Below are 54,841 nucleotides of genomic sequence, written 5' to 3' on the forward strand. Positions count from 1 at the left end.
CCACGTCAGCCGGATTCATAAGCGATGTCCTCTCAAAGCGAGTTTCCCAATTCTTCGGCTGACAGAAATGCAGTGGCTTCCGATTCCTACGGCCGCGTGAAAAGCGCGGGCAATCTACGCCGGCGCGAAAAGCCGTGATGAGTCACATGGGAGGCCCGTCCAAAGCCGGGGCTGGCTTCCCCTGCCAACGTGTCAAAACAAGGGCTTTCCGCGCGTCCTTTCGTCTCCCACCAGACGACAATCGTGGTTAACGTCCGGTTACCAAAGGAGATTTCGGCCAGGGGAAATACCGGCCCGCCAAAGACTTAAAACCGCCTGCAAGCAGCCGTTTCGACGGCAAAAAGCAAGCCGCCCGTCTGCTTTCGCAGGCGGGCGGCTCGAGGGCCTCAAGGCGGTAAGGGGCGGTTACGCCTTAAGTCCTGGTTCCGGTCTCAGTTCTGGGGCTGATCGTCGGACGGCGGCGTCGGACGGGTGCGGTGCTGCGCCATGAACGCATCGAACTCTTCCTTGTCCTTGGCGTGACGCAAACGGTCGAGGAAGTTCTTGAATTCGACCTGCTCCTCTTCGAGCCGCTTCAGCGTATCGGCACGGTATTCGTCGAAAGCGCGGTTGCCGCTCGAGCGCGGGCCGAAGCCGAAACCGCGCTGATAAGCTTGCCAGGTTTCCATGTGGTTGCGCATCCGCTCCATCTTGTACTGCATCCGCTCCATCTTGTGCGCCCAGCGATCTTGATGACTCCAGCAACCCATTTTTCTGCTCCCGAGTGTGAAAAAGAGAAGGGCAAGGCCGATCGGCCACCAGATGAAGAAGCCGAGAATCGTCACGGCGATCCAGCCGGGATGCCAAGGCGTCTCGAGCATGCGGGGGCGGTGGTACTCTTCGGTCGGGCCGCGCCATCGATTGACATCTGCGGTGTAGGCCATTTCCCTCTCCATCGGCGAATGCCGTTGTGAATGTAAATAACATTTACATACGTAAACCGTTCCAGTTTTTTGTCAAGCTGGGCGGACGCGCGCCCGGCTAAATTATTTTGGGCGGCCCCAGGGACCCGATGAAGGCCCCTGTGGAGGATCGGGTGGCAAGGGCGGCGGCCCCGGAGGCGCTTTCCCCTGATTTTTCGCCTGATCTTTCCCTTGATCTTTGCCGTGGGCTTCCTGCGCCGCTGACCGGCGGTCGGTCATAAAACCGAGGCCGCGCAAATAGATCAGCACTTCGGCTTCCAGAAGTTCCTCGGCCGACATCGGCAGCTTGCGCCGCGCCGCATCCCCACGGGCAAACAGCGACGCCACGCCGTGTGACATCGACCATATGTGAAGCGCCATCATCAGCGCCGGCGGCCGCGGCGAACCGGGTGGCGCCAGCGCGGCGAGGCGCTCGGCAGCAGCACGGATCACGGCAAAGGCGCGCTCGGCCGCAGCGTGCAAGCCCGCGCTGACGTCGGCCGCCAGCCCGGATTCGAACATCGCGGAATAGAACGCCGGCTTCTCGCGCGCGAAAGCGAGATAGGCTTTGCCGACCCGCTCGAACGCCGACACGGTATCGGGCCGCCCATCATCCCAGGCTTCCGACAGAGCGGATTCGAACTGCTCGAAACCGCGTTGCGCGATGTTCGACAGCAATTCGTCCCGGTCGCGAAAATGCCGGTACGGAGCCGCCGGACTGACACCGGCGATCCGCGCGGCGTCGGCAAAGGTGAAGCCGGCCGCACCTTTCGTGGCAATGAGGTCGAGCGCCGCTTGCAGCAGCGCCTCCTTGAGATTGCCGTGGTGATAGCCGCGCTCGGTGCGGCCGGGGTCTTTGCGCCAGCTCATGTAAATAGCTTTTACATGAAGCCAGCCACGATTAGAAGCCCGTGCGCCGCCAGCAAGCGGACCCACGGACTTCAAACCAGAACGCGGTTAGCGGACTTCTCGCCCCGAAGGCGACCTAGTGGAGCGGATTTGACATTCGCTACCCCATAGCCGCGCATTCGCAATGCGAATGTCAAATCCGAAACTCCACTAGAAACCTATATTTGGTAGTGGTCCTCTGATTCTAACATTCGCAAAAGTGGCCGCCGAGAAGGGATGCGAATGTTCGGACCACTAGCCGCCCGGGATCGGGAGCACCGGCATGACTTCCACGGACTCGCCGGGGAAGATCGAGAAATGCGGATGGTCCTCGAACATCTTCGCCGCCGCTTCATGCGAGGCCGCACGGACCACCGTGAAGGCGCCCATCGCGTTGGTGACGTCGGCAATGCCCTGGGCATCGACTTTCTTGGTCTTGCCGAGAGGCCCGCCCATCTGGACGAGGGACGCCTGATGCTTCTCGACCCAGGCCTTCCACGCGGCCATCCCGCGTATCTCGCGCGCTTTTCGCTCGGTCTCGGACAGCGCGTTCCACGCCGTCCACTTCGCACTGTTCTTGCTGCCAAGGAAGACAGCGAGGAAGGTGTCGTTCGTGCTCATCTGATTTCTCCTGGTTTGCGGTGATAAAAAATCGTTTCAGCACTTGGCCTGCATTTCGGTGAACCCGGCGGCGGCCTTCTGGACGTCGGGCGGGAAGTCCGTCATCTCGAAAACCTGTCGAATCTCGATGGTCTCGTTGTTGGCGGCCGGGCAACGTTTGGCCCAGGCGATCGCTTCCTCGCGCGACTTCACGTCGATCATCCAGTAGCCGCCGATCACCTCTTTCGACTCGGTGAAGGGACCATCGATGACGACCGGCTTGCCGCTCTCGAACGAGACCCGTACGCCCGAGGACGGCGGGTGCAAACCGTCGAGGGTGATCAGGACGCCGGCTTCCTTCAGCGCCTCGTTGTATTTCATCATTGCAGCGACGGCTTCTGCCGGCGGCGTGGCGCCCGGCGCCGCGGTCTCATAGCCCCGCGGGATCATCAGCATCATAAAACGCATCTTGTTCTCCGTTTTCGAGATCGGGAAGCCCCGGACAGGCCGGCGCTCCCCCATATGACGATTGACGCCGGGCACTCCCGACATGGGCCGAGGAATTATTTCAAACGACTTGGCGGCCCGGCGGGTCGCCATAGACGTCTCATTTCGCGGCGATCTCGCCGACCGTGGTCCAGAAATCCGAAAATACTGCCGGCGGCGTCGGCGAATCCATTACCCGCTGGGTCAAGAGAATGCCGGTGAGCTGTGCGTTCCGATCGGAATACCAGGTCGTGCCATAGCCACCGTCCCAGCCGAAGCGGCCGGGCGCGGCGTTCGGATCGTCGATCCCGGTGAAAACGGACAGGCCAAATCCCCAGCCCCGGGCGCTACCGAGGAACAATTGCGACTCGCGCTTCTCGTCCGGCACGATGGTGTTGGTCGTCATCAAACTGATGGATTCGCGCGACAGCACGCGCGGGCTGCCCGCACCGCCAGCATCGAGCATCATCCGGGCGAAGGCGTTGAAGTCGTCCGCGGTCGAGACGAGGCCGGCTGCGCCGTTTTCAAACACAGGCGGATTTGAAAATCGGCCCGTCACCGGAGGGTCGAAGACCTTCAACTGCCGCGCCGCGGAATCGTACATATAGGCGCTGGTGAATCGATAGTGTTTGTCTTTGGGCGCGTAGAAGGCGGTATCCTTCATGCCGAGCGGCGCAAAAATTCGCTCGTTCAGGAATTCGCCGAACGTCTTGCCTGCAACCCGCGCGATCAGCACGCCGAGAATTTCACTGCCGGCGTTGTAGAGCCAGCGCTCGCCCGGCTGATAGACCAGCGGCAGGCTGCCGTAACGCCGCATCAGATCGTCGGGCGGAAACGACGGGAACACCGGTCCCGGCGCGAGACCCGCTTCCGCATAGGCCCGCTGAATCGGAAGACGTTCGGGGAAAACCGGAATCATGCCGTAGCCGCAATGGAAGTTAAGCAGATCGCGCAACGTGATCGCGCGGCGCGCCGGCACGGTTTGATGCACCAGCGCATCGGACCTGAGCAGCACCTTGCGATTGGCCAATTCCGGCAGCCATGGATCGACGGGGTCGTCGAGCTTCAAGCGGCCCTCCTCGACCAGCACCATCGCGGCCGCCGCCGTCACAGGCTTGGTCATCGAGGTGATGCGAAAAAGCGAATCGCGCAGCATCGAGGAACCTTCGAAGGCAAGCCGCCCGATTCCCTCGGCGTGGACTTCGCCGTGATGGCTGACCAGCATCACGAGGCCCGGCACATCGCCGCGCTCGACGTGACCGGCCATCACACCCCGGAGCCGATCAAATCCCGCTTTCGAAATCCTGCCCTCACTCGTCATTCCGCCGTTTCCTTCCCGGTGATCTCTCTCTGGCGTCGGGTTCAAGGTCCTTTGCCGGGGCGCAACAAAGCAGAGCTGGGCCTTCCATGCTAGAGAGAAGGTAATGCAAGTCAGGATGGAACAGGCATGACCGCTTCCTCGCAAAAAGTCGCATTGGTCACGGGCGCCGCTCGCGGCATCGGGCTTGCCGTGGCCAAACGCTTTCTCGCCGATGGCTGGCGCGTCGCACTGCTCGATGTCCTCGGTGAGCCCCTGGCAAAAAGCGTGGCCGCGCTGGCCAGGCCCGACGACACGCTAGCCCTGACTTGCGACGTTTCCGACGCCGGCGCGGTCGCTCTCGCATGTGCGGAGATCGAGCGCCGTTTCGAACGGCTTGACGCGTTGATCAACAACGCCGGCGTCGCGGTATTCGAGCCGCTGATGGAAACCTCGGACGCGGACTGGAGCCGTGTGCTCGCGGTCAACCTCACCGGGCCATTCCTGTGCACCAAGGCCACGGTGCCCTTGATGCGCCATCACGGCGGCGGCGCGATCGTCAACATTACTTCCATTTCGGGATTGCGCGCCTCGACGCTGCGCTCGGCCTACGGCACCAGCAAGGCGGGGCTCGCGCATCTGACCAAGCAGCTTGCGGTCGAACTCGCCGAACTCGGCATTCGTGTCAACGGCGTGGCGCCGGGACCGGTCGACACTGCGATGGCGAAGGCGGTTCACAGCGCGGAGATCCGCGCCGACTACCACGACGCGATCCCGCTTAACCGCTACGGTCTCGAGGAGGAACTGGCGGAGGCCGTGTATTTTCTTTGCAGCGACCGGGCAAGCTACATCACGGGCCAGATTCTTGCCGTCGACGGCGGCTTCGATGCGGCCGGCATCGGCCTACCGACGCTGCGCGGCGCGAGACGAAACGGATAGAAGCCCGTCTCTCCAGCGAGCGAACTTGCTTATTTTTCGATTTCCTTCGCTGGCGCAGCGTGACCTTCGCGGCCTAACCACCTAAGATTGATAAGCGCGGCGATGGTCCGGCGCCGTTGACAACGCTGAAACCGAACACCGGATCGGGGGAGTTTCGCGTCATGTCGGGAATGCTCATCAGCCTTATCATCCAGATCATCAGTGGTGCAATCGGAGGCAACGTCGCCGCAGGCGCCGCCAAGAACATCGACCTCGGAACAATCGGAAACACCATCGCAGGCGCGATCGGCGGCGGCGCGGGGGCCAGCTTCTCGGTATGCTGATTCCGCTGCTTGCCAATTCCGCCTCGACGCCGGATATCGGCAGCATCATCGGCCAGGCAGCCGGTGGCGGAGTTGCAGGCGCTGTCCTCACCGCGATTGTCGGCGCACTGAAGAACCGCACCGCCTGACTTGGCTGATCTACTGATCGGCTGGCATGGCTCGATCGATGCCAGAGCGCGCGCCCGGTTGGGCGCGCGAGCTGTGAATGCCTGCGCCGCGTTGCCAGGACCGCGTGGAGTCGGGCGGAACACGGTGCGGCCTTTTTCTGGCCGCATCTCTCGGCAGATCGTCGAATACACCGGAACCTTGGCGCAGGTCTTGCAATTGCCTACCCATCCTGGAGACTTTGCCCCCGAAAGACTTGGCAGTCTCGGCAAGATGGAGGGTTGATGCGGAAACTTTTCGTCGGAATTTGCTCCGTCACTCTGACTTTGTGTGCGCTCGCGACATCGCCGGCTTACGCTGAAGTTCGAATCCTGGCGAGCCCGGGCGGACAGGTCGGCCCCTTTCTCGACCTGTTCGAAAAGGTGCGCGAGTCCGGTGAGCGCGTCGTCATCGACGGCCCCTGTCTTTCCGCGTGCACACTGGTGCTGAGCATGGTGCCGAGTTCGCGCATCTGCGTCACGCGCCGTGCGGTGCTCGGATTCCATGCCGCAAAGTCGATGGACCGGCGCGGCCGGATGTATACGGAGCCGGAGGCCTCAGCACTGGTGCTCCAGGCCTATCCGTCCGGCGTTCGCGACTGGATCGTTCATCGCGGCGGATTGACCTCGCGGCTTTTGCTGTTGCGCGGCCGTGAACTCGCCGCGCTCTATCCGAGATGCCGCTGACCAATCCGTTTCGCGGAACGCCCTACATCCCTTGCAGCGGCGAGTTCACCATCCAGGGGATGCCGAACTGGTCGATGCACATGCCAAAGCCCTTGGAGAAGAAGGTCTTGCCGAACGGCATGTTGAGGCTGCCGCCTTCGGCCAGTGCATTGAACTTGCGCTCGGCTTCGATGGGATCGTTGATCGTTAGCGAGACCGCAAAACCCTGCGGCTTGTGAAAATGCTCCGGCGGAGAATCCGAGGCCATCAGCACCTGGCTGCCGATCGACATGCGCGCATGCATGATCAGTTTCTCCCGGCCCGGCCCTGGCTTCATATCTTCGGGCCCTTCATCGGCACGCAACATCATTTCGATTTTGCCGCCGAGCACCTTTTCGTAAAACTTGAAGGCGGCCTCGCAATTGTCGTTGTAAAACAGATAGGGATTGAGCATCGCGTCCTCCTTGGGTTTCTCAGGCCTTCTTTTCAGCGAGCGTTTTCAGGTTGGCGAGACCGGTTTCGAAATCCCTGCCGATCATCTTGTCGAAGTCCATGAACACCTGCATCACCTTGGACATGAACGATGACGGGCCTCGCATCACCCAGATGACGTTGGTTGCGCCGGCCTCACGCTCCGGTACGAAGGTGAACTCGGCCGTATTGTGAGCTTCGAACGGCTTGAGGAAGTCGAGCTTGATCGTGATTTTTGACGGCGATGAGGCGTCGAGAATTTCCATGCGGCCGGAACCGACATTCTTGTTCCCGTCCCACGCATAGACGGCGCCCTTGCCACTCTCGGCGCCACCGTAAGTGCGCTTCAGCGCGGGATCCCGGTTCTCCCACGGCGACCACTTCGTCCACTGATGAAAATTATTGATCAGCGGGAAAACCGCTTCCGCCGGGGCCTGCATTACTGCCGACCGCTGGATAGCGAACGTAGCCGGCTTGGTCGAAGCGAGGATCAGAACGATCGCAATCGCGATCGCCAGGATGACGGCGATGATGGCAATGATCTCAAGCATGGAGTGCTCCCATTTCAGTCAACGAAATTAGCGTACGAACGGCAACAGCGAGCGCAGTCGCCCATCGCGCAACCACAGGCCGCCCCACACCATCACACCAAGATAGAACCCGAAGAGAATGTGGGTGAACAACGGACTTCCGATCCTCACATGCGAGGCCATCGCGCCACCGAGATAGCCGGTCATCAGGATCGCCCCGACGAATGCAGTCGGCGGAAAAGCGTAGAGCGCTGTGCAGATCAGGCTGATCGCACCCAGGCATCGCGCGAGGCTTTCGCTCGAACCATAGCCCATCCTGTCCATCGTCTCCGTGACAATTGGCCACGGCACGAGCTTGATCGCGCCATCCAGCAGCATGAACAGAATGACGAGGCCGCTTGTTGCACGGCCCAGCCAGATCGCCGGCCTCGACACCGCGGGCGTGGGCGTTCCAGGCATGGCATTCCCGGTATAACCGACATCTTGCGTCTTCATGGTCGCGTCCCCTATCGCGCATCTCATGACCTCAAGACGAACGGAGGAACGGCGGGCCGACAGACCCCTCAAATTATTTTTTATTTTTTGCGGCCGCCGCACCCTGGCTGTCGCGGATCAGCCGGTCCAGGTGCATGCGGATGTGGGCGGCCTCGGCCGAGGTATTGGCCAGCGCAATGGCGCGATCGAAGGCCACGCGCGCCTCTTCGTTGCGGCCAAGCTGCATCAGGAAGGCGCCGCGGACGCCGAAATAATGAAAATAGTTCGACAGCCGCTCACCGAGCGGTTCGATCATTTGCAAGGCAGCTTCCGGCCCGCGCACCTTGGACGCAGCCACCGCGCGGTTGAGCGTGATGACCGGCGATGGCTGCATGATCTCCAGCGTGCCGTAGAGCAGATCGATCTGAGCCCAGTCGGTGTTTTCAGGCTTTGTCGCGTGCGAATGCAACGCCGCAATCGCCGCCTGCACCTGATACGGCCCGGAGCGGCGATGCCGCATCGCCTTGTCGATCAAGGCCTGGCCCTCGTTGATCAGCTTCTCGTTCCACAGCGTGCGATCCTGATCCTCGAGCAGGACCAGTTCGCCGTTGGTATCGAACCGCGCCGGGGCGCGCGAATGCTGCAACAGCAACAGCGCGGTCAGACCCATGATCTCGGGCTCGCTCTGGAACAGGCGGAGCAACAGCCGCGCCAGCCGGATCGCTTCCTCGCACAGCGGCATGCGAATCTCGCAAGTTTCGCCGCTCGCCGAATAACCCTCGTTGAAGATCAGGTAAATCATCGCAGCGACCGCAGCGAGCCGCTCGCTGCGTTCGACCGCGCCGGGCGTTTCAAAGGCCACGCCGGCGCTGGCGACCTTTGCCTTGGCGCGGGTGATGCGCTGCTCCATCGCCGGTTCCGTTACCAGGAAGGCGCGTGCGATCTGCTTCACCGAAAGGCCGGAAACGATGCGTAACGCGAGCGCAATCTGCTGAGTCGCCGGCAGGTCAGGATGGCAGCAGATGAACAACAGGCGAAGGATATCGTCACGGTAGTGCGAACCGTCGAGCCGCTCGGCAATCTCTTCCTCGGCGTCGTCGAGATCGGAGATGGCCACGTCGTCGGGCAACGCTTCCTGCTTATGCGACCGGCGGACCTCGTCGATCGCAGCATTACGTCCGACCATGATCAGCCAGGCCGCGGGATCGCGCGGCGGCCCGTTTTGCGGCCAGCTTTTCAGGGCGCGCAGGCAGGCGTTCTGGAACGCCTCTTCCGCGGTATCGAGATTGCGAAAATAGCGCAGCAATGCGCCAACGGCCTGGGGACGCGCCGAAGTCAGGGCTGCATCGATCCAGGCGGTATCGGTCATTTCGCGCCTGCGCCGGGTTCGTAAAATCCGACCGGGCGAATTTCATAGGCACCACCCGGATTGGCCGCACCAAGTTCGCGCGCCACGTCGACAGCCGCATCGAGATTTTCGCAGTCGATGATGTAGAAGCCGAGCAGCTGCTCCTTGGTCTCGGCATAGGGGCCGTCCAGCACCAGCGGCGGATCGTCCTTGCGCAGCGTCGTCGCTGCCGTGGTCGGCAGCAGGCGGGCGACCGGGCCCAGCCGCCCCTCCTTCTTCAACTTGTCCTGGACGACGATGAGCTTCGACATGACGTTCGCATCATGTTCGCGGGTCCACGAGCCGACCAAATCCTCATCATGATAGCAAAGTATGGCATACAGCATGGGAAAAGCTCCTTTGTGGCCCAAGGACGCTTGGGAAGACTTCATTCCGACATGCTTACGGAAAAAATTTTGCACTGAAAACAGGCCCCGGTAATGTTTCCGGGCGAGAGGTAATGATGAAAAAAGGAACGCTGGCGCTGCTGATCCATGGCGGCACCGAGAACTGGTCGCTGGAACGCTGGGAGCGCCGATTCCACGACGTCTGTGGGGACCGTCCACTGCGGTTGGCAACGGAAAAAGGCGGCGATCCGGCCGACGTCCGCTATGCAGCGGTCTGGAAGCCGGTGCCGGGCGAATTGGCATCGTTTCCGAACCTGAAGGTGATCTTCAACCTAGGGGCCGGCGTCGATGCGCTGATGGCCGACAAGACCTTGCCCAAGGTGCCGCTGGTGCGCGTCTCCGTCGGCGATCTCACCGGCCGGATGACCGAATATGTCGTGCTGCACGTGCTGATGCATCACCGGCAGGAACTTTACCTGCGCCAGAGCCAGCGCGAGAAGCGCTGGGCGCCCAGGCATCAATGGGCAGCCGGCGCGCTCACCGTCGGCGTCATGGGTCTCGGCACGTTAGGTGCGGACGCGGCGGAAGTTCTGGTGCGGCTCGGCTTTCAGGTCGTCGGATGGAGCAACAGCCCGAAGACGATCAAGGGCGTCGAATGCTTCCACGGCAAAACGCAACTCGATGCGTTCCTGCGACGCACCGACATTCTGGTCAGCCTGTTGCCGCTGACGCCAGATACGCATGGCATCCTCAACCGCGAACTATTCTCCAAACTGAACCGGTCAAGCCCGCTTGGCGCGCCGGTTCTGATCAATGCCGGGCGCGGCGGCTTGCAGAATGAGGCCGATATTCTGTCGTGCCTTGACGACGGCACGTTAGGCGCGGTCTCGCTCGACGTCTATCAGGTCGAACCGCAGCCCGCAGATAGCCCGTTCTGGACCCATCCGAAGGTCGTGCTGACGCCGCACAACGCCGCCGACACCGACGCCGACGAGATTTCGAAATATGTCGCGCGTCAGATCGACCGATTTGAAGGCGGCCAAGCGCTGGAAAACCTCGTCGATCCGGACCGGGGATATTGAAAGGCCCGCTAGCCTTCTCGCCGCGGCCTCATCCGCACATCACGGCGATCGCGCCGTTCGCGATCGCCTCGAGTTCCTTGCGAGGTACGCGCGCCCGCGACCGGATCGCGATGGTATGGATCGTGGCCGACGCAAGTTGCGCCAAAACGGCCGGATCGGCCGACGGCGGCAATTCGCCCTGCTCCTTGGCGCGGCGGAAGCAGGACGCGAACGCCCTGTCGAGCTCGGCAAATCCGTCCAGCACCATCGCGCGGATCTCGGAATCAGCGACCGCTTCGGAGGCGGCCGTCATGACCGTGAAACAGCCCTGCGGCTCTGAGACATCGGCAACATAGATATCGAGCGCCGCGGCATAGATGCGCGCAAGCCGCTCGCGGATTGGCAACTCGCCTCTGAAAATCTCGACCATCGCCGCGCGCGCATCGGCGCGATAGCGCGCATAACTCTTGATATAGAGCTCGCGCTTGTCGCCGAACGCTGCATAGAGGCTCGGCCGGTTCATCCCCGTCGCCGCGCTGAGCTCGTCGAGCGAGGTCGCGGCGAAACCGTCTTTCCGAAACAGATCGAGCGCCTTGCCGAGGGCAACTTCGGGCTCATAGGCGCGCGGCCGCCCGCGGCGCTTCGGCGCAACCGCTTCAGGTCTGATTTCCGGCGACTTTTTCGTTTTTTGTACCATTTTGCAAAAAATTCCTTGACCCAATTTATATTATGCGAGACAGTACAAAAAGCAAGACCGACTTGGAAACCCAAATCCAAACCCGCGAGGAACGCCATGGATCTCTACTTCTCACCGCTTGCCTGTTCGCTGGCGACCCGGATTGCATTCTACGAAGCTGGCTACGAGGCGACCTATTTCGAGGTCGACCCGAAAAACAAGGTGGTGCAGAACGACGGATCGGATTTTCGCACGATCAATCCACTTGGGCTGGTGCCGACGTTGCGCACCGATGACGGGCAGGTGCTGACCGAGAACGCGGCCATCCTGCAATACGTGGCCGATCGCTTATCCGAAGCGCATCTCGGTACTTCACCGGGCATGGACCGAAGCAGGCTGCATCAATGGCTCTGCTTTATCGGCACCGAATTGCACAAGGGATTATTCGTACCGCTGCTCGACAGGAAAGCGCCGGCGGAAATCAAGTCCTACATCCTCGGCCGGGGCCTCTCGCGCCTCGACCATCTCGAAAACTATCTGAAGGACCGCGAATTCCTGCTCGACCATTTCACGGTGGCGGATGCCTATCTTGTCACCGTCATCAACTGGACCATGGCAACGCCGCCGATCGAGCTCGCGAAATGGCCGACCGTGAAAGCCTATTACGAGCGGCTGCGCGCGCGGCCCAGCATCGCGAAAGCGATCGCGGAAGAGTTCGAGCTGTACAAGGCCGAGATCGCCCGCCACAAGGCCGCGGCCTGAGCGAACGCCATTGCCTCTCCCCACACGCGGGGAGAGGCTGTTTGAATATCTCAGAACGGACTGTCGCCCAGACCCGGCACGTCTTGCGGCCGGGGTCCGGGCGCCGGCCAGTGGAAGCGCCGATCTTTCTCGTCAATCGTGATGTCATTGATGCTGGCCTCGCGCCGGCGCATCAGGCCGTGCTCGTCGAACTCCCACTGCTCATTGCCATAGGAGCGGTGCCACTGGCCGCTCGCATCACGCCATTCATACTGAAAGCGCACCGCGATGCGGTTGTTGTCGAACGCCCAGAGGTCCTTGATCAGGCGATAGTCGAGCTCCTTCGCCCATTTGCGCGTGAGGAATGCGACGATCGCCGCACGCCCCTCGAAGACTTCAGAGCGGTTACGCCAGCGGCTGTCCTCGGTATAGGCAAGCGACACGCGTTCGGGATCGCGCGAATTCCAGGCGTCTTCCGCCATGCGCGCCTTCTGCGCGGCGGTTTCACGGGTGAACGGCGGTAGTGGCGGACGCGACATCTTGACCTCCCGGCTTCTGCATGGCGGCCGAGACTATCGCGTGAATCAAGAGAGTCGATGGCCGTGTTTCTATCGCTCGATTGCAAGAGCCAATCGAGGGCTTCAACTACTCGAGATCGGCCTTCATCAGCATGCGGATCGATTTCGGAATAGGCTGCGCCCTGCCCTCGCTGATGAAGGCGACGCGCACCTCGGCGGTGACCAATACGTCCGAATCACGCCGTACCTCCTGCGCCAGAACGATGGAGGCGCCTTTCACCGCGACCGGCCAGGTCACGATATCCAGCACATCGTCCATCCGCGCAGGTCTCAGAAAATCGAGTTTCATCGAGCGCACCACAAAGGCAAAGCCTGATATCTCGGTCTCCACTTCCGTGAACAGCGCGTGCTGCTCGGCGCCCATCAACCGCAAATGATTGGTGCGGCCACGCTCCATGAAGCGCAGATAGTTGGCGTGATAGACGATGCCGGAGAAATCCGTGTCCTCGTAATAGACGCGGATTTGCATGTGATGGCGGCCGTCGCGGATTTCGCCATCAAGGTAGGGTTGTGTCACGTGCGGCCTCGATCGCCTCTTCAGACAATCGTGTTTTGCGAGAATTCACCGTGGCGCGCAAGCGCGGGCTAGACGCTAGGATACGATGAGGCCCGGCTTTCCCAGCGTCACCTGCACGATTTCCGGGGGAACACCGATCCGGAACGGCAGCAGGCTGCAACCCAGACCGCCGGAGACGACGATATCGCAGTTCAAGCGGATATGACCGTAGGTCAAGAGTTGTCCGGAAGGCGCTACCGGCGACCAGCCCATCAGCCGCACCTGACCGCCATGGGTGTGACCGGAGAGCTGGAGCGCGACGCGGGACGGCACGCGGTGTGCGACATCCGGCTCATGCGCCAGCAGGATGACCGGCGCATCGTCCGTTACCTTGTTGAGCGTCGCGCTGAGATCGTCGACGCCAATTCGTTTGATCGGACGAAAGCGCCGCGCCGGAGCGTATGCCAGTTGATCGCCGAGGCCTGCGAGCCAGAACGGGCGGCCGCCCTTGCTCAGGCGCTGGACGTCATTTTCGTAGACCGGAATGCCAGCGGCCTCTAACGCGCGGCGGGCAGCGGTCGCGCCCTGCCCGCTGCGCTGAACCGTCCGGTCATCCCAATAATCATGATTGCCGAGAATGGCGTGCACGCCGAGCGGCGCCTTGAGACCGGCGAGCGCGGACGCCCATTCATCGGCCGGAATAAATCGCGTCACATGCCGGTGGCCGGCGACATAGTCGCCGAGCAACACGGTGATGTCGGGCTGAAGCGCATTGGTGTGTTCGACGATTTCCTGGATACGATCGAGCGACATCCAGGGATCGCAGGCGTGAACGTCGGCGACGACCGCGATCTTGAGGTTGAGATCAGCCGGCCATTGCGGCGGCGAAATCTGATACCGCGTGACCTGAAGCTGAAGCTCGGGTTCGCTGACCCCATAGGCAGCCGTCGAGACTCCGGCGACGCCGAGGCCCGAAAATCCACGCAGAAGATGACGACGCGAAATCATGGAAAGCGATTGTGATGCACTTTCCTCTATGATCAGCAAATGCAGCGGAATTGGGAGAGGCTTGCGCCAATACCGCGCAGTAACCTTACCTAGCGCTAACCCTGCACGGCGAGCGGCAAAACGTGGTCGCGCGTCAGCGGCGCCAGATGAATATCGGGCGGTGACGCCGGATCGATCCAGATCGCTTCATCAATCTCCCGGCTCGGCGCGATCGCACCCATCACATCGACGTGATAGAGACTGGCCGCCACGCGAAAGCCCGGCTCATTGGCGGCGACCGCATCGAACGCCTCGAGCGGGCGGACCGAAGCCGGAACGACAAGGCAGCCGAGCTCTTCCGATATTTCGCGGGACAGCGCGGCGATGTCATCTTCGCCGGCATCGAGCTTTCCGCCCGGCTGCATGAAGGCGCTCGTGCCGCGCTTGCGCACCAACAACACCCGCCCGGCGTCGTCGCGGATCAAGGCAGCGACGATCTTGATGGTGCGTGAAGCCGTCATTCGTCCTCGTCGCCGTTGCCGAATAATCCGAACTGCGACGGATCGCGCGTGGGCTCGCTCAGACCGAGATGGCGGAAGGCGTGCGAGGTCAACAAGCGCCCGCGCGGGGTGCGTTGCAGATAGCCGCACTGGATCAGATAAGGCTCGATGATGTCCTCGATGGCATCGCGCGGCTCGGACAGAGCGGCGGCGAGCGTCTCGACGCCGACCGGGCCGCCGCCATAGTTTATCGCGATCGTCGTGAGATAACGCCGGTCCATCGCGTCAAGCCCGACGGCATCGACTTCCAGCGCGCCCAGCGCGTTGTCGGCGATCTTGCGATCGATCGAATCCGCATCCGCGGCGGACGCAAAATCCCGCACGCGGCGCAGCAGCCGCCCGGCGATACGCGGCGTGCCGCGGGCGCGGCGGGCAATTTCGTTGGCGCCGTCGCTGGTCATGCCAACGTTGAGCACGCGCGCGCCGCGGGTGACGATCTTTTCCAGTTCGTCCTCGGTGTAGAAATTCAGCCGCACCGGAATGCCAAAACGGTCGCGCAGCGGATTGGTCAAAAGCCCCGCGCGCGTCGTGGCGCCGACCAGGGTGAATTTCGCGAGCTCGATTTTGACCGAGCGCGCCGCCGGCCCCTCGCCGATGATCAGGTCGAGCTGAAAATCCTCCATCGCGGGATAGAGCACTTCCTCGACCGCCGGGCTCAAGCGGTGAATTTCGTCGATGAAGAGCACGTCGCGCTCTTCGAGATTGGTCAAGAGCGCGGCGAGATCGCCAGCCTTGGCGATCACCGGACCGGACGTGGCGCGAAAGCCGACGCCGAGCTCGCGCGCGACGATCTGCGCCAGCGTGGTCTTGCCCAATCCAGGCGGGCCGACGAACAACACGTGATCGAGCGCCTCGCCGCGCTTGCGCGCGGCCTCGATGAAGATCGAGAGATTCTTGCGCGCCTGCGCCTGGCCGACAAATTCGGATAGCGATTGCGGCCGCATCGCGGTATCGCCCACATCGTCGGTGCGGCGATCAGGCGTGACTATGCGCGGGGGCGGGTTCATTCGTTGCCCCGCCGGTATTTGTTCGGCAACAGTTCGCCAATTTTCACGACCTTGGGCGTGCGGCCGCTATTGGGCACGATGACACGCGCCTTGGCGTCATAATCGTGGATCAGTTCGCGGCAAATGCCGCACGGCGAGACCACCGCAATCTTGCCCGGCTCGTCCGGCTTCGGATGACGCACGGCCACGATGGTCTCGATGCCGTGATCGCCGCTCTCGGTGATGGCGCGGCCGATCGCAATGGCTTCGGCGCAGACCGCGATCCGGCCGATATAGGCGTCGATGTTCACTCCGGTGATGACGCGGCCGTCGCGGGTGCGCATCGCGGCGCCCACTTCCTGCCAGTCGTTGCGATAGCGCTGGCTGATCGCCTCGGTGGCGGCGGCGATCAGTTCCTTGTCCTTCTTGCTCAGCATGGTCGACGATGCATTCCTTCGGAGGCGGGAGCTAGTAGAGTTTAGGATTTGACATTCGCCTTCCGAGTTTGCGGCTAGACAGGTGGCGAATGTCAAATCCACTCCACTAGCCTACTTCGCCAATTCCTTCAGGCCCAGCCGGATGAGCTGCGCGGTCTCGGCTTTTTCCCCGGCGCTGCGCGAGGCTGCGGCAATTGCGGCTGCCGCCTGCGGCTGGCCGTAGCCGAGATTGACCAGCGCGGAAATTGCATCGGTCACCGGGCGCGGCGCGCGAGAATCGTCGATCGCGCCGGAGAGAGACACCACCGCCGGATCGACATTGGCGAAGGCAGGCGCCTTGTCCTTCAATTCCGTGACGATGCGCTCGGCGACCTTGGGGCCGACGCCGGGCGTGCGGGTCACCGCGGCCTTATCGCGCAGCGCAATTGCATTCGCCAGATCCGGCGGCGACAGCGTCCCTAGCACGGCGAGTGCGACCTTGGCGCCGACGCCCTGCACCGTCTGCAACAGCCGAAACCATTCGCGCTCGATGTCGCTCTTGAAACCAAACAGCTTGATCTGGTCTTCGCGCACATAGGTTTCGATCGACAGTACCGCCGCCTCGCCCGGCGCGGGCAAGGACTGCAAGGTACGCGACGAGCAATGCACCTGATAACCGACGCCACCGACATCGAGGATCACGAAATCCTCGCCATAGGAATCGATCAGGCCCTTGAGCTTGCCGATCATAGACCGACCACCTTGAGCCGCATCGCGGCGCTGGTGCGGTGATGCGCGTGCGTGATGGCGATGGCGAGGGCGTCGGCCGCGTCAGCGGATTTCGGCTCGGCCTTGGGCAACAGCACCTTCAGCATCACCATGATCTGGTTCTTGTCGGCATGGCCGGCGCCGACCACGGTCTTCTTCACCTGGTTGGGCGCATATTCGGAAACCGAAATTCCGAACATCGCTGGCGCCAGCATGGCGACGCCACGGGCCTGGCCGAGCTTCAGCGTCGCGACGCCATCCTTGTTGACGAAGGTTTGTTCGACAGCGGCCTCGAGCGGGCGGAAATTGCCGAGCACTGTGGCGAGCCCCTCGTGAATGGCAAGCAAGCGGCTCGACAGCGGCAGATCTTCCGGCGGCTCGACCGAACCGCACCCGATATAAACCAGACGGTTGCCTTCGACTTCGATCACGCCCCAACCGGTGCGGCGCAGGCCGGGGTCGATACCAAGGATGCGAACGGGGGAACGAATCGGCTGCGAGGACATGGGCATTTATACCGCATGATTCGCGGGTGGAATGAGGTTATCCGCCCATCTTGGCCACGAGCGCGTCGGAAACCTCGAAATTGGCATAGACGTTCTGAACGTCGTCGTGCTCGTTCAAAAGGTCCATCAGCTTCAACAGCTTCTCGCCGGTTTCGTCGTCCACCGCGACGGTATTCTGCGGCTTCCAGATCACCGCCGCCTTGCGCGCCTCGCCGAACTTCGCCTCCAGCGCCTTGGCAACGTCGCGCAATGTTTCCTGCGAGGCGTAGACCTCGTGGCCGCTTTCGCTGGACAGCACATCGTCGGCGCCGGCATCGATCGCCGCTTCCAGCATCGCATCGTCGGACGCCACCTTCGCGTCATATTCGATGATGCCGGTGCGATCGAACATGAAGGACACCGCGCCGGTTTCGCCGAGATTGCCGCCCGACTTGGTGAAATAGGAGCGGATATCGGAGGCCGCGCGGTTGCGGTTGTCGGTCAGCACCTCGACGATGACCGCGACGCCGCCGGGGCCGTAACCTTCGTAGCGGATTTCGTCGTAGTTCTCGCTCTCGCCGCCCAGCGCCTTCTTGATGGCACGCTCGATATTGTCCTTCGGCATGTTTTCCTGCCGCGCGGCGATCACGGCTGCCCGCAGCCGGGGGTTCATCGCCGGATCGGGCGTTCCAAGCTTGGCAGCGACCGTGATTTCGCGCGCCAGCTTGCCGAACAGCTTCGACTTCTGGGCGTCCTGACGCCCTTTGCGGTGCATGATGTTCTTGAACTGGGAATGTCCGGCCATGCTGATCTTTCGGAAGTCGAAGCGTGATTTGGATGGAAAGCGCGGCCTTATAGGCCTCTAACTCGCTGAAATCAAAGGTTTAGCTGCGTTGCGGGGCCGAGGGCGGCAGAAACTGCCAACAAATCAGGCATTTGTTAACCATCACTTCACGACGCCGTGGGACCATCGCCGCCGACCACCTGACGTCAGAGACACCGAATGGCGATTGGATTGTTCCGGAAAGCCACGCCGCCCTCCCCTGCGCCTGCCGCCGTCTCCGAGGCGAAGCCGGCCCAGGTCGCGGAGGCTGCGGACAATTCCGCCGCCGAATCGACCGAGGCCATTCTCGAACTGCTCGAAATCGAACTCGGCGGCATGATTCGCCAGTTGGAGCGCGCGGCAACTTCCGTTGCCGGCGGCGCGGAGGCGACCGCGACCACGCTTGCCGCCGTCCGCCGGCGCACCGATGCGCTCAGCGTGCGCTCGAGCGAGGCCCAGAGCACGGCCGCGATTTTTTCGCAGGCGGCCGACAAGTTTTCCGACTCCGCCGAGGGTATCGGATCGCAGGTTCGCGATGCGGGCAAGCTTGCCGACGAAGCGAGCGCCGCCGCTCACGATGCGAGTCTCAATGTCGACCGGCTGAAAGAGTCTTCCGCGGCGATCGGCAATGTCGTCAACCTGATCGCACAGATCGCGCGGCAAACGACGCTGCTGGCGCTCAACTCCACGATCGAAGCCGCCCGCGCGGGCAGTGCCGGACGCGGCTTCGCGGTGGTCGCTTCCGAGGTCAAGGCGCTCGCGGTGCAAACGCAGGACGCGACCGAGGAGATCAAGAAAAAAATAGACGCGCTGCAACGGGACGCGGCCGGGTCCGTGGAGGCCGTGCACCGGATTTCGCAGGCGATCCAGGCGATCCGTCCGGTGTTCGAGAACGTCAACGGCGCGGTGGCCGAGCAGAACGAGACCACCAGCGCGATGACCGAGAACGTCGCGACCGCCTCGAACTTCATCGCTTCCGTCGGCGACAGCGCGACCGAAATCGACCACGCCGTGAAAGAGGCCGAGACGCATCGCGAACACGTCGCCAATGCCGGCAAGGCCGTCACCATCTTCGCCCAGAAGCTCAAGACCCGCTGCGCGGTGCTGCTCGGCACCGACATGCGCGCCGACCGCAGAAAAGACGAGCGATTGCCGTGCAACCTGAGGCTCGAGATCGACGCCGCGCAAGGCCGCATCGCGGCGCAGGTCTACGAGATTTCGCTTGAGAACATCCTGATCGGCGGAACTGATGCGGCCAGGGTGCCGCTCAACCAGATGCTCAGCGCCACCATCGAAGGCATCGGCGCCTGCAAGATCCGAAGCGGCGAGCGATCGGCCGCCGGCGTCCAGGCGACCTTCATGACCAACGACGCCGCTTTGGTCGAAAAAATCGAAGACAAGCTCTGGTCGATCCACGACGAGAACACCGAATTCGTCACCCGCGCCATGGAAGCCGGCGCGCAGCTCAACAAGATGTTCGAACACGGCCTCGCAAGCGGCGCGGTCTCGATGGAGGCGCTTTTCGATACGGATTACGTCGAAATCCCCGGCTCCAATCCAGTGCAGCACCGCACCCGCATCCTCGACTGGGCCGATCGCGCGCTGCCGCCGTTCCAGGAGGAATTCCTCGCCAAAGACCCGCGCATGGTGTTCTGTGTCGCGATCGATCGCAACGGCTACCTGCCGGTGCACAACAAGGTCTATTCGCATCCGCAGCGCGCAGGCGACGTCGCCTGGAACACAGCGCATAGCCGCAATCGCCGCATCTTCAACGACACAGCCGGACTTGCCGCAGGCCGCAACCAGCGCACCTACCTGATCCAGAGCTATGCCCGCGACATGGGTAACGGCAACACGGTCATGATGCGCGAGATCGACGTGCCGATCCGCGTCAGGGGCAGGCACTGGGGCGGCTTCCGCACCGCCTATAAGCTCTAAGGCGAGCCGCACGCACTCCGCTTTCCACATGTGTCGCCCGATCGGCGGTTCCGCTGTCGTCGTCCGTTCATCTGCGCCTCCTATAAGCCGCCACTCCTGACAAGCGGAGGAAGGCTGCGATGGCCGGAGAGCATCCCGAACTCGACAAACTGCAAGCTGACTACAAGGCCGCGGTGGAAAACTGGATCGCCGCCATTCGCAAGGAAGAGGCGCTCGCATCGGTCAACCATACGGTCGCCGAAGTCGACAGTTGGGAGCAGGCGCATTTCGAGGAGGACGAACTGCGCAGCGTCGTCAAGGACGCCAAGGCGAAATACGAGGACGCGCTGCGCGAGGAATTCTTCGGCTTCTAGGCCTGGGCAGCCCGTTCGCTTCTGGTTCACCTGTCAAACAGCTGCGACATCCGGGCCTCGTGGTTCGAGACGCGCGGCGTTGCCGCGCTCCTCACCATGAGGTTCAAGTTTCATCGCTTGTCGCGACCTCATCCTGAGGAGCCGCGAAGCGGCGTCTCGAAGGATGGCCGCAAACAAAATAACGGTCACAGCTGCGCACTCCCGCGACGCCAGCGCGCCCGAGTTTGCATGACCTCTCCCCCAAACAGAGGGCGCAGGAAACGCCGGGTGCGCAGCCGCACCCGCAGCCTCGCGTGCAAAAATAAGAAGCACACGAGCAAGTCACCACAGGTTCGGCCGGGATCACCCGGCGTTTCCTGCGCAATGGTTTTAACGGCTTATTCCGCGCTCTCCCTGGTGAGCCGGGCTTTGTTGTCACCATCCCCGCGTGATGCGCAGCATCATCGCGAGTTGAACGCCAGCGTCGGGGCGTCAGGACCACACGGCTTCGCCGTCCGCTTGTTGGCGCATTCGTCTTGCGCGCCAAAAGCGTCCACCGCATCCCGCGCCCAACGTCCGTGACGATCGCGATACGCCCCTGTGGGCGCGAGACAGCGGAATCAATAGTGCTGCTTCTAGCGATCGGCGAAGCGAATTATTTTTGCTGAAAGGGCTGGACAAGGATTTTGCAAAATTGCCCGACGGGCAAATCAGCGCAGCTGACTCGGCTGCGTCACGCGCGTTCGGTCGAGGCGTCTATTCATAAATCCATCATCCAAGCTCCGGACGCGGCGATTTCGCGGGCCGGGCGAAAATGCGAACCTGCTCCGCTGCTTGTGCGCTTGACGGGGTGCGGAATGGCAACGATCCTTGCGGGCTCGGTGCAACGCGCCGTCAAAACAGCAACTCGGCCAGTCCACGTGCCGGGAGAAAGCGGGGAGGCGTGGCGGCTGACAGCGATCCTGATCAGGCGTGCGGTTGTTCGTGCCGTTGCAAGACGGATGATGGCGTAACGAGCCGACGCGATGTGTTGCTGCTGGCATCGGCCGTGCTGGCCGCGTCCGCTTTGCCGGCTGCGGCCGAGCCGGCCGACGAGCGGCCTCAGGAAGGCGACTTTCTGGTTGGCGCCGATGGCCCTCCGACACCCCTCGGACCAGGTGATATCTCGGCTCCGCAGCTGATCGCCTGGCCGATGGATCCGGCCACGAAAACAGTCCGCGACGGATCGCGCCTCAACAAGGTGCTGCTGGTCCGCCTCGATCCGGCGACGCTCGAACAGCCGACGCAGGGGCGCGCCGCCGATGGCGTTGTCGGATATTCGGCGATCTGCCCGCATGCGGGCTGCGAAGTTACCGGCTGGCAGGCGGATCAACTCATGCTCGAGTGTCCGTGCCACAATTCTCGCTACAATCCGCGCGAGGCGGCAGCGATCGTGGATGGACCGGCCCCGCGCGCACTGGCGTCGCTTCCGCTCAAGATTGTCGATGGCAAGCTTGCCGTGGCCAAGCCATTCATCGGGAGGCTCGGTGTCGTATCGTCCTGATCGATGAATTCCAAATAAAAATAATTCGCAGGGAGGAGTTCATGTCTCGATGGAAGAGCTGGCTGCACGGCATTTCAGCCGTTGCGGTGATCACAGCTGCCGGTCTCGCAAACGGATCGGCGCAAGAAATGATGGCATCGCCCCCGGGTCCGGCGCCATTGCCTCAGGTGCTGCAGAACTATTCGCCGGTCACCGCGGATCGGTTGCGCAAGCCTGAAGATTCGAACTGGCTGCTGTTTCGGCGCACCTATGACGGATGGGGTTACAGCCCGCTCGCCCAGATCACGCCGGAGAACGCCGGTCGTCTCCAACTCGTGTGGAGTTTCGCCACCGGCCAGGTCGAGGGACACCAGGCGCCGCCCATCGTCAACAACGGCGTGATGTTCGTCGCAACCCCCGGCAACCAGGTGATCGCCATCGAGGCGAAGACCGGAACGTTGCTGTGGCGCTACAAGCGCCCGCTGCCGGAAGATCTCGTGAACCTGCACCCGACCAGCCGCGGCGTCGGGCTTTACGGCGACAAGGTCTACTTCGCATCGGCAGACACCACGCTGGTGGCGCTCGACGCGAAGACCGGCAAGGAAACCTGGACCGCGAAGGTCGCTGACTATCGCAAGGGCTACTACACCTCGATCATGCCGCTCGTCGCCGACGGCAAGGTCATCATGGGAACGTCGGGCGGTGAACTCGGTATCCGCGGCTTCGTGGCCGCGTACGACGCCGAGACCGGCAAGGAAGCCTGGCGTACCTTCATGGTGCCGGAGCCCGGTCAGCCCGGTAGCGAGACGTGGCCGAACGGCGATCAGTGGAAGACTGGTGGCGCATCGGTCTGGGTGCCGGCAACCTACGATCCGGAGACCAATCTCTCGTACTGGGGCACCGGAAACGGCGGGCCGTGGATGGGCGATCAGCGCCCGGGCGACAATCTCTATACCTCGTCGGTCGTCGCTCTCGACGGCAAGAGCGGGTCGATCAAGGGACACTTCCAGTATCACCAGAATGACTCTTGGGACTGGGACGAGGTCTCGCCGCCGATCATCGTCGACTACAAGCACGGCGACAAGACCGTGAAGGGCCTCGTCGACGTCGCCCGGAATGGCTACCTGTGGCAACTCGAGCGCACGGATGGAAAGATCAACTTCATCACGGCGCAGAATTTCGTCAGCCACAACGTCTTCAAGGGCGTCGATCCGCAGACCGGGCGGCCCATCGTCGATCCCGAACACAAGCCGGCGACCGGCAGGATGACCTTGTTCTGCCCCGGCACGTGGGGCGGGAAGGATTGGCCGCCGGCAGCGTACAGTCCGAAGACGCGGCTCTTGTACATCCCGGCGAACGAAAACCTCTGCACCGAGCTGACGACGGAAGTGCCGAAATACGTGGTCGGAGAACGCTACACCGGCGTCACCACCAACGTGCTGCGGATACGCGCCGGCGCGGATCACATCGGCGAGGTGCAGGCATGGGATCTCGACACCGGCAAGCGTGCCTGGACCACCAACCTGCCATCGGAGAACTGGGGGCCGATCCTCGCGACCGGTGGTGACGTGCTGTTCTCCGGCGGCACCAACGACCGCTTGTTCCGCGCCTTCGACGCGAAGACCGGAAAGATCCTGTGGCAGTATCCCACGATCTCGGGGGTTAACGGCGTTCCCGTGTCGTTTGAGGTGGACGGCAAGCAGTACATTGCCGTGCAGACGGGCTGGGGCGTCGATGCGGCCCGCATGCAGGGCAGGTTGAACCAGACCTTCCCGGGCAGATATCCGGACGTGCCGCCCGGCGGCGCCATCTATGTCTTCGCGGTGAATTGACCTGTCATCAACAACTGGCCGCGGGATGCATCCCGCGGTCAGAACCCGCCGACGGTAGCAGCCGTCAGGCCACCCAGAACTCTGGCAGCGCCGGCGAAAGCCGTCCGCCCGTTCGAACGGCTGCGACCTTCACCGCGAGCCCCGTCGCATCGTCAGTCTCGACCGCGATGCCGCTCAATGTTGCGACGCCAAGCGCAGGCTCGAAGCGCGCGGCCGGAATGCCCGACGTGAAGCGCCGGATCGGCTCGTCCTTCTGCATGCCGATGATCGAATCGTAGTCGCCGGTCATGCCGGCGTCGGTCATATAGGCGGTGCCGCCGGAAAGAATCTGGTGATCGGCGGTAGGCACATGGGTGTGGGTGCCGACCACGAGGCTGGCGCGGCCGTCGCAGAAATAGCCGATCGCCTGCTTTTCGCTCGAGGCCTCGCCGTGAAAATCGACCACGACCGCATCCGCAGCTTCCCGCAACGGACAGGCTGCGAGCTCGCGGGCGAGGGCAGCAAAGGGATCGTCGAACGGCGTCATGAACACGCGGCCGATAGCGTTGACAACAAGCGCGCGCTTGCCGCTTTTGGTGTCGATCAACGCCGCCCCGCGGCCCGGCGTGCCGGGCGGAAAATTCGCCGGACGAATAAGACGCGGCGCGCGTTCGATGAACACCAGCGCCTCGCGCTGGTCCCAGGCGTGATTGCCGAGCGTAATTGCATCCGCGCCGGCATCGAGCAATTCCTGATAGATCGCCTCAGTGATGCCGAAGCCGCCAGCCGCGTTCTCACCGTTGATGACGACGAGATCCAGCGACCAGTTGCGGATCATCCCGGGCAGATGTTCGGACACTGCGGAGCGTCCGGATCGGCCGACCACATCGCCGACAAACAAGATACGCAATAAAGGCTCCTAAAGATTCCGAAAATCGAACGCTTTCTTTTCCGTTAGCACATAATCGAGCGACACGTCGTGCGCCAGCGCAGGAACGGCCTTGATTTCCTGGGCGGCGAAGGCGAGGCCGATAGCGGTGATCGGCTTTAATTTGCGCAAGTGCGCCAGCGTAAAATCGTAATGACCGGCGCCGTAACCAATGCGATGGCCGAGGCCATCGAAGGCAGCAAGCGGCACCAGCATGATGTCGGGAATGAGTCCGGCCGCAGCCGGCGACGGCTCGAGAATGCCAAGCGGGCCCATCGTCAGGCGATCGCCCGGTAACCACGCGCGGAAGACCAGCGACTTGCCGCGCCCGAGAATGGCGGGCAGCGCGAGTTTTGCGCCTTGCGCCGCCAGCTTCTGCATCAGCGGTACGGGATCGAGTTCGCTGCGGATCGGCGAATAGCCGGAAACAACGGCGCCGGCAGCCACCTCGAACGGCAACCCTCGCGCGCCGAGTTTTTCGCTGGCCGCCGCGCGCGCCGCCACTTCCATCGCATCGCGCGCATCGAGCGCGGTTTTGCGCAAGTCACCCTTTGATGGAAGTGCAGACATGCGCCCAATCTCGCTATGTCATCACCCGCGAAAGCGGGTGATCCAGTACCCGGAGGCATTCGTCATTAAACTGTACGGCCGCGGCGTACTGGATACCCCGCCTTCGCGGGGTATGACGTAGGCGGAAGGACGCGCCACGGTTCACAATCGATAACTTATAAAAGTGCGAGGCCGCGGTCGCCGTTGAAGCGCTCGATCCCGGAGTTCCCTACGAAAGTAGGTGGGCACCATATGTCCGGGTCCACGGACCCGGCCAGGGACAGTTCCCTAAAGGATCGATAAGGCCCCGGGGATATATGGCTCCTGACGCGCGACGCAGCCTCGCAAAGCCAATGTAACAACGAAGTGGCGGAATAACCAGCGGCGACGGCCGCTGTCCACCGTACCTAGTGGAGTGGATTTGACATTCGCTACCCGCCTAGCCACGAGCTCGTAAAGCGAATGTCAAATCCGAAACTCCACTAGAAGCCTATATTTGCTAGTGGTCCTTTGATTCTAACGTTCGCAAAATTGCCTGCCGAGAAGGGATGCGAACGTTAGAATCGGACCACTACCGTCGCCAGCGTTCGCCGCTCTGGCTGTTATGGAGCCTCGCTCACGATGACTTCCACCGGGGTCGGCGAAAATCCGGCCGCGGGATTGTTTTCCTGCGGACAATTCGAGATCACGACAATGAGCGGCATCTCGGCCCGCAACACCACATAGTCGCCTGGCTTTGAGACGCCGTCGGCGATCGTCAGCTCGCCGTCAGCGGAAAACCTGACCCTCATGAAGAAATTGATGTTCGAGACGATTTCCGACGGCGACATGCCCCAACCGGCGAGCTCGGCGATGAAATTGGTCCGGCAGCTTTCCGTCTTGTCGACGCCGTAACGAACCTTGTCGATCTCGCAGCTACAGCAGCCCGCAAGCGTGTCGTGGTAACCGCAGGTGTCCTCGAGCACCGACATCATCGTTCGCGCACGTTCCGAATAGATCTTCGAGCCTTTGGTGATGTAGAGCGATTTGTTCAACCGCACCGTCGTCGGGATGTTGATCCGGTCGAGCGGAAGCTCGGCGCTGTAGCAGAGGAAGTCGATGGCCTGCTGCCCCTCGGTATCGATCATCTTCAACGTCTGGCCCGGCTTCAGGCGCGCTGACCATCGTCCCTTCGCCGGGACGATTTCGCGACGAACAAGGGTGTTTGGGGCAATCGCGGCGGCCGCAGTCATGGCGTTCTCCCTGCATTCTGGCTCCGGCATTGCAGCATCGCGTTCAGTTTCGAAAAATAGTAATATGTGAAAGCTCACATCAGGATTTTTGATATAACATGCACCTTTCGAATTCGGATTTGACTTCGCTCGCGGTCTTTCGCTCCGTTGTCGAACATCGGGGCTTCCTAGGCGCCCAGGTTGCGCTGGGCTTAAGCCAGTCCGCGGTCAGCTTTCACATCAAGGGGCTCGAGCAGCGGCTCGGCTTCCAGCTTTGCCGGCGGGGTAGAAGCGGCTTCGGCCTGACCGATCGCGGCGCCATCGTCTACGACCAATCGAAGCTGCTGTTTCTGGGTCTCGGTACCTTTGAAGACGCGGTGGGGGGCTTGCGAAACCGGCTGGTCGGAACATTGCGCCTCGGCCTGGTCGACAACACCGTGACCGATCCGGACATGCCGATCCATCGCGTCATCTCCGCCGTGAGCCGGAAGGCACCGGACGTCACCATCAACATCGAGATCAAGCCTCCGGAGCTTTTGATTTCGGAGCTTGGAAACGGCGGAATTGACGTTGCGATCGTCCCGGAGACCCAGACCTATCGGGGCTTGCGCTTTTCGCCGCTGAGGGAAGAGCCGCAATCCCTGTATTGCGGCGCTTCTCATCCGCTGTTTCGCGCGAGCCCCGCGCGGATCGACCCTAAATCGGTGGGACAACATCCGTTTGCGATCAGGCCCTATGCCAAGGGCCTTGAATTGCAGCACGTGCCGGGCGCGATTGCGAAAGCCGCAGTTTCGAGCATGGAAGCCCAGGCGATGCTCGTGCTCAGCGGGCTCTATCTCGGTTACCTGCCGGAGCACTATGCCGAGGCTTGGGTAAGAAGAGGCGAGATGCGATCGCTTTCGCCAAAAATTCCTCGCATCTTCTCAAAATTCTTTTTGGCGACGAGAACCGAAAAGCGATCGTCGTCCATCCTCGACCTTTTTGTCCAGGAACTGATCTCGCTGGGGTCGGAAAGCTCGCATCGGCAAAAGGGCCTGCTGCCGAAACAATCTCGACCGCATCGTGGCCGGCGTCCGAACGCGTCATAGATGCGCGAGCGATCAAAAGCCCGGCCCCTTCACCCGCTTGCGTCAGCCGATTTGAAGAAAAGGGTCGAAAGACTTCGCATGATTTCTGAGGCCTTCTCCGTCTCGAACCCCAGTCGCGCGCACAGCAGGGCTTTGACGGACGGCAGCGCCGGCAAGTAGTCCTCTGCGGCCCGAACGAGGGTCGAAGGCAACTTGCTCAGGGGAATCGTGGTGAGCCCGAGTCCCGCCTCGACGGCGCGCAAACGCGCGTGATAATCGAGGCTGTTGAACACGATTTTGTAGGAAATCCCGAGCCTGGTCAGCGTCGGAATCATCCAGTCGTCGCCGGGAAAGGTCAGGATCGGGAGCGGGCTGCCCGGCGCAAGGGTAAAATTCGTCGCCCGCACCCAGATCTGCGGCTCCTCGCGTTCGTTGACGACCATCTGGTCGACATCGGCATCCAGCCGCTGGTTTCGGTAAATGCAGGCAATGTCGATATAGCCTTCGACAAGTCCCCTGCCGACCGACGTGGAATCGTCGGTGTGGATGAAGACATCGGCCAGAACTTCCGGCCGCTGATGCCTGATGAACTCGTCGATAAACAGGGTACTCAACCCAAGCCGCAGCGGCGCAGGACCGACATTATTGCCGCCAAGCCGCAACAACTGATCGTTGGCTTCCAGGATGATACGGGCTTGCTGCAAGGCAAGCTTGCCGAGCTCCGTGGTCTTGGTGCCGTTGGCGGTTTTCACAAACAGCGAACCGCCAACCAGGTTTTGCAGGCGTTTGACCTGCGAACTGATCGCGGGCTGGCTCAAACCGAGGCGCTCTCCCGCTTTCGACAGGCTTCCGGTCTCAGAGATGGCAACGACGGTTCGAACAATCTCGATTGGAATATTGACGTGTTGGTGTCGCCTGTTCATCAAAGGCTTCCTCCGAAGCTGACTTAAGGCAATCGCTCCATTTTCATCTTCAAGGAGACTTCACCCGCAAAATGACTTCGTGAACCATAAGAACATTAGAGGAGCAAAAAAACCGTAGCTACGACAAGTTGAATGACATCGATCATCTACCCAGAATATAGGCTTTTGTCGCATCAATGTTTTTGATCACCTGATAACAGCCCGACGCCACCGATCGTGGCCAAGGCAGCGAACGGACGCGCCGAATTTGCCAAGCGCCATTGGCGTGTCGTCCAAGTTTATGGCGGATCAACCCTGGTCGGTACCGTATTTCTTCGGGAGGTCGCGACATTCCGACGCGGGTGACGCGGCGTCGGTCTTGGCGAGCACGGCAGCTTGGTAGAATCGATGATGAGCGTCATAAAACGCCGCTCAAGCCCGTGATGGATGATCGCGCGAGACGAGAATCAGAAACAACGGCAACAGCAGCGCAAACTCGACAGCGCTTGTCCCGCGCCGGCATTGAAGGAAGCGGATCATTTCTCGAATGTCGGAACGCCTCGCTCCGGCTCAGAATCCCAAGACCGTATAAATACGGGTTGTAGATTCCGATCAGTCGCGCCCCGCACAGCCGATCGGTATTGAACAGATGGTCGAAGATTGCTGACGGAGATTTGGTTTTATGAGGCGATCAAAAACTTTGATGCAGTACGTTGCAAGTAGTTATGGTAGTGATTCAACAAACATACCACCTTGGCACGAGCAACGCCAAAGTCTGATCGTCTTTCGAGCGCCGCGTCTGCCACCGAATGCAGACTGAACAAACCGGATCAACCTCAGCCTGACCAATCAGTTCGGGGCTTCTCCAATGCAAAGACGACATCAACACCTCACTATTCCGATCGAAATAGTGCGTACTGTCATTGCCATCGCCGAAACCGGAAGCCTCTCGAAGGCAGGCGAACGGCTGGGCCTCAGTCAACCCGCCATCAGCTCACAAGTCAGACGGTTACAGAGCCTCGTAGGAGGCTCGCTTTTTGTGAAGGGTGCAAACGGCACGACGACCACGGAGCTCGGCAAGCTGGCGCTCCAGCAAGCGCGGAAAATTATGGAAGCCAACGATCAATTGCTTCGGCTTGGCGGCAACAATTTCGGGCCGCCGACGCTGCGGCTCGGCTTGAGCACGTTGTTCGTGGAGGCATTTGTCGGACAAAAACTGCCGGATCCCCTGACCGATGTGCTTGTCCTTGCCGACCATTCCTGCGCGATCGGAAGAGGCCTGATCGACGGCTATATCGACGTTGCCTGCATTTTCGACAATGCGGGGCTCGATCCAGACATCGAACAGATGGTCACGGATGAATATGTCGAGCCGGTTGCCTGGATCCGCTCGAGAAATTTCGTACTGAGCCCCGGCGCGCCGATTCCGATCCTCACCCACCCGCAAAACGACTGGATCATTCCGACGCTGACCAAACACGGCCTTTCCTACAAGATCGTGTTCAACACCCCGGACAACCACGCCAGATTTGCCGCCGCGAAGGCAGGCATCGGCCTGACGGCCGTTCCCAGCCGAAACGTTCCGCCGGATCTGGTCGTCGCGAAGGAATACTACCTACCGCCGCTTCCGCCGATCAGGACGCTGCTGTGCGAGCGAGCGGGCTTGGACCCGCAACGATCCGCTGCGCTGATCAAGCACTTGCGCGCCCTGCTCTTCAAGGGTTCGTCGTCGCACGACGCAAAGGAAGCCCGCAGCGAGCTTCTCAAGAGCACGGCCTGACCGGCAACGGTCCTACTGTTCGACCTTGCGAATTTCCTCGTGATCGCAGCGCAGACATCTGCTTGCTGTTTCTGATTTCCGACGTGGCGATCATTTGCATGTCGCATTTCGGGCACGCTGGGCGGCATGATGTTTTGGCCATGGTGGCGGGCATAGATCGAATGCTCCCGGCGCCGATACCCGTAATAGCCCGGTGAAATATCAGCCATGCAATTCAGGCGCGAGTTCGCCGCGCTTCAATTTGTCAAGCAGCCGCAGGCATCGCGGACATCTTTCAGGCCGAGGCGTTTGGCTGCGTCATCCTCGCTATTCGCCAATGTAGACCGCCGCTGCCCGTCACCCGATCGCGACGCCACCGCCAATCGTGCGATTGAGCACTTGCGTGGTTTTTTCGATGCGGTCGGCGGCGGCGTTGAGCGCGCTGGCGACGGCGCTTTGCGTTGCCTTGGCGCGATCGGCTGCGACGCTGCGCACGTCGCGCAGCGCAATCAATTCGTCCTCCAGCGCGCGGATGCGGTTTCCCGCGTCCTGCAATTCGTCGCACACGGTGAGCGCCGCCATCACCGTGAGCCGCGCGTCGCCGATCTCGCCGAACTTGCCGCGCAGGCTCTCGATCCGCGATTCCAGGCTCTCGGCGAGCTTCAAGAGCCGCACCTCCTGCCCTTCCTCGCAGGCCATGCGGTATTGCCGGCCGTTGATGGTGACGTTGATGTGGCTCATGAAATCTCTCCGGCTTCCAGCACCTCGCGGATGGTGCCGATCGCGGCATCGAGCTTTTCGGCGATCTCGCGGTTGGAGCGCTCGAGCCGTTTCGAGCGCACCAGCGATCCATCCAGCTCATCCGCAAGCCGCGCGCGATCGGCCCCCAGCGCCTGGATCCGTGCCGCCAGTTCGTCCTCGTCGCGGTCGGCCTCGCGCCGGCGTTCGACCGCCCGCTCCAGCGCTTCGAGCGCGCCCATCAGGCGGCGCGTCGCGGTCTCGATGTCCGCAAAAGCCTGTTCGGGTTGGCCCGAACCGTTGACCGTTTGATCGTCCATGGCATCGCTCATCAGGCCCCCCGCAGCGCCCGACGCCTTTTTGCAAAATCAAGCGCTTGGGAGGAGAAACTTACGTAACGAACAAGGCGAGCGCAACGCCGCTTCGGAACTATGCACCGCAAAGCCGGTTGAAATGCGTGACTGAAGTGGCAAATCCGCCGCACTTCCTTTGACTTTGGCAGTTGAGGTGATATCCCAACCGCTGAATTCAGGTTCCATCCGAGCATGCGCTGACCGTGCAGGCTCACCCATACGCTGACCGCGTAGGTTCACCCAAGCATCTCATTATCTGACGGAATTTCATCATGACGCAGGTCGATCACGTCCGCATGGCCAATGCGATCCGGGGGCTTGCGATGGACGCGGTCGAGAAGGCGAAGTCCGGTCATCCGGGCCTGCCGATGGGCGCCGCCGACATCGCCACCGTCCTGTTCACGCAGTTTCTGAAATACGACGCAGCCGACCCGACCTGGCCGGATCGCGACCGCTTCGTGTTGTCGGCCGGCCACGGTTCGATGCTGCTCTACGCGTTGCTGTATCTGACGGGCAACAAGGAAATGACGCTCGACCAGATCAAGCGCTTCCGCCAGGTGGATTCGCTGACGCCTGGTCATCCCGAGAATTTCCGCACCAAAGGCATCGAGACCACCACCGGTCCGCTCGGCCAGGGCATCGCGACTTCGGTCGGCATGGCGCTCGCGGAAAAGATGCTGGCCGCCGAATTCGGCAAGAAGATCGTCGACCATCATACGTATGTGCTCTGCTCCGACGGCGACCTGATGGAGGGCGTATCGCAGGAAGCGATCGCGATGGCCGGACACTGGCGGCTCAACAAGCTGATCGTGCTCTACGACGACAACGGCATTTCGATCGACGGCCCCACTTCCATCGCCGACTCCGTCGATCAGGTGAAGCGCTTCAAGTCCGCTGGCTGGGCGGCGGAATTGATCGACGGCCAGGACCAGGCGGCGATTGCGGCTGCAATCACCCGCGCGCAAAAATCCAACAAGCCGTCGCTGATCGCCTGCAAGACCACCATCGGCTATGGCGCGCCCACCAGGGCAGGCACGGCCAAGGCCCATGGCGAGGCGTTAGGGGCCGACGAACTGAAAGGCGCCAAGGAAAAGCTCGGCATTTCGCTCGAGCCTTTCTCGGTGCCTGACGACGTGCTGAAGGCCTGGCGCACGGCGGGCAGCCGTGGCGCTGCGGCGCACGCCGACTGGGATGCACGCTATGGCGAGTTGGGACCGCGCAAGCGCGCCGAATTCGAGCGAAGGTTGCGGCACGAGCGGCCGGCCTCGCTGGCAAAGGCGTTGCGCGACCACAAGAAGAAGCTTCTCGAGAATCCGCTCAACATCGCGACCCGCAAGTCTTCCGAGGCTGCGATCGATGCGATCGCCGAAACCATGCCGATGGAGTTCGTCGGCGGCTCCGCCGACCTCACCGGCTCCAACAACAACAAGCCGAAAAATGCGCAAGCCTTTGGAGCGAAAACGCCGAAGGGCCGCTTCATCCATTACGGCATCCGCGAGCACGGCATGGCTGCTGCCATGAACGGCATCTTCCTGCATGGCGGGTTCGCGCCGAACGGCGCGACCTTTCTCGTATTCACCGACTATGCACGGCCGGCTATGCGGCTCGCGGCGCTGATGGGAACTGGCGTAGTCTATGTGATGACGCATGACTCGATCGGCCTCGGCGAAGACGGCCCGACGCACCAGCCGGTCGAACATCTCGCCGCGTTGCGCGCGATACCCAACATGCGGGTGTTGCGCCCGTGCGACGCCGTTGAGGTTGCCGAATGCTGGGAACTCGCGCTCAACCGCACCAACGGACCGACGGTGCTGGCGTTGACCCGCCAGAATCTGCCGCAGCTCCGTACCTCGGCACCATCCGACAATCCGTGCAGCCATGGCGGTTACGAGCTGGTCGCGGCTTCAGGCGAGGCAAAAGTGTCGCTGTTCGCCTCGGGCTCCGAAGTCGAGATCGCGGTTGCCGCCCAGAAGGAACTCGCCGGGCGCGGTATCGCGGCGCGCGTGGTCTCGGTGCCCTCGCTGGAATTGCTGCTCTCCCAGCCGGAGGACAAGCAAAAGGCCATCATCGGCAACGCCCCGGTCAAGGTTGCGATCGAAGCGGCCGTTCGCTGGGGCTGGGACGCCGTGATCGGGCACGATGGCGTCTTTATCGGCATGCATGGTTTCGGCGAAAGCGGTCCGGCCAAGGACCTTTACAAGCACTTCGGAATTACTGCCGAGGCTGCCGTTAACGCAGTTCTGAAGCGACTGGGTTAATCCCGCTTGCGGGAGCTGCATTCAGATGAGGCATGCCGCTCGCGCGGTTGAGCTTGCTCGGAAAAAGGTCTAGTTACAGATCATCTTTTCCGTTCCCGCCCGGCCGAACCGGGCGAACCGCCGTCAGCCTCCACTCGGGACCCGCCCGAGGGGAAGCGCAGGGCTATTAGAGGAGAAATGCCATGGCAGTCCGGGTCGCTATCAACGGGTTTGGCCGCATCGGCCGCAACGTGCTGCGCGCCATCGCCGAGTCCGGCCGCAAGGATATCGAGGTGGTCGGCATCAACGATCTCGGCCCGGTCGAGACCAACGCGCATTTGTTGCGCTTCGACTCCGTGCACGGCCGCTTTCCCGGTACGGTGACGGTGGACGGCGACTCGATCAGCCTCGGCAATGGCAAGATCAAGGTTTCGGCCGAACGCGATCCCTCGAAACTGCCCTGGAAGGCGCTCGGCGTCGACATCGCGCTCGAATGCACCGGCATCTTCACCGCCAAGGATAAAGCCTCCGCACATCTGACCGCCGGCGCCAAGCGCGTGCTGATCTCCGCTCCGGCAGAAAACGCCGACGCCACGATCGTCTACGGCGTCAACCACGACAAGCTCACCAAGGAGCATCTCGTCGTTTCCAACGGCTCCTGCACCACCAACTGTCTCGCGCCGGTCGCCAAGGTGCTGCACGACACCGTCGGCATCGAAACCGGCTTCATGACCACCATCCACGCCTATACCGGCGACCAGCCGACGCTGGATACCCTGCACAAGGATCTCTATCGCGGCCGCGCAGCGGCGATGTCGATGATCCCGACCTCGACCGGTGCAGCGAAAGCCATCGGCCTCGTGCTGCCGGAACTGAACGGCAAGCTCGACGGCGTTTCGATCCGCGTGCCGACCCCGAACGTCTCGGTGATCGACTTCAAGGTCGTCGCTTCCCGCAAGACCACCAAGGAAGAGATCAATGAGGCGATGAAGCGCGCTTCGGAGCAGCAGCTCAAGGGCATCCTCGGCTACACCACGCATCCGAACGTCTCGATCGACTTCAACCACGATCCGCACTCGTCCACGTTCCACATGGACCAGACCAAGGTGCAGAACGGCAACTTCGTGCGCGTGATGTCCTGGTACGACAACGAGTGGGGCTTCTCCAACCGCATGGCCGACACCGCCGTCGCGATGGGCAAGCTGGTTTAGTTTCAACTCTCGTGTCCCGGACGCGATGCAGCGCTCCGGCGGTGCATCGCTGATCCGGGACCAAGCATAGGTCCCGGTTCTGCACGGCGTCGCTTCGCGCCGCGCTGCGCCCGGGACAAGAGAGCAACTCATGACAAAACCATTCCGCACCCTCGATGACGTCGACGTAAAGGGCAAACGCGTGCTGCTGCGCGTCGACCTCAATGTTCCCATGGAGCAGGGCCGCGTCACCGACGCGACCCGCCTCGAGCGCGTCGCGCCGACGATCACCGAAATCGCGAACAAGGGCGGCAAGGTGATCCTGCTGGCGCATTTCGGCCGCCCCAAGGGCCGCGACGCGAAGGATTCGCTCAAGCCCGTGGCAGCCGCGCTGTCCCATGTGATCAACAAACCGGTCGCCTTCGCCGAGGACTGCATCGGCGAACCCGCCGCCAAGGCCGTCGCAGCGATGAAGGACGGCGATATTCTTTGTCTCGAAAACACCCGCTTCCACAAAGAGGAAGAAAAGAACGATCCGGCCTTCGTCGCCGAGCTCGCCAAACTCGGCGACATCTGGGTGAACGATGCGTTCTCGGCCGCGCACCGCGCCCACGCCTCGACCGAAGGCCTCGGCCACAAGCTGCCCGCCTATGCCGGACGCACCATGCAGGCCGAACTCGACGCGCTCGGTAATGCGCTCGAAGCGCCGACGCGGCCCGTGATCGCGATCATCGGCGGCGCCAAGGTGTCGACCAAGATCGATCTGCTCGAAAACCTCGTCAGCAAAGTCGATGCGCTCGTGATCGGCGGCGGCATGGCCAACACTTTCCTGCACGCGCAGGGCGTCGGCGTCGGCAAGTCACTCGCCGAAAAGGACCTCGCCTCGACCGCGCTCAGGATCATGGAAAAGGCAACGGCCGCCAATTGCGCGATCATCCTTCCCGTCGACGCCGTGGTGGCGTTTCATTTTGCCGCCAACTCGCCGTCACACGCCTATGGCCTCGACGCCATTCCCTCCGACGGCATGATCCTCGACGTCGGGCCGCAATCGACGGTGCGGATTCATTCCGCCATCGACGACGCCAAAACGCTGGTCTGGAACGGTCCGCTCGGCGCGTTCGAGATGACGCCGTTCGACCGCGGCACCATGGTCGCGGCCCGCCATGCCGCCGAACGCACGAAAGCGAAGAAACTGGTCTCGGTTGCCGGCGGCGGCGACACCGTGGCGGCGCTTAATCAGGCAGGCGTGGCCGGAGATTTCAGCTATGTTTCGACGGCAGGCGGCGCCTTCCTGGAATGGATGGAGGGGAAACCCTTGCCCGGCGTCGAAGTTTTGAAGAAGGGTTAGGCCGAGCCACCTTCCCCTCATCCTGAGGAGCTTGCGCGAGCAAGCGTCTCGAAGGATGAGGCCGCAAGGCTGGTATCGGGGCCTCATGGTTCGAGACGGCGCGTTGCGCCTCCTCACCACGAGGAAAGATAGTCAGATTTGGACAATCGCGGGCGAACAGCCCCAACGCGGAGAACACGATGGCACGGATCACGTTGCGTCAATTGCTCGACCACGCGGCGGAGCACGACTATGGCGTGCCGGCCTTCAACATCAACAACATGGAACAGGCGCTTTCGATCATGGACGCGGCGTCCACCCTGGACGCGCCTGTCATCATCCAGGCCTCGCGCGGCGCGCGCTCCTACGCCAACGACGTCATGCTCCGCCATATGATGGATGCGGTCACCGAGATATATCCGCAGATTCCGGTCTGCGTGCATCTCGACCACGGCAACGAGCCCGCGACCTGCATGACCGCGATCCAGTCCGGCTTCACTTCGGTCATGATGGACGGCTCGCTGAAGGCGGACGGCAAGACGCCCGGCGACTGGGACTACAATGTCGGTGTCACCAAAACCGTCACCAACATGGCGCATCTCGGCGGCATTTCGGTGGAAGGCGAATTGGGCGTGCTCGGCTCGCTCGAAACCGGCATGGGCGACAAGGAAGACGGCCACGGCGCCGAAGGCAAGCTGTCGCACGACCAGCTTCTGACCAACCCGGACGAAGCCGTGAAGTTCGTCAAGGAGACCAAGGTCGACGCGCTTGCGATCGCGATGGGCACCTCGCACGGCGCCTACAAGTTCACGCGCAAGCCGGACGGCGACATTCTCGCCATGAAGGTGATCGAGGAAATCCACCGCAAGCTGCCGAACACGCATCTCGTGATGCACGGCTCCTCGTCGGTGCCGCAGGACTTGCAGGATATCATCAACGCCAATGGCGGCAAGATGAAGCCGACCTGGGGCGTGCCGGTGGCCGAAATTCAGCGCGGCATCAAGAACGGCGTGCGCAAGATCAACATCGACACCGACAACCGGATGGCGATGACGGGACAAATCCGCAAGGTGCTGACGGACAATCCGGAAGAGTTCGACCCGCGCAAGTATCTCAAGCCCGCGATGGAAGCGATGACCAAGCTGTGCAAGCAGCGGCTCCAGGAGTTCAACACCGCAGGCCAGGCGAGCAAGATCAAGAAGGTTTTGACGACGGCCGAGATGGCCAAGCGCTACGCCAAGGGCGAGCTTGACCCCCGCGTCGCGTAGCGATCCCCGCGTCGCGAAGCGATCGCGAGGGTGGCGTGATCGGCGTACCTTAGCTCTTTCGTCATTCCGGACGCCGTGAAAGCGGCGATCCGGAATCCATTTCTCGGCCAACTCCGCGGCCCGATGGATTCCGGGCTCGAGGCTTCGCCTCGCCCCGGAATGACACCGAATTTCAAAGGTTAACGCCTAGCCCCTGCGACCAACGTAAACCTCCTCTTTTGCCCGAGAAGGGTCTATTTTGGCCGCCAAAAGCAGCGCCGGAGGACGTTCCGATGAATCTCGCCGATCTCAACAAAGTCGCCGTTGCCATGGTCGTGCCCGGCAAGGGCATTCTCGCCGCCGACGAATCGTCCGGCACCATCAAGAAGCGCTTCGACGCCATCAAGGTGGAGTCCACCGAGGATAACCGCCGCGACTATCGCGAGATGCTGTTCCGTTCGAAAGAGGCGATGAGCCATTATATCTCCGGCGTCATCCTTTATGACGAGACGATCTGCCAGAACGCCAAAGACGGCACGCCGCTGGTTAAACTGATCGAGCAGGCCGGCTCGATTCCCGGCATCAAGGTCGACGAGGGCACGCAAGGCTTACCAAATTGTCCGGGCGAACTCGTCACCGTTGGCCTCGACAAGCTCGCCGAGCGGCTTAAAAATTATTACGACCGCGGCGCGCGCTTTGCGAAGTGGCGCGCGGTGATCGATATCGGTCAGGGCACCGGAGGCCACCGCATTCCCTCGATGACGGCGATCCGGGTCAACGCGCATGCCCTGGCGCGCTATGCTGCGCTTTGTCAGGCCGCGCAAATCGTGCCGATCGTCGAGCCGGAAGTGTTGATGGACGGCGATCACGATATCGACCGCTGCTATGAAGTGACGCAACGCGTTCTCAACAAGACCTTCCAGGAATTGCGTGTGCAGCGCGTCGCGCTCGAGGGCATGATCCTGAAACCCAACATGGCGGTATCCGGCAAGAAATCCGCAAAGCAGGCTTCCGTGCAGGAAGTGGCCGAGAAAACCATCCGTCTGCTGAAGTCGTGCGTGCCTGCGGCGGTGCCCGGTATCGCCTTTCTGTCCGGCGGACAGTCCGACGAAGAGGCGACCGCGCATCTCAACGCGATGAATGCGATCGGCAACCTGCCCTGGCGCCTCACCTTCTCCTACGGCCGCGCGCTCCAGGCCGCGCCACAAAAGGCATGGTCCGGAAAATCCGAAAACGTCGCGGCCGGACAGCGGGCGTTTACCCATCGCGCGCATATGAATGCGCTGGCCTCTACCGGCCGGTGGACCACCGATCTCGAAAAGAAGGCGGCGTAACATTGTCTTCCAAGACTGTTCCGCCACGACCCCTGCCGCGTCTCTACCTCGCGACGCCCGTGGTCGACGATCCCCAAGCCCTGGCGCAGATGCTGCCATCGGTATTGGCGGAAGCCGACGTCGCCGCCGTTTTGCTGCGGCTGCAACCTTCCGACCCGCGCACGCTGACGTCGCGCATCAAGACGCTGGCGCCGATCATCCAGGACGCGGGCGCCGCGTTGCTGCTCGACGGTCACGTTGATCTCGTCGCGCGGGGCGGTGCCGATGGCGCGCATCTTTCCGCCATCCCGGCGCTGGAGGAAGCGTTGCCGACGCTCAAGCCGGATCGCATCGCCGGCGTCGGCGGTCTCGCCACGCGCCACGACTCGATGACCGCGGGCGAACGGGGCGCGGATTACGTGTTGTTTGGCGAACCCGACGAGCACGGACAACGCCCGTCGACTGAAGCCATCGCCGATCGCTTGCAATGGTGGGACGAATTGTTCGAACTGCCTTCGGTCGGCTTCGCCGGCGCGCTGGAAGAAGTCGAGACGTTCACGGCAGCCGGTGCGGATTTCATACTCGCCGGCGATTTCATCTGGAGCGCGCCCGAAGGCCCGGTGCGCGCTTTACGCGCGGCCTCGGAAGCGATCCGCAAAGCCCATGCCACGGGTTCAGCGAAAGCCGAAGCGTCGCAGCCATGAGAACCTTACGTCTCTTTCTGATACTTGCAGCCGTGATGTGGTCGGCGGACGCCTTCGCGCAGGTCTCGCTGGCCCCGCCACCGGCCGCGCCGGACAAGCCGGCCGCGCCGCCGCCCGCCAGCCCGAAGATCCGGCCCGCGGCCAAGAAGCCGGCAGCGACGCCTGCCCCGCCGCCCGCCGCGACAGCCGCGCCCGTCGAGACATCAGACGATCCCAACGCCGATCTCGTCTATGGCGCCTATCAGCGCGGCCTCTACAAGACCTCCTTCGATCTCGCGACCAAGCGCGCGCAGGAGAAAGGCGATCCCAAGGCGATGGCCATGCTTGGCGAGCTCTACGCCAACGGGTTTGGCGTCAAGCGCGACGATGCCAAGGCGGCCGAATGGTACAAACGCGGCGCCGATGCCGGCGACCGCGAGGCGATGTTCGAACTCGCGATGCTGCGGCTCGCCGGCCGCGGCGGACCGGTCAATCGCGAGGACGCGGCGAGGCTACTGGCATCTTCGGCCAAGCTCGGTAATCCCAAGGCGGCCTATAATCTGGCGTTGCTGTATCTCGGCGGCGAGACGCTGCCGCAGGATGTCAGGCGCGCGGCGGAATTGATGCGCGTCGCGGCCGATGCCGGTAATCCGGAAGCACAATACGCGCTCGCGACCTTCTACAAGGAAGGCACCGGCGTGCCGAAGGACGCCGAGAAAGCGGCGCGGCTGCTTCAGGCGGCCTCACTGGCGGGCAACGTCGATGCCGAGGTCGAATATGCCATCGCGCTGTTCAACGGCACCGGCACGTCAAAGAACGAAGCCGCCGCGATCACGTTGTTGCGAAAGGCGGCCAAGCAGAACAGTCCGATCGCGCAAAACCGCTTGGCGCGGGTGCTCGCGAGCGGCCAGGGCGTTCCGATGGACAAGGCCGAGGCGCTGAAGTGGCACACCATCGCCAAGACCGCCGGCAAGGGCGATCCCGACCTCGACCAGGCCCTCGCCGGCTTGAGCGCGGAGGACAAGGCCAGGGCTGCGGCCGGTGTGCGCAAATGGCTCGGCGGTAAAGGACCTTGACGGCCCCCGCGCCACAGGGCACGCACATCCCTGCCGTTTCTTTCGCCGGGCGACCGGACATCCTCTCATTGAAATTCCCTAAATCATGCTGCAATCAGCCCTCCTCAATGTCATGGTCAAGGCCGCGCGCCGCGCCGGCCGCAGCCTCAACCGCGACCTCGGCGAAATCGAAAATCTTCAGGTGTCGCTGAAGGGACCGGCCAATTTCGTCAGTCTGGCCGACAAGCGCGCTGAGGAGATGCTCTATACCGATCTTTCCAAGGCCCGCCCCGGCTATGGCTTTATCGGCGAGGAAGGGGGACAGCGCGAAGGCGCCGACAAAACCCATACCTGGATCGTCGATCCGCTCGACGGCACCACCAACTTCCTGCACGGCATTCCGCAATTTGCGATCTCGATCGCGCTCCAGCGCGAGGGCACGGTGATCGCCGGCGTGATCTACAATCCCGCCAATGACGAACTCTACACCGCCGAGCGCGGCAAGGGTGCCTTTCTCAACGATCAGCGCCTGCGCGTCGCTGGAAGGCGCAAGCTCAACGAATGCGTGGTCGCCTGCGGATTGCCGCATATCGGGCGCGGCGATCACGAACAGTCGCGCCAGGAATTGACCGAAATCCAGAATCGGGTGGCGGGTCTTCGACGATTCGGCGCGGCCTCGCTCGACATGGCCTTTGTCGCCGCCGGCCGCCTCGACGGTTATTGGGAACGCAACCTGCAACCCTGGGACATGGCGGCGGGCCAGATCATGGTGCGCGAGGCCGGCGGCGTGGTCTCCGGCATCGCCGGCAATGACGACGCGCTCATCACCCGCAATGTGATCTGCGGCAACGAATTCGTTCACGGCGAACTCGTCAAGATCCTGAAGCCGCTGGGGACCTGATCGGGCGGCAGCCCTTATCTCTGTCTCTCTAGTGCCCCGGTTCTGACATTCGTATCATGTCGCGGCATGTCCGTTTACGAATGTCAGAACCAAAGGGGCACCAGCAAACATATGATTCTAGTGAAGCTTTGACTCCGACGTTCCTTTGATGAGGTTGCTGCGAAACCGAAAGGAACGTCAGAGCCGCTTCACTAGCGTGCGACGCGGCGCATCGGCCGTACCTGTGACGTGGAACCAACAGCCGCGGACAATCGTTGCCCCGCGACAAAAGGCGAGTTGAAGGCAACCGCGCATCTCTATTAATTTGGGCGGAGCCATCGACCGTCGACCCCAATGTCAGGCAACAGGCCATGCGCGCCGCGATTCTCGTGTTGTTCATCCTGGGAATCGCCGCTGGTGCGCAGTCGGCCAGAGCCGGCTTAAGCGATACACCTCGCGAAATTTCGGCACCGGCTGACGCAGCAGCGTTAGCCGATGAAGGCACGCAGCAAAGCGAAGACCAGATCAGACTTTCCCGGACCAAGCGCCGCGACGTGCAGCGCGGGCTGGCGCGGATCGGTTTCAACACCAAGCCCACCGGAAAATTCGACGATCAGACCCGCGATGCGATTTCGCGCTGGCAGGAGCAACATGGCTATCCCAAGACCGGTTTTCTGAACGCGGCGCAGCATCAGGCGCTGATGAACGAAAGCGCTGACGCGGCGCAAGATGGCAAGTCCGACCATACGGATCGTCGTCACGGCCGCACGCGCCGCGGCGGCGGCGGCATTGGAGGCCCGATCGGGGCGATCGGCCACGTGGTCGGCGGGATATTCGGCCGCTAGTGGAGTGGATTTGATATTCGCGAACCCGTAGCCGCGCATTCGCGATGCGAATGTTGGAATCGGACCACTAGATCACAGCAACGAATTCGCCTCACGCGCTTTCTCACGAAAATTCAGAGTCAGAAAGGCATCGTGCTTGCGCAATGCAGCATGATGAGCTGACCCGCTTGGATGTGGGTGGTGAAAATTTGTGCGGTCTGTAAGACCAACGTGCAAAACAAGTTGCTCTTAGAATGTTGCAATCGCCTCTCGCTTCCATCGAAACCAAGACTTCCTGGGCCGTCGCGTCGGCTGCGCTTGTCGTCCTGGCAATGTCGTTTGGCGCCGCCTGGATCGCCGCCATCGCGCTCAAGGACATCGCGAGCGAGGTGGGCGGGTCGCGCTCTGTTCCGGCGCTTGCGAGTTCGCTGGCATGGCTCGGCTCCGGGATCGGCGGCATCATCATGTCCCAGATTGCCGGGCGGATCGGCACGCGCTGGACGGCGATTTTCGGTTCGCTGATGATCGGGCTCGGCCTCGCCATTTCCACGCTCGGACCGCCGTGGCCGTTGTGGATCGGCCACGGACTGTTCATCGGCATGATCGGGATCGGCGGCATCAATGCGCCGCTATACGTCTATGTCAGCCGCTGGTTCGACCGCCGGCGCGGCTCGGCGCTGGCGCTGATTTCGAGCGGCACCTATCTCGCCGGCACGATCTGGCCGCCGATCTTCCAGGGCGCCATCGTCGAATTCGGCTGGCGGAATTCGATGCTGCTATATGCGCTCGCCGAGATCTTCGTCGTGGTGCCGATCGCGGCGATCTATTTTCGCGCGCCACCTGATACGATTCATCCAGTCGTATCATCCGAAGCCGGTTCCGAACCTACGCGAGTCCTCGGTTGGCCAACTAACGTCGTGTTTGCGATGATCTGTTGTGCGGCCGTTCTGTGCTGCATCCCGATGGCGATGCCGCAAGGACACCTCGTCGCGTTTTGCAGCGATCTCGGCATCAGCCGCTCCGTCGGCGCGCTGATGTTGTCCGTATTGCTCGGCACGGCCTTTCTGAGCCGGCAGGCCTGGGGCGCGATCTCCGACCGTATCGGCGGTCTCACGACCGTGCTGATCGGATCGGCCTGGCAGGCGGTATCGATGACGGCCTTCCTGCTGACGCAGAACGAGATCGGGCTTTTCACCGTGACCGCCGTCTTCGGCCTTGGCTTCTCCGGTATTATTCCAGCCTATGTCCTGGCGGGCCGTGAACTGTTTCCGCCGTCGCAAGCCTCCTGGCGAATTCCGACCCTGCTGCTGTTCACCGGCGGCGGCATGGGCGCCGGCAGCTGGATCGCGGGCCTGCTTTACGACCACTTCGGATATTACGCGCCGGCCTTCGCCGCCGGCATCGGCGCCAACATTCTTAATCTGTTGGTGGTGTGTGTTTTGGTCGGGCGTCAACGGCTCAGGGCGGTCTACGCCTAGATGGCCGGGCCAGCCGCAGGTTCCGCGCATCTGCGAACGCCCGCGCCTTTGCGCTAGCCAAAGAATCATCTACCTATTCTCCCATGATCGAGCTGATTGAGGCATCGGGAGCGTCAGGCTGCTTCTCGAAATTTCTGCCACATCACCCGTTGCGTGCATCCCCGCCAAATCGCCTGGTTTACCTCTTGGACGCCGGAGACATCTGATGGCCGACGTGGGACGCAAACTGGCCTTCGTGATAGCTTCATCCAATCACGGGACGATGATCGTCAACCGCCTCGACTATCGGATGGTCAGCGCCGACAGCGGCTTTGGGGTTGGCTTCCAGATCCTGGAAACGGGTTCGTTCGATCTGGGCGAAGTCAAACTGGCCGTCGGGCTCTTGGCCGCGCGGCGACGCCATCATGGCGATGGCGTGCTCGCGATCGACTGCGGCGCCAATATCGGCGTGCATACGATCGAATGGGCGATCGCGATGACGGGCTGGGGCACGGTGTTTGCGATCGAGGCACAGGAGCGGATCTACTACGCGCTGGCCGGCAATATCGCGATCAACAACTGTTTCAACGCGATGGCGATCCATGCCGCGGTGTCGTCCGAGTCCGGTGTCATGACGATTCCGAGTCCAAACTACCTGACCCCCGCGAGCTTCGGCAGCCTCGAGCTTCGTCAGCGGTCCAATAACGAGTTCATCGGCCAGGCGATCAACTACACGGAAAACACCGCTCAGATTCGCAAAGTGGCGCTCGATGAGTTCAACCTGCCGCGGGTCGATTTCATCAAGCTCGACGTCGAAGGCATGGAATTGGAAGCGCTCGAAGGCGCCGAGAAAACCATCAAGACCAGCCGCCCGATTCTTCTGGTCGAAAAGATCAAGAGCAGCGGCGAACAGCTCCATGGCTGGTTCAGCGATCGAGGCTATGTCTTGAGGGAAGTCGGCATCAACATCCTTGCGATCCATTCCGAGGACAAGACGCTGACAGAACTGACCCCCCAAAAGGCACCGTAACGCGCTGGCGATTTCCGCTCGTCGACTTAACTCGCCTTAACTTGCCGCCTTCATGCGATAATGGCTGACGCCCCATTCGCTGCCGTCTGCAAAGCCGAAAAGGCCGGCAGTGGCGAGAAAGAACCAGCACCAGCGCCGCATCCATAATTCGGTGTCGGAACCGTAGACGGCCCGCAAGACTGTCTCGATCTCGGCAGCATGGGCGTCGAAATTGGCAAGCCAGTCGATCGCCGTGCGCTGGTAATGCTCGCCGCTCCAGCGCCACTCCTTCTCCACCTCGAACAGGTCGGCATATTGGCGGATCAGAAGATGGCTCGGCATCACGCCGCCGGTGAAGAAATGCTGCGCAATCCAGTCCGTTCTGTCGTTGCGGTCGAACAGATAGGCGCCGGCGCGATGGGTGAAGATGTGCATGAAAAAGCTGCCCTGCGGGGCGAGCCACGACCGCACGCGGCCCAGCAGTTCGCGCCAGTTCATCATGTGTTCGAACATCTCAACCGAGACGATGCGATCGAACCGCCGGCCGGGATCGAAACTGTTCATGTCGGCGGTGACCACCGAGAGATTGGCCAATCCCCGCGCAGCGCCCTCGCCCTGAATGTACATCCGCTGCGAATGCGAGTTCGACACCGCCACCACCTTTGACCGGGGAAATTGCCGCGCCATCCATAGCGACAGCGAACCCCAGCCGCAGCCGAGTTCGAGGATCGATTGCCCGTCGGCAAGGCCGGCATGTTCGACGGTCTGCCGCAAGGCCTCCTCCTCGGCCTCCTGCAAGGTCGAGGCGCCCGAGCGATAGAAACACGACGAATACTTGCGGTTCGGTCCGAGCACATGGGCGAAAAAGTCAGCCGGCACCTCATAATGCTGCGCATTGGCAGCCTGAGTATGTTCGGCGATAGCGCATGCAGCCATTTCGCGCGCAAATCTCGCATCGCCCTCCGGATCGCCTCTGGCCAGCCGTGTTGCGGTGCGCGAACAGAGCTGGCGAATCGCCGATCGGATCACGAAATCAGGCAACGGTACGCGCTCGGCAAAGCCGATGACCCCCGACGTGAAGTTCAATTGCGCTCTCCGTTCGATCGATCACCTGGTGGAGTGGATTTGACATTCGCTACCGCGGCGGCAGCGGAAAGAAGATGCTGGTGCGCGATTGATAGTCGCGATAGCGCTCGCCGCGCGAACGCAGCATCTGCGCCTCGAGCGGTGGGATGCCGGTGACGTAGACCAGGATCCAGTACATGAAGGCGGGCGCCAGCAGGCTGGCCCAACCCCACGCGTAATGCGGCGAAAGCGCGATGACGGGATAAGCCAGCCATCCCAGCCATTCGAAGAAATAATTCGGATGTCGCGACCAGCGCCATAACCCGGCATCGCAAACCTGGCCCTGGTGGCCGGGAGTTTCGCGGAATTGCTTGAGCTGGCTGTCGGCCAGCGCCTCGCCGGCGATGCCGAGAGCCAGGATGATCGCGCCGAGATAATCCTGTAGCCGAAGCCCGGTCTGCGGAAAGTGCGCGGCGACAAAGATCGCAAACACCAAGGGGACCGATCCCAGCGCCTGGTTTTGCAGAAACACGAACATCCGGCGCGGCGCGGCCAGCCCCCATTCCGTTGCGAACGCCGCATAGCGCGGATCGTCCGATATGCCCGCTGTCCGCACCGCGATGTGCATGCCGAGCCGTAACGACCACACCGCCACCAGCGCTGCGACCAGCCATTGCCGGGCATTCGGCGAAGTATTCTCGAGCGGCCAGAGCGAGCTCGCCGCGCCGACCAAACCGACCGAGAACGTCCAGATGGTGTCAACCCAGCCTGAATTGCCCGTGCGCTGCTGTACGACCCAGGCGCCCGCCATCAGGACCGAAAGCGCCAGCGCGATCACCGCGAGCGCCGCAAGGTATGAGACCATCCGAAATCCGTATCTAACCGGCTGAGCTTTCAGTTACGGACAGCATCCCGCCGGGTTTCACGCGGAAGTTCCCGCCTCACTTCCCGATCCGCCACGACCAGCCTTCCCTCCCGGGCGCAATTTTGGGGGTGCCGAAATACGGCTGGTATCGGTGATTGGCCGACAGCTGAGATCGAAACACCGCCCGGTAACAAGGCGTTAACCATACGTCCCGCCAATATAGCCAGGCCGGGTCTGCCTGCCCTCGAGGGCGGATTGATCGCGGCCTTTCGGGGGCACCCATGGGACTTCAATTCTCGTCAGCTGAATTTCGCCTCAGGGCGGCAACCACTTCCCCCGTCGCCTGCAAGATTTGCGGCGGACCTTCGCCCCTTTACGGCGTGGCTGACATGAACCACCCCTGCCAAATCGGTCTCAAGGTCCCGGTCCCGCTTTCGGGCGTCCCGATCTACTATCGTCGCTGTGCAGCGTGCGGCTTTCTGTTCACCGATGCGTTTGACGATTGGGAAATCAGTGAATTCAAGGCGCACATCTATAACGACGACTACATTGTCTTCGACCCAGATTACGAAGATAGACGCCCGCGTGCCAATGCAGCTGCGGTGATCAACCTTTGGTCAGCCCATGGCGGAAACATGAGGGTCGCCGATTATGGGGGTGGCAATGACGTCTTCTGTGCCGCACTGCGCGCCAATGGTTTCAAGGAAGCCGTCACTTACGACCCGATGGTCCCCGAACATTCGCATCAGCCGGCGGGAAAGTTCGATCTGGTCACGTGTTTCGAGACGCTGGAGCATTTGCCGGATCCCATGGCCGGAATTGGCAAGATCGCCGAACTTGTCGCCGATCCAGGTGCGGTGTTTTATTCGACGCTGACGCAACCTCAGGACTTTGATCAACGGGGAATGTCGTGGTGGTACGTCGGGCCACGCAACGGCCACGTGTCCATCTTCACCAGGCAGGCATTGGTTGCGGCTTGGACGAAGTTTGGCTTCAAGACAGCGGCATTCGATGATGGCACCCATCTGGCGTTTCGCACGTTGCCGGAGAGCTGGGGACTGAAGGCTTAGCAGGCCGAGCCTTCAATCACCGGCTGCAGCGATCGGACCACCGATCACGCCCGTCGCGGGCGGTTCAGCCGACGATCATCCTGCAATGACGGACGCACCATAACCGGCTGAGCTTTCAGCTATTTGTGGACTTACGGACAACATCCCGCCGGGTTTCACGCGGAAGTTCCCGCCTCACTTCCCGATCCGCCACGACCAGCCTTCCCTCCCGGGCGCGCTGTGCCATATTGGGGGAACGAAAAAGCCGCAACGTCAAAATCGGACAGCCCGAAATGCCGCCTTCTGCCCGCTCCGCGATGGAGCTTGAATTCACGAAGCTCGCTCCGCCGCGGATCTTCCTGGTGCGGATGCTGGTGTTTCTGGTGCTGTGCGCGCTGATCGCGGTTGTGCTCTACAAGCAGATCGTCACTGCCTTCTTCGCCAATCCGGGCCTGAACGCGCTGATTGGGCTAGTGCTTTTGATCGGCATCGTCCTGTCCTTCCGCCAGGTGATCCGGCTTTATCCGGAAGTGGCCTGGGTCAATAATTTCCGGATTGCCGATCCGGGCATCGCGCTCGCCCGGCATCCGACGCTGCTGGCGCCGATGGCGGCCATTCTTGGCGGTGAGCGAAGCGGGCGCATCACGATCTCGCAGCAGACCATGCGGCATCTGCTCGATTCCATCGCCACCCGCCTCGACGAGGCGCGCGACATCTCCCGCTACATGACGGGACTGTTGGTGTTCCTTGGCCTGCTCGGCACCTTCTGGGGCCTGATCGAAACGGTCGGCTCGGTGGGCCATGTGATCGACGGGCTGAAGGTTGGCGGCGACGCCGGAGCCTTGTTCGACACCTTGAAGGAAGGCCTCGCCGCCCCGCTCGGCGGCATGGGCATTTCGTTTTCGTCCTCGCTGTTTGGCCTCGCCGGCTCGCTGATCCTGGGTTTTCTCGACCTGCAATCGAGCCAGGCGCAAAATCGCTTCTATACCGACCTTGAGGACTGGCTCGCTTCCACCGTACGCAACTATGCCGGCGAGGGCGGATCAAGCGGCGACCTTGAGGGCGCGATCGACCGGTTGCGCGCGGCACTCGAGGAAGGCGGCGGCAGCAAGGCGACAACGACGGCCATGGCAAGCCTTGCGGAAGCCATCCAGGGCCTCGTGACCCACATGCGCACCGAGCAGCAGATGATCCGCGAATGGGCCGACGGCCAGGGCGAGCAGAACCGGGAGATCAAGCGGCTGCTCGAACGCCTCGCCCGCCAGCCGGAGAAGAGCTGACTTTTTCGTGCCCCGGACGTGGCGCGACGCAAAGCGATGCGCCGCTGATCCTGGGCCCAAAATAACCGTTAGGTCCCGGCTTCTCGCGGAGCAGCGTTACACGCTGCAACCGCGTCCGGGACAAGAGAGAAGCGGAGAACACCCGATGGCACTGGCCCGCGCACGACGCAGCGAAAGCGCTTTCAACTACTGGCCGGGCTTCGTCGACGCGCTATCGACGCTCGTGCTGTCGATCGTGTTCCTGCTCTCGGTGTTTTTGGTGGTGCAGTTCTTCCTGTCGCAGGAAGTCACCGGCAAGGACAAGGCGCTGGAACAGCTCAACGCCAGGATCGCCGAACTGAACGACCTGCTGTCGCTGGAAAAACTCGGCAAGATCAATCTCGAGGATCAGCTTACGCAAACACGGGCGGGATTGGCCTCGGCTGAAGGCGAGCGCGACCGCGTCAAGGGTCTCTATGAAGGACTAGCCGGCGCCGGCAACGATGCCGCGAGCCGCGCCGGCGAACTCAACAAGGCGCTCGATTCCGAAAGACAGGTCACATCACGCGCGCTGGCGCAGATCGAGGTGTTGAACCAGCAGATCAGCGCGCTGCGGCGGCAACTCGCCGCGCTCGAAGAGGCCTTGCAGGCCTCCGAACAGCGCGACAAGGAATCGCAGGGGCGTATCGCCGATCTCGGCCAGCGGTTGAACGTCGCGCTGGCGCAACGGGTCCAGGAATTGTCACGCTATCGTTCCGAATTCTTCGGGCGGCTGCGCGCCATTCTCGGCAATCGGCCGGATGTGCGGATCGTCGGCGACCGTTTCGTGTTCCAGTCCGAAGTGTTCTTCGACACCGGCCAGGCGCTGCTTCTGCCTGAGGGGCGGGCGGAACTCGACAAGGTCGCTGCCGCGCTCACAGAGCTCGACAGGCAGATCCCGGCCGAGATCGCCTGGGTCTTGCGGGTCGACGGCCACACCGACGTGCGACCGATCACCAACAGCCCCTTGTTCAAATCGAACTGGGAGCTGTCGTCGGCGCGCGCGATCTCGGTGGTGCAATACCTGATTTCGCTCGGCGTCCCCGCACAGCGGCTGGTGGCCGCGGGCTTCGCCGAGTTTCAGCCGCTCGACACCGGCAACACCGAAGATTCCTACCGGCGCAACCGCCGCATCGAGCTGAAGCTGACGGAGCGCTGAGTGTGGCGACGCTGCGCCCCTATCGCGAAAGCGACGAAGACGCCGCGATCGCATTGTGGCTGAAGACCTGGCAGCAGGCCTATCCCGGAATCGATTTTGCCGCCCGCGTGGGGTGGTGGCGCAAACGCTGGCGCAACGAGCTGGTGCCGAAGGCGGCGATCATGGTCGCCGAGGAGGCCGGCTCGCTCGCCGGCTTCGTCACCATCGATGCCAACGCCTATCTCGACCAGTTAGTCGTCTCACCCGATCGATGGGGCTCAAGGCTGGCCGACGTGCTGGTCGATGAAGCCAAACGGCTGTCGCCGGATTCCATCACGCTGTTGGTGAATGAAGACAATGCGCGCGCGATCCGCTTCTACGAACGCAACGGCTTCGTTCACGCCGGCAAAGATGTCAATCCGACCTCGGGTCGGCCAGTCTTGAAGATGAAATGGAAGGCAACTTCGGAAGACGGGGAAAGCCGATGACGCAAAGAGAAACCGTGCTGGGATCAGCGACTTTCCTCGTCGTCATTGTCGCCGGGTTTTTCTCGGCCACTTGGGTGACCCGCCACTACGCCGCAGTCTCGCCGACTGCGCAGGGAACCGCCTGCGTCGGCACGGACGGTTCGTGGAAAAACTGGGTTTGGGCGAACGTGCCCGCGCTTTCGCCGAAATGCGAATGATCTCGACCGGACCACCCATCCGGGCGACGTTCAATTGAACCTGCACACAACCGGTGATTTCAGCCTTTGTTAACCTGCGCGATGGAAGCTCGGGTCATCGAAAAGCTCGGTGTGCAGGTGTGCGATGGCAGCGATTTCCTCGACGGCGCCTTCGATCGCGAACTCGCTGGCTCAACTGATTTCGGGGAGCTTCGGCGGGCTTCTCGCGCCTGCGGATTCCACTTCCGCTGCGCTTGCCTCGCAGGACGACGCCAGCCCCGCGAGCTTCGTCACGCTGTCTGAGCAGGCGAAAGCGGCGGCGGCCGCAAGGGCCGAGGCCGAGCAGGCGGCGGCCGATCAGTTGCAGGCCTTCGTGGAGGCGCATCGCGTCAACCAGGGTGGCGATGGCAGCCAGACAAGCAACGCCGATAGCTTGCAGAACCTGCTTGGTGCCAGCACTCCGTCGACGGGCGCGCAGCCAACCGGCGGCACGAAGGTTGAAGCGATTGTCGCGCAGATCAAGCTGGAAGTCGGCTCCGATCAACCGCCCCCTTTCCAGACCTTCACGCCGACAAAAAGCCTGTCGAACAGCGTGACCATCGATGGCTACACGCTAAATCTCAGCACCAATGCCAGCACCCAGTATTACGGTGTCGAGGTCAGCGGCAATGGCGTTCAGGCCTACAACAAGCATTTCGGATCGAGTGCCGGTGTCGGTGGCACCGATGCAGTGCCACCCGGCGTTTCGGTTGGCACGGAAACGGTCGGCAACAACCAGGCGATAGAAGCCATCACGATTTCACGGAACGTCGCTACGGCAAGCAGCGCCTCGGTATCCACATCCCAAGGTTCAGCCTCGGCCAGCGAGGTGGATGCCCAGTCGTCGTCGATCACCTTCCTGGTCAATTATGCGACCGGCCAGATCAGCGTGCAGGAATCGGCGGTGTCGGTATCCGCGCTGGCAATCCAGACCAGCGCACCGGGATCGACACTCTCGACGTTCGCCTGACCGGCCGGCGCCAAAAGCAATCAACGCAGCGTTACGCCCCCTCGAACTGCAATCGCGCCAGCCGCGCATAGAGCCCATTCTCGGCGACCAGCGAAGCATGCGTGCCCTGCTCGACGATCTTGCCCTGATCCATCACCAGGATACGGTCGCAGGACAAGACAGTCGCGAGACGATGCGCGATCACGAGCGTGGTGCGATGGCTCATCAGCTCTTCCAGCGCGGTTTGCACCAGCGTCTCGGATTCGGCATCGAGCGCGGACGTGGCTTCATCGAGCAGGAGTAATGGCGCGTCGCGCAGGATCGCGCGCGCAATCGCGATGCGCTGTCGCTGGCCTCCGGAAAGCGTCACGCCGCGCTCGCCGAGCGGTGCGTCGAACCCGCGCGGCAGCCGGCGGAGAAACTCGGTCGCATGCGCGAGATCGGCAGCACGTTCGACCTCGGCATCGCTGGCGTCGGGCCGGCCGAAACGGATGTTGTCGCGGGCGCTTGCCGCAAACACCACCGGATCCTGCGGCACCAGCGCAATGCGTTTGCGCACTTCGGTCGGATCGGCGACGCGGATCTGCACGCCGTCGACGGAAATCGTGCCCGAGGCCGGATCGTAAAAGCGCAGCAACAGGTGAAACAGCGTGCTCTTGCCCGCACCGGAGGGACCAACGATCGCGACTTTCTCGCCGGCGCGCACCGCAAACGAAACGCCGTCCACCGCGGGCGCATCGGGACGCGTTGGATAGACGAAACTGATGTTGTCGAAGCTGACGTCACCGCGTGGCGGCTGCGGCAGCGCAACGGGCGAAGCAGGCGCCGTGATCTCCGACTTCACCCGCAGGATTTCGAACAGCCGTTCGGCGGCGCCGGACGCGGCCGAGACTTCGCCCCAGACTTCAGAGAGTTGGCCGAGCGCGCTTGCTGCAAACGCCGTGTAGAGCACGAACTGGCCGAGCCGGCCCGGACTGATCAATCCGGCCTCGACGTCATTCGAGCCGATCCAGAGAATGACCACGACACTGGTGAAGACGATGAAGATGACGATCGCGGTGAGCACGGCGCGGGCGCGGGTCGAACCGACGGCCGCATCATAGGCCTGCTCGACCTCGCCGCCGAAGCGCGTATTCGCAAGCCGCTCGCCCGTGTAAGCCTGCACGGTGCGAATGGCGCCGACCAGTTCGGAAGCGTAGGCGCTGGCCTCGGCGAGCGTGTCTTGCGCGTTGCGCGACAGCCGGCGTACCCAGCGCCCGAATGCCATCAGCGGCAGCACGATCAGGGGAATGGCGAGCAGCACCAGGCCGGACAGCCTCGGACTCGTGATCACCATCATCGCGGTCGCGCCGATGAACAGCATGACATTGCGCAACGCGATCGACACCGAAGCGCCGACGGCGGATTTGATCTGGGTAGTATCGGCGGTCAGCCGCGAGATCAGCTCGCCGCTGCGCGAGGAATCGAAGAACACCGGCGACAGCGACATCAGATGCGCGAACACGTCGCGCCGCAGATCCGCAACGATCCGCTCGCCGATCGTCATGACGAGGTAGAAGCGCGAAGCGCTGGCGAGCGCCAGGACACCGACGACCGCGATCATGACGCTGAAATAGCTGTTGATGCGGGCGATACCTTCCGGCGTGAAGCCGAAGTCGATCATCCGTCGAACCGCAACCGGCACGATCAGCGTGGTAATGGCAGCGATGGTCAGTGAGACAAAGGCGAGCGCCACGCGTCCGCGATAGCGCGCCACATAGGGCGATAGCGCCAGCAACGGCCGCAGCCGCGCGGCGCGTTCGGGCGTCGAATTCAGCGCCGCATCGAGCGGCGAGGCGCCGTCGCCAACGCCGGGTTGGGCGAGCCCCTCCCCAGGCGGCGTCGCTGGATCACGCCGCTCTTCAAGCCGTTCAACTGCGCTCATGTATCGGAACCACTCGTTTTGCCACCCCCAGATAGGCCGCATCACGGCAGGTAGCAAATCAGGCTCCGGGCGAAGCCGGACATGCGCCAAATCCCCCTCATCGGCTTGTTTTAAGGGGCGGCTTGCGTTATAGACCCGGCCAAATCCGACACCTTAAGCACCAGAATTATGGGCGCCGGCGCGCCGAAGGACCTGTCATGAAAGCCGAAATTCATCCGAACTATCATACGATTACGGTCGTCATGACCGACGGCACGGAGTACCAGACCCGTTCCACCTGGGGCAAGGAAGGCGACAAGCTGAACCTTGATATCGACCCCAAGTCGCACCCGGCCTGGACCGGCGGCGCCCAGCAGCTGATGGATCGCGGCGGCCGTGTTTCGCGGTTCCAGAAGAAATTTTCGGGCTTCCTCAAGAAGGAGTGAGGCCGGACAAGCCTCCGCCTCGAAACCAGCATGTGATCGCCCCTGACCCGGTCAGGGGCGTTTTGCGTTGTCAGGTTGCCGTGTCACGGCTTCCAGCCGACGCAGACCGCGCCGAGCGCAATGATGCAACACGCGGCAAGCCGCAGCCCGGTCAGGCGTTCGCCGAGAAAGGCAGCGCCCAGCAAAGCCGCAAACACCACGCTGGTCTCGCGCAGCGCCGATACCGCCCCCATCGCATTGCCCTGCATCGCCCAGATGATGACGCCATAGGCGGCAAGCGAAATCAGGCCGCCGGCCGCGGCCTTGGCCATTTCGGGCAACGGCATCGCGAAGGCCGCCCGGCCCCGGCGCACCAGCACCCACAGCGGCATCGCAAGAAAGAACACGAAGATGCCGCCGGTGTAGGCGACCCAGTTGCCGGAAGCGCGCACGCCGAGCCCGTCGACCACGCTATAGGCCGCGATGCTGACGCCGGTCGCCAGCGCATAGGGTAAGTCCGTGAGGTGCAAACGGGCGTGACCGGCTTCCGCCCGCGCCGCCGCCAGCATGAATATCCCCGCACAGACGAGGCCGATGCCGAGGATTGCGAGCGGACCCATCCATTCGCCGGCCAACACACTGCCCCCGAGCGCGATCAGCGCCGGCGAGGTGCCGCGGGCGACCGGATAGGTCTCGCCGAGATCACCGCTGCGATACATCCGCACCAGGAGCGCGTTATAGCAAAGATGAATGGCGCCCGAGGCGACGACATAGCCTGCGGCGGACCACGGCACGCCGGCCACGGACATCATCAAGAAGCCGGTGAAGCCGAGCGTGATGCTCATGATCAGCATCGACTGGAGGCGGTCGGTGCCGCCGCGCAGCAGCGCATTCCAACCCGCATGCAGCAGCGCGGCAGACAGCACCAGCAGAAGAGAGAGAGGAGAAAGCAACGCCTATTGTTCGAACGCGGCTTTCAGCCGGTTGAGCTGCGGCACCAGCGGATTACCGATCGGTGCGCGCTCGGCGGGAGCGGCGTGGATCG

At 62.4% G+C, this 54,841-nt stretch carries 60 protein-coding genes, 1 other RNA gene and 1 pseudogene (2 of these 62 only partly in view); 29 read left to right on the forward strand and 33 right to left on the reverse strand.

Features of this window, described 5'->3' with window-relative positions:
• The 6 genes from tolQ to BUA38_RS08080 all read right to left on the reverse strand — a co-directional run.
• Positions 1–19: the beginning of a protein TolQ gene (gene tolQ / locus BUA38_RS08055; RefSeq protein ID WP_072817461.1), read on the reverse strand. The gene continues 695 nt to the left of window position 1, outside the view; only the first 19 of its 714 coding nucleotides appear in the window; its start codon is at positions 17–19; its stop codon lies beyond the left edge, outside the window.
• Positions 20–431: 412 nt separating this feature from the next.
• Positions 432–923 carry a DUF2852 domain-containing protein gene (locus BUA38_RS08060; protein WP_072817462.1) on the reverse strand — a complete coding sequence of 164 codons (492 nt, stop codon included), beginning with the start codon at positions 921–923 and terminating at the stop codon, positions 432–434.
• A 102-nt stretch (positions 924–1,025) separates the two neighbouring features.
• A complete protein-coding gene (locus BUA38_RS08065) occupies positions 1,026–1,811 on the reverse strand; it encodes a TetR/AcrR family transcriptional regulator (protein ID WP_072817463.1) in 786 nt (261 codons plus the stop codon).
• A 273-nt stretch (positions 1,812–2,084) separates the two neighbouring features.
• Positions 2,085–2,450: a hypothetical protein gene (locus BUA38_RS08070; RefSeq protein WP_072817464.1), complete on the reverse strand. Its 366-nt coding sequence runs from the start codon at positions 2,448–2,450 to the stop codon at positions 2,085–2,087.
• A 36-nt stretch (positions 2,451–2,486) separates the two neighbouring features.
• Complete coding sequence (locus tag BUA38_RS08075) at positions 2,487–2,897, reverse strand: YciI family protein (RefSeq protein WP_072825938.1); 411 nt, start codon at positions 2,895–2,897, stop codon at positions 2,487–2,489.
• 139 nt (positions 2,898–3,036) lie between these two features.
• Positions 3,037–4,236, reverse strand: coding sequence for a serine hydrolase domain-containing protein (locus tag BUA38_RS08080; protein WP_072817465.1), 1,200 nt, complete (start codon positions 4,234–4,236; stop codon positions 3,037–3,039).
• A gap of 126 nt (positions 4,237–4,362) precedes the next feature.
• Between BUA38_RS08080 and BUA38_RS08085 the strand changes: the two genes are divergently transcribed.
• The 3 genes and pseudogenes from BUA38_RS08085 to BUA38_RS08095 all read left to right on the forward strand — a co-directional run bounded on the left by BUA38_RS08085 (position 4,363) and on the right by BUA38_RS08095 (position 6,304).
• Positions 4,363–5,151 carry an SDR family NAD(P)-dependent oxidoreductase gene (locus BUA38_RS08085; RefSeq protein WP_072817466.1) on the forward strand — a complete coding sequence of 263 codons (789 nt, stop codon included), beginning with the start codon at positions 4,363–4,365 and terminating at the stop codon, positions 5,149–5,151.
• A 161-nt stretch (positions 5,152–5,312) separates the two neighbouring features.
• Positions 5,313–5,602: pseudogene (locus tag BUA38_RS08090) on the forward strand (hypothetical protein).
• A gap of 261 nt (positions 5,603–5,863) precedes the next feature.
• Entirely contained in the window at positions 5,864–6,304 is a 441-nt protein-coding gene (locus BUA38_RS08095; protein WP_072817467.1) for a hypothetical protein, read from the forward strand.
• A 22-nt stretch (positions 6,305–6,326) separates the two neighbouring features.
• Here the strand turns inward: BUA38_RS08095 and BUA38_RS08100 are convergent, their stop codons facing one another.
• The 5 genes from BUA38_RS08100 to BUA38_RS08120 form a co-directional block, all read right to left on the reverse strand.
• Complete coding sequence (locus tag BUA38_RS08100) at positions 6,327–6,737, reverse strand: VOC family protein (protein ID WP_072817468.1); 411 nt, start codon at positions 6,735–6,737, stop codon at positions 6,327–6,329.
• 19 nt (positions 6,738–6,756) lie between these two features.
• Positions 6,757–7,305, reverse strand: coding sequence for an SRPBCC family protein (locus tag BUA38_RS08105; RefSeq protein ID WP_072817469.1), 549 nt, complete (start codon positions 7,303–7,305; stop codon positions 6,757–6,759).
• Between the two features lie 27 nt (positions 7,306–7,332).
• On the reverse strand, positions 7,333–7,704 hold the full coding sequence (locus BUA38_RS08110) for a DoxX family protein (protein ID WP_083587945.1): 372 nt from the start codon (positions 7,702–7,704) through the stop codon (positions 7,333–7,335).
• Positions 7,705–7,852: 148 nt separating this feature from the next.
• A complete protein-coding gene (locus BUA38_RS08115; RefSeq protein WP_072817470.1) occupies positions 7,853–9,127 on the reverse strand; it encodes an RNA polymerase sigma factor in 1,275 nt (424 codons plus the stop codon).
• Positions 9,124–9,492 carry a YciI family protein gene (locus tag BUA38_RS08120; protein WP_072817471.1) on the reverse strand — a complete coding sequence of 123 codons (369 nt, stop codon included), beginning with the start codon at positions 9,490–9,492 and terminating at the stop codon, positions 9,124–9,126. The genes BUA38_RS08115 and BUA38_RS08120 overlap by 4 nt, the downstream gene beginning before the upstream one ends.
• 116 nt (positions 9,493–9,608) lie before the next feature.
• On the opposite strand from BUA38_RS08120, the gene BUA38_RS08125 reads away from it, so the two are divergent.
• Positions 9,609–10,574: a 2-hydroxyacid dehydrogenase gene (locus BUA38_RS08125; RefSeq protein ID WP_072825940.1), complete on the forward strand. Its 966-nt coding sequence runs from the start codon at positions 9,609–9,611 to the stop codon at positions 10,572–10,574.
• Positions 10,575–10,602: 28 nt separating this feature from the next.
• On the opposite strand, the gene BUA38_RS08130 is transcribed toward BUA38_RS08125, so the two are convergent.
• Complete coding sequence (locus BUA38_RS08130) at positions 10,603–11,250, reverse strand: TetR/AcrR family transcriptional regulator (RefSeq protein WP_072817472.1); 648 nt, start codon at positions 11,248–11,250, stop codon at positions 10,603–10,605.
• Between the two features lie 96 nt (positions 11,251–11,346).
• Here BUA38_RS08130 and BUA38_RS08135 point away from each other — a divergent pair, with 96 nt between their 5' ends.
• Positions 11,347–11,991: a glutathione binding-like protein gene (locus BUA38_RS08135; RefSeq protein ID WP_072817473.1), complete on the forward strand. Its 645-nt coding sequence runs from the start codon at positions 11,347–11,349 to the stop codon at positions 11,989–11,991.
• Between the two features lie 50 nt (positions 11,992–12,041).
• Here BUA38_RS08135 and BUA38_RS08140 read toward each other — a convergent pair whose 3' ends face one another.
• From BUA38_RS08140 to BUA38_RS08180, 9 genes are all read right to left on the reverse strand, one after another.
• A complete protein-coding gene (locus BUA38_RS08140; RefSeq protein ID WP_072817474.1) occupies positions 12,042–12,509 on the reverse strand; it encodes a DUF1348 family protein in 468 nt (155 codons plus the stop codon).
• A gap of 106 nt (positions 12,510–12,615) precedes the next feature.
• A complete protein-coding gene (ybgC, locus tag BUA38_RS08145; RefSeq protein WP_244553213.1) occupies positions 12,616–13,065 on the reverse strand; it encodes a tol-pal system-associated acyl-CoA thioesterase in 450 nt (149 codons plus the stop codon).
• A 75-nt stretch (positions 13,066–13,140) separates the two neighbouring features.
• Complete coding sequence (locus BUA38_RS08150) at positions 13,141–14,052, reverse strand: metallophosphoesterase (RefSeq protein WP_072817476.1); 912 nt, start codon at positions 14,050–14,052, stop codon at positions 13,141–13,143.
• Positions 14,053–14,147: 95 nt separating this feature from the next.
• Complete coding sequence (locus BUA38_RS08155; protein WP_072817477.1) at positions 14,148–14,552, reverse strand: NUDIX hydrolase; 405 nt, start codon at positions 14,550–14,552, stop codon at positions 14,148–14,150.
• On the reverse strand, positions 14,549–15,598 hold the full coding sequence (gene ruvB, locus BUA38_RS08160; protein ID WP_072817478.1) for a Holliday junction branch migration DNA helicase RuvB: 1,050 nt from the start codon (positions 15,596–15,598) through the stop codon (positions 14,549–14,551). Before ruvB ends, BUA38_RS08155 begins: the two co-directional genes overlap by 4 nt.
• Positions 15,595–16,014, reverse strand: coding sequence for a cytidine deaminase (locus BUA38_RS08165; RefSeq protein ID WP_072817479.1), 420 nt, complete (start codon positions 16,012–16,014; stop codon positions 15,595–15,597). The genes ruvB and BUA38_RS08165 overlap by 4 nt, the downstream gene beginning before the upstream one ends.
• Positions 16,015–16,125: 111 nt before the next feature.
• Positions 16,126–16,743: a Holliday junction branch migration protein RuvA gene (ruvA, locus tag BUA38_RS08170; RefSeq protein ID WP_072817480.1), complete on the reverse strand. Its 618-nt coding sequence runs from the start codon at positions 16,741–16,743 to the stop codon at positions 16,126–16,128.
• The gene (gene ruvC / locus BUA38_RS08175; protein WP_072817481.1) at positions 16,740–17,267 is read right to left on the reverse strand and encodes a crossover junction endodeoxyribonuclease RuvC; all 528 of its coding nucleotides are present in this window, start codon (positions 17,265–17,267) and stop codon (positions 16,740–16,742) included. The genes ruvA and ruvC overlap by 4 nt, the downstream gene beginning before the upstream one ends.
• A 37-nt stretch (positions 17,268–17,304) precedes the next feature.
• Complete coding sequence (locus BUA38_RS08180; protein WP_072817482.1) at positions 17,305–18,051, reverse strand: YebC/PmpR family DNA-binding transcriptional regulator; 747 nt, start codon at positions 18,049–18,051, stop codon at positions 17,305–17,307.
• A gap of 198 nt (positions 18,052–18,249) precedes the next feature.
• Between BUA38_RS08180 and BUA38_RS08185 the strand changes: the two genes are divergently transcribed.
• The 4 genes from BUA38_RS08185 to BUA38_RS08200 all read left to right on the forward strand — a co-directional run bounded on the left by BUA38_RS08185 (position 18,250) and on the right by BUA38_RS08200 (position 23,693).
• Positions 18,250–20,007: a methyl-accepting chemotaxis protein gene (locus BUA38_RS08185; RefSeq protein WP_072817483.1), complete on the forward strand. Its 1,758-nt coding sequence runs from the start codon at positions 18,250–18,252 to the stop codon at positions 20,005–20,007.
• Positions 20,008–20,126: 119 nt separating this feature from the next.
• On the forward strand, positions 20,127–20,360 hold the full coding sequence (locus BUA38_RS08190; protein ID WP_072817484.1) for a hypothetical protein: 234 nt from the start codon (positions 20,127–20,129) through the stop codon (positions 20,358–20,360).
• 1,006 nt (positions 20,361–21,366) lie between these two features.
• Positions 21,367–21,882 carry a ubiquinol-cytochrome c reductase iron-sulfur subunit gene (locus BUA38_RS08195; protein WP_244553214.1) on the forward strand — a complete coding sequence of 172 codons (516 nt, stop codon included), beginning with the start codon at positions 21,367–21,369 and terminating at the stop codon, positions 21,880–21,882.
• A gap of 41 nt (positions 21,883–21,923) precedes the next feature.
• Entirely contained in the window at positions 21,924–23,693 is a 1,770-nt protein-coding gene (locus BUA38_RS08200) for a PQQ-dependent dehydrogenase, methanol/ethanol family (protein WP_244553215.1), read from the forward strand.
• 64 nt (positions 23,694–23,757) lie between these two features.
• Here BUA38_RS08200 and BUA38_RS08205 read toward each other — a convergent pair whose 3' ends face one another.
• From BUA38_RS08205 to BUA38_RS08220, 4 genes are all read right to left on the reverse strand, one after another.
• The gene (locus BUA38_RS08205; RefSeq protein WP_072817486.1) at positions 23,758–24,582 is read right to left on the reverse strand and encodes a TIGR00282 family metallophosphoesterase; all 825 of its coding nucleotides are present in this window, start codon (positions 24,580–24,582) and stop codon (positions 23,758–23,760) included.
• Positions 24,583–24,591: 9 nt separating this feature from the next.
• Complete coding sequence (locus BUA38_RS08210; RefSeq protein ID WP_072817487.1) at positions 24,592–25,170, reverse strand: 5-formyltetrahydrofolate cyclo-ligase; 579 nt, start codon at positions 25,168–25,170, stop codon at positions 24,592–24,594.
• Between the two features lie 164 nt (positions 25,171–25,334).
• Positions 25,335–25,495: non-coding RNA, 6S RNA (gene ssrS, locus BUA38_RS08215), on the reverse strand.
• Positions 25,496–25,751: 256 nt separating this feature from the next.
• Complete coding sequence (locus BUA38_RS08220) at positions 25,752–26,381, reverse strand: DUF1989 domain-containing protein (protein ID WP_072817488.1); 630 nt, start codon at positions 26,379–26,381, stop codon at positions 25,752–25,754.
• 98 nt (positions 26,382–26,479) lie between these two features.
• Here BUA38_RS08220 and BUA38_RS08225 point away from each other — a divergent pair, with 98 nt between their 5' ends.
• The gene (locus BUA38_RS08225) at positions 26,480–27,448 is read left to right on the forward strand and encodes a LysR family transcriptional regulator (RefSeq protein ID WP_072817489.1); all 969 of its coding nucleotides are present in this window, start codon (positions 26,480–26,482) and stop codon (positions 27,446–27,448) included.
• 29 nt (positions 27,449–27,477) lie between these two features.
• Here BUA38_RS08225 and BUA38_RS08230 read toward each other — a convergent pair whose 3' ends face one another.
• Positions 27,478–28,350 carry a LysR family transcriptional regulator gene (locus tag BUA38_RS08230; protein WP_072817490.1) on the reverse strand — a complete coding sequence of 291 codons (873 nt, stop codon included), beginning with the start codon at positions 28,348–28,350 and terminating at the stop codon, positions 27,478–27,480.
• 847 nt (positions 28,351–29,197) lie between these two features.
• Here BUA38_RS08230 and BUA38_RS08235 point away from each other — a divergent pair.
• On the forward strand, positions 29,198–30,109 hold the full coding sequence (locus tag BUA38_RS08235; protein WP_072817491.1) for a LysR family transcriptional regulator: 912 nt from the start codon (positions 29,198–29,200) through the stop codon (positions 30,107–30,109).
• Between the two features lie 336 nt (positions 30,110–30,445).
• Here BUA38_RS08235 and BUA38_RS08240 read toward each other — a convergent pair whose 3' ends face one another.
• Both BUA38_RS08240 and BUA38_RS08245 read right to left on the reverse strand, forming a co-directional pair.
• Entirely contained in the window at positions 30,446–30,829 is a 384-nt protein-coding gene (locus BUA38_RS08240) for a cell division protein ZapA (RefSeq protein ID WP_072817492.1), read from the reverse strand.
• A complete protein-coding gene (locus BUA38_RS08245; protein WP_072825942.1) occupies positions 30,826–31,146 on the reverse strand; it encodes a DUF4164 domain-containing protein in 321 nt (106 codons plus the stop codon). Before BUA38_RS08245 ends, BUA38_RS08240 begins: the two co-directional genes overlap by 4 nt.
• Before the next feature lie 305 nt (positions 31,147–31,451).
• Here BUA38_RS08245 and tkt point away from each other — a divergent pair, with 305 nt between their 5' ends.
• The 11 genes from tkt (at position 31,452) to BUA38_RS08300 (ending at position 44,422) form a co-directional block, all read left to right on the forward strand.
• Positions 31,452–33,437 (forward strand): transketolase, encoded by a 1,986-nt coding sequence (gene tkt, locus BUA38_RS08250; protein ID WP_072817493.1) that lies wholly within the window; start codon positions 31,452–31,454, stop codon positions 33,435–33,437.
• A 182-nt stretch (positions 33,438–33,619) separates the two neighbouring features.
• Positions 33,620–34,627: a type I glyceraldehyde-3-phosphate dehydrogenase gene (gap, locus tag BUA38_RS08255; protein ID WP_072817494.1), complete on the forward strand. Its 1,008-nt coding sequence runs from the start codon at positions 33,620–33,622 to the stop codon at positions 34,625–34,627.
• 130 nt (positions 34,628–34,757) lie between these two features.
• Complete coding sequence (locus tag BUA38_RS08260; RefSeq protein WP_072817495.1) at positions 34,758–35,954, forward strand: phosphoglycerate kinase; 1,197 nt, start codon at positions 34,758–34,760, stop codon at positions 35,952–35,954.
• Between the two features lie 179 nt (positions 35,955–36,133).
• Positions 36,134–37,201, forward strand: a complete 1,068-nt coding sequence (gene fba / locus BUA38_RS08265; protein ID WP_072817496.1) for a class II fructose-bisphosphate aldolase — start codon at positions 36,134–36,136, stop codon at positions 37,199–37,201.
• 272 nt (positions 37,202–37,473) lie between these two features.
• Positions 37,474–38,514, forward strand: a complete 1,041-nt coding sequence (locus BUA38_RS08270; protein WP_072817497.1) for a class I fructose-bisphosphate aldolase — start codon at positions 37,474–37,476, stop codon at positions 38,512–38,514.
• A 2-nt stretch (positions 38,515–38,516) separates the two neighbouring features.
• Positions 38,517–39,197, forward strand: a complete 681-nt coding sequence (locus BUA38_RS08275) for a thiamine phosphate synthase (protein WP_072817498.1) — start codon at positions 38,517–38,519, stop codon at positions 39,195–39,197.
• On the forward strand, positions 39,194–40,252 hold the full coding sequence (locus tag BUA38_RS08280) for a tetratricopeptide repeat protein (protein WP_072817499.1): 1,059 nt from the start codon (positions 39,194–39,196) through the stop codon (positions 40,250–40,252). The genes BUA38_RS08275 and BUA38_RS08280 overlap by 4 nt, the downstream gene beginning before the upstream one ends.
• A gap of 85 nt (positions 40,253–40,337) precedes the next feature.
• Entirely contained in the window at positions 40,338–41,132 is a 795-nt protein-coding gene (locus BUA38_RS08285) for an inositol monophosphatase family protein (protein WP_072817500.1), read from the forward strand.
• A gap of 350 nt (positions 41,133–41,482) precedes the next feature.
• Positions 41,483–41,956: a peptidoglycan-binding domain-containing protein gene (locus BUA38_RS08290; protein ID WP_072817501.1), complete on the forward strand. Its 474-nt coding sequence runs from the start codon at positions 41,483–41,485 to the stop codon at positions 41,954–41,956.
• A gap of 233 nt (positions 41,957–42,189) precedes the next feature.
• On the forward strand, positions 42,190–43,413 hold the full coding sequence (locus BUA38_RS08295; RefSeq protein WP_072817502.1) for an MFS transporter: 1,224 nt from the start codon (positions 42,190–42,192) through the stop codon (positions 43,411–43,413).
• Positions 43,414–43,618: 205 nt separating this feature from the next.
• Positions 43,619–44,422, forward strand: coding sequence for an FkbM family methyltransferase (locus tag BUA38_RS08300; protein WP_072817503.1), 804 nt, complete (start codon positions 43,619–43,621; stop codon positions 44,420–44,422).
• 36 nt (positions 44,423–44,458) lie between these two features.
• Here BUA38_RS08300 and BUA38_RS08305 read toward each other — a convergent pair whose 3' ends face one another.
• Complete coding sequence (locus BUA38_RS08305) at positions 44,459–45,487, reverse strand: SAM-dependent methyltransferase (RefSeq protein WP_072817504.1); 1,029 nt, start codon at positions 45,485–45,487, stop codon at positions 44,459–44,461.
• 49 nt (positions 45,488–45,536) lie between these two features.
• Positions 45,537–46,331 carry a DUF1295 domain-containing protein gene (locus tag BUA38_RS08310; RefSeq protein WP_072817505.1) on the reverse strand — a complete coding sequence of 265 codons (795 nt, stop codon included), beginning with the start codon at positions 46,329–46,331 and terminating at the stop codon, positions 45,537–45,539.
• A gap of 281 nt (positions 46,332–46,612) precedes the next feature.
• Between BUA38_RS08310 and BUA38_RS08315 the strand changes: the two genes are divergently transcribed.
• The 6 genes from BUA38_RS08315 (at position 46,613) to BUA38_RS08340 (ending at position 51,489) form a co-directional block, all read left to right on the forward strand.
• Positions 46,613–47,401 carry a class I SAM-dependent methyltransferase gene (locus tag BUA38_RS08315; protein WP_072817506.1) on the forward strand — a complete coding sequence of 263 codons (789 nt, stop codon included), beginning with the start codon at positions 46,613–46,615 and terminating at the stop codon, positions 47,399–47,401.
• Between the two features lie 272 nt (positions 47,402–47,673).
• Entirely contained in the window at positions 47,674–48,660 is a 987-nt protein-coding gene (locus BUA38_RS08320; protein ID WP_072817507.1) for a flagellar motor protein MotA, read from the forward strand.
• A 145-nt stretch (positions 48,661–48,805) separates the two neighbouring features.
• Positions 48,806–49,837: a peptidoglycan -binding protein gene (locus BUA38_RS08325; RefSeq protein ID WP_072817508.1), complete on the forward strand. Its 1,032-nt coding sequence runs from the start codon at positions 48,806–48,808 to the stop codon at positions 49,835–49,837.
• The gene (locus BUA38_RS08330; RefSeq protein WP_072817509.1) at positions 49,834–50,304 is read left to right on the forward strand and encodes a GNAT family N-acetyltransferase; all 471 of its coding nucleotides are present in this window, start codon (positions 49,834–49,836) and stop codon (positions 50,302–50,304) included. The genes BUA38_RS08325 and BUA38_RS08330 overlap by 4 nt, the downstream gene beginning before the upstream one ends.
• Entirely contained in the window at positions 50,301–50,501 is a 201-nt protein-coding gene (locus BUA38_RS08335) for a hypothetical protein (protein WP_072817510.1), read from the forward strand. Before BUA38_RS08330 ends, BUA38_RS08335 begins: the two co-directional genes overlap by 4 nt.
• A gap of 124 nt (positions 50,502–50,625) precedes the next feature.
• Positions 50,626–51,489, forward strand: a complete 864-nt coding sequence (locus BUA38_RS08340) for a hypothetical protein (protein ID WP_072817511.1) — start codon at positions 50,626–50,628, stop codon at positions 51,487–51,489.
• Positions 51,490–51,520: 31 nt separating this feature from the next.
• On the opposite strand, the gene BUA38_RS08345 is transcribed toward BUA38_RS08340, so the two are convergent.
• On the reverse strand, positions 51,521–53,392 hold the full coding sequence (locus BUA38_RS08345) for an ABC transporter ATP-binding protein/permease (RefSeq protein ID WP_072817512.1): 1,872 nt from the start codon (positions 53,390–53,392) through the stop codon (positions 51,521–51,523).
• A 197-nt stretch (positions 53,393–53,589) separates the two neighbouring features.
• Here BUA38_RS08345 and rpmE point away from each other — a divergent pair, with 197 nt between their 5' ends.
• Positions 53,590–53,817 (forward strand): 50S ribosomal protein L31, encoded by a 228-nt coding sequence (rpmE, locus tag BUA38_RS08350; RefSeq protein WP_072817513.1) that lies wholly within the window; start codon positions 53,590–53,592, stop codon positions 53,815–53,817.
• Positions 53,818–53,900: 83 nt separating this feature from the next.
• Here rpmE and BUA38_RS08355 read toward each other — a convergent pair whose 3' ends face one another.
• Both BUA38_RS08355 and BUA38_RS08360 read right to left on the reverse strand, forming a co-directional pair.
• The gene (locus BUA38_RS08355; protein WP_072817514.1) at positions 53,901–54,749 is read right to left on the reverse strand and encodes an EamA family transporter; all 849 of its coding nucleotides are present in this window, start codon (positions 54,747–54,749) and stop codon (positions 53,901–53,903) included.
• 3 nt (positions 54,750–54,752) lie between these two features.
• Positions 54,753–54,841: the final stretch of a DUF1465 family protein gene (locus BUA38_RS08360; protein ID WP_072817515.1), read on the reverse strand. The gene runs 424 nt beyond the window's last position; 89 of the gene's 513 nt are visible here — the last part of the coding sequence; the start codon falls outside the window, past its right edge — the gene reads right to left on this strand; its stop codon occupies positions 54,753–54,755.

The organism is Bradyrhizobium erythrophlei (assembly GCF_900142985.1).
Classification (GTDB): domain Bacteria; phylum Pseudomonadota; class Alphaproteobacteria; order Rhizobiales; family Xanthobacteraceae; genus Bradyrhizobium; species Bradyrhizobium erythrophlei_B.

Bases quoted from the DNA above. Each gene is read 5' to 3' on its own strand.
- BUA38_RS08300 (WP_072817503.1), top strand. From the start codon at position 43,619: ATGGCCGACGTGGGACGCAAACTGGCCTTCGTGATAGCTTCATCCAAT.
- BUA38_RS08100 (WP_072817468.1), bottom strand. From the start codon at position 6,737: ATGCTCAATCCCTATCTGTTTTACAACGACAATTGCGAGGCCGCCTTC.
- BUA38_RS08245 (WP_072825942.1), bottom strand. From the start codon at position 31,146: ATGGACGATCAAACGGTCAACGGTTCGGGCCAACCCGAACAGGCTTTT.
- BUA38_RS08345 (WP_072817512.1), bottom strand. From the start codon at position 53,392: ATGAGCGCAGTTGAACGGCTTGAAGAGCGGCGTGATCCAGCGACGCCG.
- BUA38_RS08095 (WP_072817467.1), top strand. From the start codon at position 5,864: ATGCGGAAACTTTTCGTCGGAATTTGCTCCGTCACTCTGACTTTGTGT.
- fba (WP_072817496.1), top strand. From the start codon at position 36,134: ATGGCACGGATCACGTTGCGTCAATTGCTCGACCACGCGGCGGAGCAC.
- ruvA (WP_072817480.1), bottom strand. From the start codon at position 16,743: ATGATCGGCAAGCTCAAGGGCCTGATCGATTCCTATGGCGAGGATTTC.
- BUA38_RS08065 (WP_072817463.1), bottom strand. From the start codon at position 1,811: ATGAGCTGGCGCAAAGACCCCGGCCGCACCGAGCGCGGCTATCACCAC.
- BUA38_RS08285 (WP_072817500.1), top strand. From the start codon at position 40,338: ATGCTGCAATCAGCCCTCCTCAATGTCATGGTCAAGGCCGCGCGCCGC.
- BUA38_RS08325 (WP_072817508.1), top strand. From the start codon at position 48,806: ATGGCACTGGCCCGCGCACGACGCAGCGAAAGCGCTTTCAACTACTGG.
- BUA38_RS08115 (WP_072817470.1), bottom strand. From the start codon at position 9,127: ATGACCGATACCGCCTGGATCGATGCAGCCCTGACTTCGGCGCGTCCC.
- BUA38_RS08125 (WP_072825940.1), top strand. From the start codon at position 9,609: ATGAAAAAAGGAACGCTGGCGCTGCTGATCCATGGCGGCACCGAGAAC.
- ruvB (WP_072817478.1), bottom strand. From the start codon at position 15,598: ATGAACCCGCCCCCGCGCATAGTCACGCCTGATCGCCGCACCGACGAT.
- BUA38_RS08080 (WP_072817465.1), bottom strand. From the start codon at position 4,236: ATGACGAGTGAGGGCAGGATTTCGAAAGCGGGATTTGATCGGCTCCGG.
- BUA38_RS08315 (WP_072817506.1), top strand. From the start codon at position 46,613: ATGGGACTTCAATTCTCGTCAGCTGAATTTCGCCTCAGGGCGGCAACC.
- BUA38_RS08130 (WP_072817472.1), bottom strand. From the start codon at position 11,250: ATGGTACAAAAAACGAAAAAGTCGCCGGAAATCAGACCTGAAGCGGTT.
- BUA38_RS08075 (WP_072825938.1), bottom strand. From the start codon at position 2,897: ATGCGTTTTATGATGCTGATGATCCCGCGGGGCTATGAGACCGCGGCG.
- BUA38_RS08165 (WP_072817479.1), bottom strand. From the start codon at position 16,014: ATGCTGAGCAAGAAGGACAAGGAACTGATCGCCGCCGCCACCGAGGCG.
- BUA38_RS08280 (WP_072817499.1), top strand. From the start codon at position 39,194: ATGAGAACCTTACGTCTCTTTCTGATACTTGCAGCCGTGATGTGGTCG.
- BUA38_RS08320 (WP_072817507.1), top strand. From the start codon at position 47,674: ATGCCGCCTTCTGCCCGCTCCGCGATGGAGCTTGAATTCACGAAGCTC.
- BUA38_RS08105 (WP_072817469.1), bottom strand. From the start codon at position 7,305: ATGCTTGAGATCATTGCCATCATCGCCGTCATCCTGGCGATCGCGATT.
- BUA38_RS08335 (WP_072817510.1), top strand. From the start codon at position 50,301: ATGACGCAAAGAGAAACCGTGCTGGGATCAGCGACTTTCCTCGTCGTC.
- BUA38_RS08135 (WP_072817473.1), top strand. From the start codon at position 11,347: ATGGATCTCTACTTCTCACCGCTTGCCTGTTCGCTGGCGACCCGGATT.
- BUA38_RS08185 (WP_072817483.1), top strand. From the start codon at position 18,250: ATGGCGATTGGATTGTTCCGGAAAGCCACGCCGCCCTCCCCTGCGCCT.
- BUA38_RS08295 (WP_072817502.1), top strand. From the start codon at position 42,190: ATGTTGCAATCGCCTCTCGCTTCCATCGAAACCAAGACTTCCTGGGCC.
- BUA38_RS08180 (WP_072817482.1), bottom strand. From the start codon at position 18,051: ATGGCCGGACATTCCCAGTTCAAGAACATCATGCACCGCAAAGGGCGT.
- BUA38_RS08310 (WP_072817505.1), bottom strand. From the start codon at position 46,331: ATGGTCTCATACCTTGCGGCGCTCGCGGTGATCGCGCTGGCGCTTTCG.
- BUA38_RS08085 (WP_072817466.1), top strand. From the start codon at position 4,363: ATGACCGCTTCCTCGCAAAAAGTCGCATTGGTCACGGGCGCCGCTCGC.
- BUA38_RS08270 (WP_072817497.1), top strand. From the start codon at position 37,474: ATGAATCTCGCCGATCTCAACAAAGTCGCCGTTGCCATGGTCGTGCCC.
- BUA38_RS08150 (WP_072817476.1), bottom strand. From the start codon at position 14,052: ATGATTTCGCGTCGTCATCTTCTGCGTGGATTTTCGGGCCTCGGCGTC.
- BUA38_RS08240 (WP_072817492.1), bottom strand. From the start codon at position 30,829: ATGAGCCACATCAACGTCACCATCAACGGCCGGCAATACCGCATGGCC.
- rpmE (WP_072817513.1), top strand. From the start codon at position 53,590: ATGAAAGCCGAAATTCATCCGAACTATCATACGATTACGGTCGTCATG.
- BUA38_RS08225 (WP_072817489.1), top strand. From the start codon at position 26,480: ATGCACCTTTCGAATTCGGATTTGACTTCGCTCGCGGTCTTTCGCTCC.
- BUA38_RS08220 (WP_072817488.1), bottom strand. From the start codon at position 26,381: ATGACTGCGGCCGCCGCGATTGCCCCAAACACCCTTGTTCGTCGCGAA.
- BUA38_RS08120 (WP_072817471.1), bottom strand. From the start codon at position 9,492: ATGCTGTATGCCATACTTTGCTATCATGATGAGGATTTGGTCGGCTCG.
- BUA38_RS08190 (WP_072817484.1), top strand. From the start codon at position 20,127: ATGGCCGGAGAGCATCCCGAACTCGACAAACTGCAAGCTGACTACAAG.
- gap (WP_072817494.1), top strand. From the start codon at position 33,620: ATGGCAGTCCGGGTCGCTATCAACGGGTTTGGCCGCATCGGCCGCAAC.
- tkt (WP_072817493.1), top strand. From the start codon at position 31,452: ATGACGCAGGTCGATCACGTCCGCATGGCCAATGCGATCCGGGGGCTT.
- BUA38_RS08260 (WP_072817495.1), top strand. From the start codon at position 34,758: ATGACAAAACCATTCCGCACCCTCGATGACGTCGACGTAAAGGGCAAA.
- BUA38_RS08340 (WP_072817511.1), top strand. From the start codon at position 50,626: ATGGCAGCGATTTCCTCGACGGCGCCTTCGATCGCGAACTCGCTGGCT.
- BUA38_RS08235 (WP_072817491.1), top strand. From the start codon at position 29,198: ATGCAAAGACGACATCAACACCTCACTATTCCGATCGAAATAGTGCGT.
- ruvC (WP_072817481.1), bottom strand. From the start codon at position 17,267: ATGTCCTCGCAGCCGATTCGTTCCCCCGTTCGCATCCTTGGTATCGAC.
- BUA38_RS08060 (WP_072817462.1), bottom strand. From the start codon at position 923: ATGGCCTACACCGCAGATGTCAATCGATGGCGCGGCCCGACCGAAGAG.
- BUA38_RS08200 (WP_244553215.1), top strand. From the start codon at position 21,924: ATGTCTCGATGGAAGAGCTGGCTGCACGGCATTTCAGCCGTTGCGGTG.
- BUA38_RS08230 (WP_072817490.1), bottom strand. From the start codon at position 28,350: ATGAACAGGCGACACCAACACGTCAATATTCCAATCGAGATTGTTCGA.
- BUA38_RS08210 (WP_072817487.1), bottom strand. From the start codon at position 25,170: ATGTCTGCACTTCCATCAAAGGGTGACTTGCGCAAAACCGCGCTCGAT.
- BUA38_RS08155 (WP_072817477.1), bottom strand. From the start codon at position 14,552: ATGACGGCTTCACGCACCATCAAGATCGTCGCTGCCTTGATCCGCGAC.
- BUA38_RS08070 (WP_072817464.1), bottom strand. From the start codon at position 2,450: ATGAGCACGAACGACACCTTCCTCGCTGTCTTCCTTGGCAGCAAGAAC.
- BUA38_RS08140 (WP_072817474.1), bottom strand. From the start codon at position 12,509: ATGTCGCGTCCGCCACTACCGCCGTTCACCCGTGAAACCGCCGCGCAG.
- BUA38_RS08290 (WP_072817501.1), top strand. From the start codon at position 41,483: ATGCGCGCCGCGATTCTCGTGTTGTTCATCCTGGGAATCGCCGCTGGT.